We start from the raw sequence: 51,561 nt of genomic DNA, 5'->3' as shown, positions 1-51,561 counted from the left end.
GCCGGACGGGAACTACTACGCCAGCACCAGCCTGCTCGACGACCGCGCCGTCTTCCTCTTCGAGAAGCTCCCCGCCGGGGAGTACGTGGTGGGCTACAAGCTGCGGGCCCTCTCGTCTGGCACGTACTTCGCCGCGCCGCCCAGGCTGTTTTTGGTCAATGAGCCAAAGCTGTACGCGCTGGGCTCGAGCGGTCAGTTGACGGTGCGGTAGAGCGCCGGGCGCGGGTCGTACGTCCCACGTCCTACGCCGTACGCAAGACGCAAAACGCAAGACGCGAAACGCGAAACGCCTTGTCACCCCCCTTAGCAAGGGGGGCCGGGGGGATACCCCCTCCCCGCGGGCGGGGAGGGACGGGGAGGGGTGAACCACAGGCCAGGAGCAACGGGCCTTCCGCTGACCGCTGAGGGCTCTCAGCGCGCCCACTCCACCACCAGTTCTCGCCCGAAAGCCTGCTTGAAGAGCTTTCCCTGCTTGCTGGCCTCGGCGATCTCGACCCAGGGCTCGCTCTCGGCGCGCAGGCCCAGGCGCACGTGGCGGTCGTCGAGGGTCACCTCGAGCGCCTCTACCCGGCCCGCGCGGGAGCGCTCGAGGTATTCGCTCAGGCGCAGCATGGCGGCCAGGCGCAGCAGGCGGCGGGGGTCGCCGTCCTCGAGCATGCTCTTGTAGGCCCCCACCTTGGGCTCGCCCTTGCGGTGGTAGCGCACCAGCAGGCCCAGCAGCACCTGTTCGCGGTGGGTCAGGCCGGGGATGGCCGCCCCCATGACCAGGTACTCGCCGTGCTTGTGGTGGTCGTAGTAAGCCACGCTCATGCCGATGTCGTGGAGGATGGCGGCCTCGTCGAGGAGGCGTTCGTCCTCGGGGCCGTAGCCGTGGAGGGGCCCCAGGGCGCGGAAAAGCTGGCGGCAGAGGTGGCGCACCCGCGCGGTGTGGGCGAATTCCTGGGGGTAGCGGGCGAAGAGGTTGCGCACGCTGAAGCCGCGCACGTCGCTCAGGAGGTGCGGGGCGGGCGAAAACTCCTCGTAGAACACCCCCTCGCGCACCCCCTGCCCCGAGACCCACAGCCCCCTGAACCCGCCCTCGCGCAGCACCGTCCGGTAGACCAGCCCCCCGGCGGCGATGATGTCGGCGCGGTCGCTCTGCAGGCCCTCGAGGTCGCGCCGCTCGGGAAGCGGCATCTTCAGGAGGCGCTCGAGCGCCTCCTCCAGGGCGGCCCGCTCGAGCCAGTAGCCGTGCACCAGGTCCAGCGGGTAGTTTTGCTGCTTCTGCACGAGCTTGGCCAGGTTGCGGATGGTGCCGCCCATCGCCACCAGCGGCAGCGGCTCCTCGCGCACCTGCGCCAGCACCTCGCGCATCTCCCTCTTCACGAAGCGCTCGAGGTCCTCGACCTCGCCCTTCTTAGGCGGGTCGGACTTCAAGAACATCTCGGTCAGCCGAACCGCCCCCAACGGGTAGGCCCGCCCGAAGCTGTAGCGGCGCTGCGCCATGCGTGAGAGCTGCGCGCTGCCCCCGCCCAGGTCCATCACCCAGGCGTCCTCGAGGGCGAAGCTGTTGGCGACGGCCATCACCCCGTAACGGGCCTCGTCCTCGCCCGAGAGGATGCGGATGTTGAGCCCGAGCTCGCGCACCCGGCGCAGGAATTCGGGCCCGTTCTCGGCGTCGCGGGCGGCGCTGGTGGCGATCACGCGCACCTCCTCGAGCTCGGTGGCGTGCGCGAAGTCGGCGAAGAGCTTGAGCGCCGAGAAAGCCCGCTCCATGCCCCCGGCGGTCAGGCGGTTGCCGCTGGCGAGCCCCTCACCCAGCCGCACCGGCTCACGGATCTCGTCGACGAGCCGGAAGTGCTTGCCGGGCTCGAAGAGGTAGACCACCAGCCGGCTGGTGCCTGAGCCCAGGTCCACGATGCCGATGCGCTGCATAGGCCAAATCATAAGCAAAACGTCGAACGCCGATGGCCGAACGCCGATAGCTAAACGCCAAACGCGAGACGCCAGACGCCTTGTTCCCCCCTTAGTAAGGGGGGCTAGGGGGGATAAGCCCTCCCGGCCGGCAAGATGCTTTCCCCACACGCCACGAGCCTTCCGCCCTTCGCTGACGGCTGAGGGCTGATAGCTGACGGGTTATCGCTTACAAGCCACACGCCACTCAGCGTGACAGCTTGCCCTCGGGCACGGCCCCTTTGGGTACACTCGAGGTGACGTGGGCAAGCGTAAGGGTAAGGACGGCTTACAGTCCCCTGACAAAAGGGCGAAAGACTCCGGGGCGATGAAGCGCGGGGGGAAGGACCGCCTCGAGATCCGGGGGGTGCAGGTCAGCCAGGAGGCCTCCTGGCTCGCCTTCAACCGCCGGGTGCTGCTGCAGACCCTGCGGCCCGACTTCCCGCTGCTCGAGCGGTTGCGCTTCCTGGGCATCTGGGCCAGCAACATGGACGAGTTCTTCGCCGCGCGGCTCTCGCGGGCCTTCCTCCAGGAACGCGGCTCGGCGCGCTACGTGGCCCTGATGGAGGAGGCCCGCGACCAGGCCGACGAGGCCAGCCGCCTCTACCGCGAGTTCCTGCGCGAGCTGGCGGGGCTGGGCATCCACGTGCTCGAGCCCGCCCAGCTCACCAAGGCCGAGCAGCAGTACTTCGGGGCCTACCTGGCCGAGGAGGTGGCCCCCCTCACCGACCTGATCCGGCCCGAGGCCATGGCCGACCTGGCCCCCCAGGCGCTGTACTTCGCCGCCGGGAACGGCCTGATGCACCACCTCATCCGCCTGCCCGAAAGCCTGCCCCGCTTGCTGCCCATCCCTGGGCGCGAGGGGAGCTACGTGCGGCTAGGGGCGCTCGTGCGCATGCGCTCCGACCTCTTCGTGCCCGGCAAGAGCCAGCTCTACGAGTTCCGCCTGATCCGCCTGGCCGAGCTCGCCCGCTCCCGCGCCGACTGGGACGAGCTGCCCGAGGCCCTGGAGGCCCGGTTGGACGGGCGGGTGAGCCACCTCGAGCTCGAGGACGACTTCCCCCAGCTCTGGGCCGAGACCCTGCGGGTGGCGCTGGAGCTCGAGCCTCACGAGGTCTTCCGGCTCCCACCCCCCCTCGACCTGCGCTTCGTGAGCACGGCAGTGGAGGACGGCCCCGCGAGCGCCCGCTTCGCCCCCGCCAAGATCGAGCGGGCCAAGGGCTTCCTCAAGGACCCCTGGGGCTACCTCGACCGGCGCGACCTGGTGCTCTACCACCCCTTCGAGGACTACGGCCAGGTCGAGGCCTTCGCGCTGGCCGCCGCCCAGGACCCCAAGGTCGAGGCCATCCGCGCCACCCTCTACCGCATCGGCTCGCGCAACGGCATCGCCGAGGCCCTGATCCAGGCCGCCCGCGCCGGCAAGGACGTGGCCGTGCTGCTGGAGGGCCGCGCCCGCTTCGACGAGCTAGCCAACCTCGAGTGGAGCCTGCGCTTCCAGGGCGCCGGGGTGCGGGTGCTTCCCCTGCCCGCCAAGAAGGTCCACGCCAAGGCCCTCTACGTGCGGCGCCACGGCCAGGCCTACGCCCACCTGGGCACCGGCAACTACAACCCCGTCAACGGGCGGCTCTACACCGACCTCTCCCTCTTCACCGCCGAGCCGCGCATCACCCAGGACGTGGCCGGCTTCTTCGAGGCGCTCGAGCACAAACAAGTCCCCACCCCCACCCTGCTGCGCACCGCCGAGGGCATCCGCGAGACCCTGTGCGAGGCCATCGCGGGCGAGGCCTACAAAAAGGGCGAGATCATCCTCAAGTTCAACCACCTCACCGACCCCGCCATCCTGCTCGCGCTGGAAGAAGCCCTGCGCAAGGGCGCCAAGCTGCACCTCATCGTGCGCTCCACCCTCACCACCCTGTGGCGCGCGGCCCAGGCCCGCAGCTTGGTAGGCCGCTACCTCGAGCACGCCCGAATCGCCGCCTTCAAAAACAAGGGCAAGTGGCGCGTCTGGGCCGGCAGCGCCGACCTAATGCCCCGCAACCTCGACCGCCGCTACGAACTCTTCTTCCCCATCCTCAACAGCCGCGCCAAGAGCAAGGTGCTCGAGCTGCTCCAGGCCCAGCTCAGCGACGACCGCAACGCCTTCATCCTCACACCCGAGGGGCAGGAGCCGCGCTGGGGCGGCAAGCATGACGGGCAGAGGATGGTCGATAGTCGATAGTCGATAGTCGATAGCCCATAGCCGATAGCTGAACGCCTTTTGAAATCGATCATCCACTGGGGTTGTGCCCACCCTGCAGGCCGACTACAGCCCCACTCCCCAGGGGACATCCGCTCGGTGGTTACTGTCCTGCCCCGGCCGTGTTCCCGCGGCTCACGCGGGAGGGGGTGAGGGAGGTGGCGCAGACGAGCATGCCGCCGGGTCAAGGTGCGGCCCGCACCCCCGCGTACGCGGGCACTGAGGCCCGGCGGCATGTCCGCGAGTCCCTCGGAGGGTGCGAGGGGGAGCAGGTTTCCGGCGTATGCCGGATCGCGTACCGCGATGCCCTCGCCACGTGGAATGGCCTCCCCCTACACCCTCCGACGGCGGAGCAGGGGACACCAAACCACAGCACCGCACACCGGCCCTACTCCAACCAGTAAGCAGAGGAAAGAGAAAAGGGCGAACCTACAGTTCGCCCTCTCGAAAAACAGACCTGGGTTAGAGAACTTGCTGCTCCCGCTCCCCCCGCATCACCGCCGCGATCTCCTCCATCGCCACCTGCTTGACCGTCTTGGTCGGGCAGATCACGTACCCGTCGGGATCGTGCACCGTGAAGCTGCAGTCGCCCCAGTACTGCTCTTGCAGGGGCTCGACGATGGCGACCCCCTTAGCCTGCACGTCGGCGTAGTAGGCCTCGAGGTCGAAGTCTTGGGGGACGTAGGCCATGAGCACCACGCCCTGGCCGCGGGCCTCCAGGCCCTGCGCCCGGCTCAGCCCGATGCTGCACTGGCCCAGGCTGACGAAGGCGAAGGCGCTCTTCCCGTCCGGCCCGTCGAAGCTGAAGTCGTGCTTGAAGCCGAGCTTGTCGGTGTAGAAGGCCACGCTGGCGTCTACGTCGTTTACGGCGAGAATCGGGGCGATCATGTCGGGTTCCTCACTGCTGGGGCAGGCTCTGGGAGAGCATGTAGCTGTTGCCGTCGGGGTCGTAGAAGGTGGCGAGCTTGACCATGCCCCCCACTTCGCGGGTGGGGCCGTCAAAGCGCACCTGGTGGGCCTCGAGGTGCTCGCGGGCCTTCTCGATGTCGGCGACCGCGAAGACGGGCGTGCAGTTGCCCAGCTTGACCTCCTGCACCTCGGACAGGCCGATGGTGGTGTCCTTGGTGGCGGTCTCGAGCTCGCACCACCCCAGCTCCGGCAACACGTACTGCACCTTGAAGCCGAGCACGTCGCGGTACCAGGCGATGGAACGTTGCAGGTCGCTCACGTCCAGCGCGATGGTCACGCCGCTCTTGTAGCCCATGGCCTCCGCCGACTTTGTAGCCAGTTCCTTGGTCATGTTGTCCCCCTTCGAGTACGATTTTTATACAAGCGCGGCGTTATGTCAATAGCGAAATGCGCTATGCTGATTTCATCCCATGCTGACGCAGCTTTCCCCCCTGCAAGCCCTGGCCCACCTCATGCACAACCGCTGGGCCCTGCCCCTGCTGGCCGAACTGCACCAGACCGACGGCAGCAAGTTCGTCACGCTGGTGCACCGCCTGGGGATCAGCCGGGACTCGCTCTCGCGCACCCTCGAGGCCCTCACCGCCCAGGGCTGGGTGCTGCGCAACACCGGCCACGGCCACCCCCTGCGGCCCGAGTACCTCCTCACCCCCGAGGGGATGCTGCTGGGCACCCCGGCCCTGCGGCTGCTGCGCGAGCTGCGGGCCCGGGGCCTGGAGGAGGTGGGCCTGCGCAAGTGGAGCCTGCCGGTGCTGCTGGGGGTGTCGCAGGGCCAGGAGCGCTTCTCCGAGCTGCTGCGGGCCCTGCCGGGCGTCACCAACCGCGCACTCACCCTGGCGCTCAAAGACCTGGAAGAGGCGGGGCTGCTCGAGCGGGCCGTAGGCTACCGCCTCACCCCCGCCGGGCTCGAGCTGGCCGAAGAGGTGCGGGCGCTGGCCCTCAGCCTGGCCGGCGGGACGGCAGGCCCACCGCGTTGACCACCGCCCCCGCCCCCAGCAGCACGGCGCACAGCCCCATGGCCTGGTGAAAGGCCCGCAGCGAGCTCTGGCGCACGGCGGTCTGCGCGTCGGGAGAGAGGGTTTGGGGGGGAGGGTTGAGCGGGGCGGCCTGGCTGCGCTGCTGGGGGGTGAGCTGGGGGCTGCGGCGCTCGAGGTCGGCCTGGAAGCCCAGCGTGATCAGCACGAAGATCAGCGCCCCGGCCAGCTGCGGCCCCACCCGGCTCACCGCGTTGTTGATGGCCGAGCCCAGCCCGGCCTGCTCGCCGGGCACCGAGACCATCAGCGCGGCGGTGAGGGGGGCCACCAGCAGGCACAGCCCCGCCGCGAAGGCCAGCATGGCGGGCAGCACGTCGGGGAGGTAGCCGCTCGAGGGCCACAGGTCGCCCGGCGTGGCCCGCCAGGGGAGGCTCGACAGCGGGATGCGCGCCAGCCAAAGCAGCCCCAAGGCCATCAGCAGCGGCCCCGCCACCAGGAAGGGGCGCGGCCCGTAGCGCCCGGCCATGGCCCCCACGGGGGCCGAGAACAGGCTCAGCGCGAGGCCGATGGGCAGTCCCACCGCCCCGGCGGCCAGCGCGGTGTAGCCCAGGGTCCCCTGGAAGAAGATGGCCTGGTAGTAGCCGCTGACGTAGAGCGCCCCGTAGATCAGGAAGGTCGAGAGGTTGATGGCGGCGAAGGTGCGCGAGCGGAAGAGCGACAGGGGCACCAGGGGATGGGGCACGCGGGCCATCCAGAAGGGGAAAACCAGCGTCGCCAGCGCGCCCAGGCCCAGCGCCACGAACGCGCCGGGGTCCCGCCAGCCCTGCTCCTGCCCGCGGATGGCCCCGAAGGCCAGCCCGCCCACCGCCAGCGCCACGACCAGCGAGCCCACCCAGTCGAAGCGGCCCGCCCTCACGCCCCCGCTCTCCGGCACCGCGCGCAGCGCGTAGAGCGCCAGCAGCACCAGCGGGACGTTGATCAAGAAGGCCACCCGCCAGCCCACCGTGTCCACCATCACCCCGCCCACCAGCGGCCCCAGCAGCGTGGTGGCCGAGGAAGCCGCCGACCAGACGCCGATGGCCCGGCCCTGCTCCCCCTCGGGGAACCCCGCCCGGATCAGCGCCAGCGAACCCGGCACCAGCAGGGCGCCGGCCACGCCCTGCAACAGCCGCCCCAGGATCAGCACGTCCATGCTGGGGGCCAGCCCGCACAAAGCCGAGGTGACGCCGAAGCCCACCAGCCCCACCGCGTACATCCGCCTGCGCCCGTAGGCGTCGCTGAGCGCCCCCGCCAGGATCAGCAGGGCCGAGAGGGTGAGCAAGTAGCCGTTGTAGACGTAGGACTGGGCCTCGAGCACCCCGAACAGCCCCGACCGCAGCTCCTGCCCGATGCGCGGCAGCGCCACGTTGACCACGGTGGAGTCGAGGAAGACCACCGCCGAGCCGAGCACGGTGGCGGTGAGGGTCCAGCGCTGGGCGAGGGTCATGGTTCAGCTTATACCCCGGCCTGATCGCGGCTGGCCGGGCGCCCAGACCGGGCCTCGAGCCCCTTTCTTGCACCCCGCCCCGCGGGGCCGACATACTGGGGGCATGCCCCCCGAGCCCGCCGGAGATATCCCCGTCTGCAAGCTTGCCGGTCGAGGGAGGGTGAAGCCCCTGCCATGAGCCTGTTGCGGCTGGCTTTCGGCCTGGCCCTGGGGCCCGCGGTGGGCCTGGGGCTGGCCCGCTTCGCCTACGCGCTGGTGCTGCCCGCCATGCGCGAGGACCTGGGGTGGAGCTACGCCCAGGCCGGGGGCATGAACACCGCCAACGCGCTGGGCTACCTGCTGGGCTCGCTGCTGGCCGCCCCCATGATGGCGCGGCTGGGCACGCGCAACACCTTCCTGGCCGGGCTGGGGCTCACCACCATGGCCCTGCTCCTGTCGGGCTCGAGCCCGCTCTACTGGGTGCTGGTGGCGCTGCGCCTGCTCGCGGGGGCCAGCGGGGCGCTGGTCTTCATCGCCGGGGGCGCCCTGGCCGCCCACCTGGCTTCCCGCGACCCCGCCCGCGCGGCGCTGGCGCTGGGGCTGTACTTCGGCGGGGTGGGCCTGGGCATCCTGGGCTCGGGGGTGCTGCTGCCGGGGCTGCTCGAGGCCCACCCCGAGCGCTGGACGGGGGCCTGGGCCGTGCTGGGCGCTCTGGCGCTGCTGGGCTCGAGCGCCGCCGCCCTGGCCGCCCTGCGCCTGGAAGACCCGCCCCAGCCCCGCCAGGGCAGCCGGCGGGCGCGGGTGGAGCTGCTGTGGCCCGCCGGGCTCGCCTACTTCCTCTTCGCGTTGGGCTACATCGTCTACATGACCTTCGTGGTCGCGCTGGTGCGCCAGAGCCTGGGGAGCCTCGAGGTCAGCGTGTTCTGGGCGGTGCTGGGCCTGGCGGTGGTGGGCTCGTCGTGGCTGTGGCGGCGCCCCATCCAGCACAGCCGGGGCGGCGAAGCCCTCAGCCTGATCCTGGCGGTGGTGGCCGCCGGGGCCGCGCTGCCGGTGCTCTCCCAGGGCCTGCCGGTGATGCTGCTCTCAGGTCTGCTGTTTGGCGGCTCCTTCCTGGGGGTGGTCACCGCCATCACCGCCCTGGTGCGCCAGCGGCTTTCCAGCGAGCAGTGGGGCTACGGGATCGCCGTCGCCACCGTGGTTTTCGCCATCGGCCAGAGCCTGGGCCCCTGGCTCTCGGGCCTGCTCACCGACGTCTCGGGCAGGCTCGAGGCGGGCTTCATCGCCTCGGTGGCCGTGCTGCTGGCGGGTGCGGTCGTGGCGCGGGTGCAGCGGGGGTGATAGCCGAACGCCGATAGCCCATAGCCGATGGCCGAACGCGGGTCGTACGTCCTGCGTCCTACGTCGTACGCCTAGACCCTAGACCCTCGACAAACCACGGGCCACGGGCCTCTAACGTAAATCCTTGAACGCCTCCGCCTGCCCTAGCCTGCGCCAGCCCCATTGCCAGTGGCCTTCTTCGTCGCGGTAGGCGGGGGGCCAGATCACGGTGGCGGCGCGGCCGCCGATCTGCTCGAGGGGCACCGGGCCGAAGGTTCTCGAGTCCTCCGAGCCGCCCCAGGAGCGGTTGTCGCCTACCACGAAGTAGTGGCCTGCCGGGACCACGTACTCGGGCACGCCCGGGTCGTGGCGGAACGGCCAGTAGGCGGAGTTGGCGAGGTCGGAGGTCTGGTCCCACTGGCCCTGGGCCCGCCAGTAGGGCACGGTGTGGGCCTCCTCGAGCTTGTGGCCGTTGAGGTAGAGCTGGCCCTGCTCCATGCGGATGCGGTCGCCGGGGAGCCCCACCACGCGCTTGATGAAGTAGGGGCGGTAGGTGAAGCCCCACCGGCCCAGCAGGGGCAGGGGTTGCCGGGCGCTGGGGGCGTCGGCGGGGGGTTTGACCACCACCAGGTCGCCGCGACGGTAACCGCCGTAGCCCAGGCGGTAGAGCCAGGTTTCGTACTTGGGGATGAACACCCGCTCCCACGGGCGCACGTTGGGCAGGTCGCTGGTGCCCAGCACGCCCACGGTGGTGAAAAGAAAGGTGGTGACCCCGAAGGCCACCAGCAGCGCCTCGCCCACCTGGCGGAGCCATTCCCGCCCGAGGTAGGGCCACAACGAGCGGTAGGGTCTGGACGCCTGGGCCTGCGCCAGGGCCGGTTCGGGTTCGGTCATGCCTGCTCCTGCGGCTGCCCGGGGGCAGCAAAGGTCTGAAGGGTTCTGGGGTCAAAGCCGGGCCGGGGTCAAGCCCGCAGGGGCGGGGCCCTGGGCGTGACCTCCCGCGGAACCCGGCTCCGGCCCAGCACCCCGTAGCGGGCCAGCGGCCGGGCGAAAGTGCCCCCGACGGCCCCGGACGCCGGGCTATCGCCCAGGCTCGCAGCCGCACGCCCGGCCTGCAGCCAGGCCAGCGGGACGGGGGCCTCGAGCCCGCCCGGCCGGTAGCAGCCCTGCGTGCCGCAAGCAGCTCTCGACGAGAGCCACCCCAGCCCGCCCAGCGCCGGCGCTTGCGCCGAGGTGTAGGGCAGGAGGTAGATCAGCAGCAAGGGCAGGAGCCGGGGAACGTACCCCCAGAAGCCTTGCCGCCGCCCGAGCATGATGGCCTCGAGTATAGTCACGGCTCGATGAGATAGCCCAACATATTGACGATCATCAATGTGTTGCCTTAGGCTGGGGCCATGAGCACGGTGCCCCCGGTCATCCAGCTCGAGCCCACCCCCACCCCGGAAGCCAGCCTCGAGGCGGCTGCCTGGGTGTTTAAAGCGCTCAGCGACCCGGCCCGGCTCAAGATCCTGGCCTTCCTGGCCGGCAACGGCACCGGCATCTGTTGCGGCCCCGAGGACGGGGTCTGCGCCTGCGACCTCGAGGCCGTCACCGGGCTCTCCCAGCCCACCGTCAGCCACCACATGAAGTGCCTGATCTCGGCCAACCTGGTCGTCGGGGAGAAGCGCGGGCGCTGGATGTACTACCGCGTCGACCCCGCGGGTTTTGCCCTGCTGCGGGCTTTTTTGCCCCGCATCGGGGGGTGAGTTTTTTTGCCTCGATATATTGATATATTTCAATGTTTCGATCTGAGGAGGAAGGGTTATGAATGAGCAAACGATGTTGACGCTGGCCAGGGAACGGCAGCAGAACCTGTGTGCGGAGGCCTGCCGTTTGCGCGGCGTGTCACGCCAGGGAAAGGGGTTCTGGGTGGAACTGCTGGGGAAGCTGCCTTTTGCGTGGGCTCGAGCCCAGTCCACCCTGGCTGCAAGCGCGTGTTGCGTCGAGCCCGAGTGCTGCATGGCCTGAGAAGGAGGATTGTCACGATGAACACCCAGGAGTTTCTGCAAAACCTCGCCCAGCACCCCGACAAGGGCCTGGTCTTCGAGTACGACGCCGGCCAGCGCGTGGCCCCCGGCTACCACGTCACCGAGGTCATGAGCGTGAGCTACGCGAGCATGGACTGCGGCGGGCAGGCCAACGCCTGGCGCGAGACCGTGGTGCAACTGATGGACCCCGGCCCCAAGGACAAGCCCGAGTTCATGCCGGTGAAGAAGTTCCTGAGCATCTACGAGCGGGTGGCGGCCTCGGTGGCGGTAGAGGGCGAGGCGGAGGTGCGCTTCGAGTACGGCAACCCCGCCCGCCCCGCCGTGCACTACCACGTCAGGCGGCTCGAGGTGGAGGGCGACAAGCTGGTGGTGCGCCTCACCCCGCCCGGCGTGACCTGCAAGGCGGCCGACCGCGCCCGGGCGGCGGGCTGCTGCGACCCCGCCGTCGAGGCGGGCCAGGAGCTCCCGGTGGCGGCTCGAGGCTGCTGCTGAACCGCGCCCGGAGCGTGTGCGATGAAGAGCTATGAGGTCTTGGTGATCGGCGGCGGCCAGGCAGGTCTGGCCGCCGGGTACTTCCTGCGGGCCCGGGGGGTGGGTTTCGCCATCCTCGAAGCCGGCCTCGAGGCCGTGGGCTCCTGGCCTGCCTACTACGACAGCCTCGGGCTGTTCTCCCCTGCTAAGCACTCCAGCCTGCCGGGGATGCCCTTCCCCGGCGACCCCGAGCACTACCCCAGCCGCGCGGAAGTCATCGCCTACCTGCGGGCCTACCGCCAGGAATTCGGCCTCCCGGTGGTCCCGGGGGCCCGCGTGCGGAAGGTGGTGGAGGGCCCCGAGGGCTTCGACCTGTTCACCGAGTCCGGGGCGCACTTCCGCAGCCGGGCGGTGATCGCGGCCAGCGGGGCCTACTCCAAGCCCTACGTGCCGCTGCTCCCCGGCCAGCGGGACTTCCGCGGGCGCGTGCTGCACTCCTCGAGCTACCGCAGCCCCGAGCCCTTCGCCGGGCGGCGGGTGGTCGTGGTGGGGGCGGGGAATTCGGCGGTGCAGATCGCGGTCGAGCTGGCCCAGGTCGCCCGGGTGTCCCTGGCGGTGCGCGCGCCGGTGGCCTTCGCCCCCAAGCACATCCTGGGCCGCGACTTCCACGACTGGCTGAAATTCGTCGACCGCGTGCCGCTGGGCCACCGCCTCAACCTGGGGGCCTCCCGGCTGGTGTGGGATAACGGCGAGTACCGCGCGGCCCTCGAGCGCGGCCAGCCCGACCAGCGCCCGATGTTCGGGCGCTTCACCCCGGCGGGCGTGGTGTGGGCCGACGGGAACGGTGAGGCGGTGGACACAGTGATCTTCGCCACCGGCTTCCGCCCCAACCTCGACTACCTCGCCGGGACCCGGGCGCTCGAGGGCGGTCGCCCGCTCCACCGCCACGGCGTCAGCACTACCGTCCCCGGCCTCTACTACGTGGGCCTGCCCGGACAACGCTCGGTCGCCTCGGCCACGCTGCGTGGGGTGGGGGCCGACGCAGCCTTGGTGGTGCGGCACCTCGAGGCCTATCTGCGCCGGCCCGCCACCCAGCAACTCCTGCCCCATCCCCAGTGCTGCTAATCTTAGGCAGATCGGCTATGGACCCCGTCGCCGTGCGCCCCGCCACCGAAGCCGACCTCCCCGCCATCGCCGCCATCTACAACCAGGGCATCCGGGGCCGGGGGGCCACCTTCGAGACCCGCGAACGCAGCCCCGAGGAACTGCGGGGCTGGCTGGGCCGCCCTGAGCACCCGGTGCTGGTGGCCGAGCGCGGGGGGCGGGTGCTGGGCTGGATCGCGGCCAGCGGCTATCGCCCCCGGGAGTGCTACGCGGGCGTCGCCGAGTTCTCGGTCTACGTGGCGGAGGAGGCGCGGGGCCAGGGCGTGGGGGACGCGCTGATGGCCGCCTTCCTCCCGGCGTGCGAACGGGCGGGCCTGTGGAAGGTGCTCTCGCGCATCTTCCCCGAGAACGCCGCCTCGCGGGCGCTGTGCCGTCGCCACGGCTTCCGCGAGGTGGGCGTCTACCACAAGCACGGCAAGCTCGAGGGCGCCTGGCGCGACGTGGTGATCGTGGAGCGGCTGCTGGAGGCCAACCTCACGTGAAGCGTTTCTACGGCTGGAACATCGTCTGGGCGCTGGCCCTGACCACCACGGTGGGCTACGGCATCCTCTACTACGGCTTCGGCGTGCTGGTCAAGCCGATGGAGGCCGAGCTGGGCTGGAGCCGGGCCCAAACCTCGGGGGCCTACTCGCTGGGCCTGCTGGTCTCGGGGCTGGTGGCGATCCCGGTGGGCCACTGGGTGGACCGCCACGGAGCCCGCGGCCTGCTGCTGCTGGGCTCGGCGCTGGGCAGCCTGATGCTGCTGGCCTGGTCGCAGGTGCAGGGCCTGGCGGCTTTCTACCTGGTGTGGGCGGGGATGGGTCTGGCGATGGCGATGGTGCTCTACGAGGTGGCCTTCACGGTGGTGGCGGTGTGGTTCCGCCGCTGGCGCCACCGGGCCACCTTCGTCATCACCATGGTGGCCGGGCTGGCCAGCACCGTCTTCGTGCCGCTGGAGACCTTGCTGGTGGGGGAACTGGGCTGGCGCGGTGCGCTGCTGGTCCTGGCGCTGCTCTTCGGGGGGATCACCCTGCCCCTGCACGCCGTGGTGCGCCGCCGCCCGCAGGACCTGGGCCAGTGGCCCGACGGCGAGACCGGCCCCGCCGCGCAGGCGGCCGAGGCCAGCGTGAGTGCGAGGGCCGCCTTCGCGGGCGCGACGTTCTGGTGGCTGGCCGCCGCCTTCACCCTGCTGCGCCTGACCACCGCCGCCGTCGGGGCGCACGGGGTACCGCTGCTGCTCGAGCGCGGCTACAGCCCGGCCTTCACGGCGGCCGCCGTGGGCTCCATCGGGCTGGTGCAACTGCTGGGGCGGGCCTTCTTCCTGCCCGGCAGCCAGCGCTGGTCGCTCTACCACGCCACGCTGGGGGTGATGTTCGCCCAGGCGCTGGGCTCACTGGCCCTGCTGCTGGTGCCGGGCAGCCTGGGCGTGGGGGCCTTCGTGCTGCTGTACGGCATGAGCAACGGCGCGGGCACCCTGGCGCGGGCCGGGCTCACCGCCGAGCTCTACGGCCCGGCCAGCTACGGGCGCATCAACGGCGGCGTGAGCCTGGTGGTCTCGCTCACCCAGAGCCTGGGCCCCATCGGCGCGGGCCTGCTGCACGGGCTCTGGGGCGGCTACGACGCGGTTTTGGGGATTCTGGTCGCCGGTTCGCTGCTGGCGGCGGCGTGCGTGTGGCAGGTGCAGGCCACCCGCGGCCGCCTCGAGGGGGTGCGGTCGTGAGGCGAGCGAGGCCCGAAGACTTGCCGGCGGTGCTCGAGCTCCTCGAGCAAGCCGCCTTGCCGCTACAGGGTGTGGAGCAGCACCTGGGGCACTTTCTGCTCGAGTTCGACGGCGAGACCCTGGTGGGCTGCGCGGGGCTCGAGGTCTATGGCGACACCGGGCTCTTGCGCTCGGTGGTGGTGCGCCCGGAGTACCGCTCGCGGGGCGTGGCCGGGCGGCTGGTGCGAGCGCTGCTCGAGCAGGCCCGGCGCCAGGGGCTGAAGAGCCTTTCGCTGCTGACCACCACCGCCGAGGGCTACTTCCCCCGCTACGGCTTCGCGCGGGTGGGCCGGGAGCAGCTCCCGCCCGCCCTGCACGCCTCCGAGGAGTTCAAGGGCGCCTGCCCGGACAGCGCTGTAGCCCTGCACCTGACGCTGGGCTGACCGCCTGAAGTAGGCTGGGACCAAATGAGGCTGCTGATCCTCTGCACCGCCAACTCCGCCCGCAGCCAGATGGCCGAGGGCTGGGCCCGCCACTACGCCCATAAGCACGGCCTGGAGCTCGAGGTCCACAGCGCGGGCACCCGTGCCACCCGGGTCAACCCCCACGCCGTCGCCGCCATGGCCGAGCGGGGCATCGACCTCACGGGCCACACCTCCAAGACCCTCTACGACGTCCCCGACCCCTGGAACTTCGACTACGTGCTCACCGTCTGCGACTCCGCCGCCGAGACCTGCCCGGTCTACCCCGCCCGCACCACCCGCCTGCACCACGCCTTCCCCGACCCCGCCGGGGCCCCCGACGAGGCCCGGGCCTTCCGCGAGGTGCGGGACATGATCGGCCCCTTCATCGAGCAGTTGGTCGTGGCCCTCAAGCAGGGCCAGCCCCTCGCCCCGGACCGGGCGAGTTGAGCCCCGATCGAGCTTCCGGGCAGATTAAACCCGCCTTTACCCCCCTCCCATTCAGCCTCTACCCCCGCTCCCCACACTGGGGGGCGTGCTCAGTTGGTTGCTCGGCCTGACCCTGGCGCTGGCCCCCCTCCCCCAACTGCCCTGGATCCCCCCGGGCAGCGAGTTGCGCCTGGCCTCGCCCGACTACCGCAAGGTCTACGCGGTTTATCAGGTCCAGCAGCGCCGTCTGGTAGCCCCTGCCAAGCCCATGCCCGTTGCCGCCGCCACCGAACTGCGGGTGATTATTCGGACGCCCGACAGGGTTCACATGTACAATGGGCTCAGTGCTTCCAAGGGCGATGTGTGGCTAAAGGTCAGCGGGGATAAAATAAGCCTCAACGAATTGCTGACCCGTACCTATCGCCTGGAATTGCCCGGTGGCAAGGTGTTGCCGGAGGTGCGATGAAACAGATCTTGCTCATCGAGGATGATCCGGAAATTGCCCGTCTGCTCCAGCTCGAGCTGGGCGAGGCGGGTTTCAACGTGGACTGGGCCAACGGCGGCATGGCCGGGCTGGTGCGCCTGCGCGAGGCTCCCCCCGACCTGGTGATCCTGGACCTGGGCCTCCCCGACCTCGACGGCGCCGAGGTGGCCCGGCGCATCCGCTCGAGCACCGAGGTCCCCATCATCGTGCTCACCGCCGCCGACTCGGTCGAGCGCAAGGTGAGCCTGCTCTCGGGCGGCGCCGACGACTACATCGTCAAGCCCTTCCACCCCGCCGAGCTGCTCGCGCGCATCCAGGTGCAGCTGCGCCACCGCGAGGGCGGCGAGCAGATCCGGGTGGGGGGCCTCGAGGTGCACCTCGCCAAGCGCCAGGTCAACTACGACGGCCACGAGATGCGCCTCTCCCCCAAGGAATTCGAGCTGCTCTCGCTCTTGTGCACCCGCCCCGGCAAGGTCTTCAGCCGCGTCGAGATCGAGGAGCACCTGTGGGGGCGGCCGCTCGAGCGCGACTCCAACGTGGTGGATGTCCACGTCGCCAACCTGCGCTCCAAGCTGCGCGAGGCCGGGGCCTACGGCTATCTCCGCACCGTTCGCGGCGTGGGGTACGCGCTGCGCCAGCGGGATAAGGAGTAAGCGAGCAGGGAATAAACGCCAAAGCATGCCGATGGCTGAGGGTCAAGGACTGAGGCGTCTCGCGTTTTGCGTCTTGCGTTTGGCGTATTGCCTACGGCGTAGGACGTACGACCCACAACCCATATGACCTTCCGCTTCCGCCTCATCCTCGCCTACACCGTCATCTGGGGCGTGCTGCTGCTGCTGGCGGTAGGGGTGGCGACCTACGCGGTGCGGCAGGGCCTGTACCGGCAGGTCGAGCAGACCCTCCTGCGCGACGCGCAGCGCCTGGGTGAGCTTTACGACAGCCCCACCCCTGGCGGGGTCACGGCCGAGTCGGGCGGCGCCCTCATCACCATCTACCGGCTCGACGGCGAGGGGGCCGGGCAGCCTTACGAGATCACCGACCCCAAGCAGCAACTGCCCAAGGAGGTGGTGCTGCAGGCCGGCATCGCCCCGCGCATCTACCGGGGGGCCAGCTTCCGCGCCGCCTACATCCGCACGCAGAAGGTGGGGGTGTTCGCGGTGAGCCAGGACACCTCCTTCATCGAGAACATCTCGCAGGGGGTAGCCCGCTCGCTGCTGCAGACCCTCTTCCTGCTGCTGCCGGTGGGCGCGCTGCTGATGGCGGTCTCGGGCCGCGTGGCGCTGGCCCCGCTGCAGCGGGCGGCGTGGGCGGTGCGCACCCGGGGCCCCAACAACCTCACCCCCCTGCCCTACAGCGGCCCCTCCGACGAGCTGGGCCAGATCATCGAGCGCGTGAACTCGCTGCTCGAGGCCCTGCGCGAGGCCCAGACCCGCGAGCGGGCCTTCCTGGCCGAGGTCTCGCACGAGCTGCGCACCCCCCTCACCGCCCTCAACGGCAACCTCGACCGCCTCTCCCGCAACCCCGGCGACCAGGAAGCCCTCCTGCGGGCCCGCCGCACCGCCGAGCACCTCTCGAGGCTCGTCGGCGACCTGCTCTCGCTGGCGCGGGGCGAGGCCGAGCGCACCGTCAACCCCCACATCGTGCCGCTGGGCGAATTGCTGAGCCAGGCCGTGGGCGAGTACCCCGGCGTCGCCCTGTTCCTGCCGCCCAACCCCCCCGAGGTGCTGGGCGACCCCGACCGCCTGCTGCAGCTCGCCCGCAACCTCATCTCCAACGCCGTCCGCGCCGCGGGGCGGCCCCAGGGCGTGCGGGTGCGTACCTGGATCGACGAGGCCCCCCCGGCCAACACCGCCGTAGGCGGCGCGCTGCAGACCCAGAAGTGGGCCGCCTTCTCCGTCACCGACGACGGCCCCGGCATCCCCCCCGAGATCCTGCCCCGCCTGTTCCAGCGCTTCGCTCGAGGCCCCCAAGGCGGCACGGGGTTGGGCCTCGCCATCGCCAAACAAATCGCCGAAGCCCACGGCGGCCGCATCCTCGTTTCCTCCCAACCCGGTAAAACCCGCTTCGCGGTATACCTGCCGCTGCTGGCGGACGGGGAGGAGGAGGCGGAGTAGGAGACAGCGGACAAGCCGTCAGCGGTCAGCAGTAAGCACGTGGTCTGCGGCTTGTGGCTCATGCCTAGTGGTTTCCCCTCCCCTGCCCTCCCCGCGTGTGGGGAGGGTTTATCCCCCCAGCCCCCCTTGCTAAGGGGGGTAAACAAAGAGCGTCTTGCGTTTTGCGTATTGCGTTTTGCCTTTGGCTATCGACTATCGACCATCGACCATCAGCATTCAACCCGCCCCCAGCAGGAAGCGCAACGCTGCAGGCAGGCGGCGGGCCCAGTCGGCCTCATTGTGTACGCCCTGCTTGTCCTCGACGTAGAGGTAGTTGCCCTCCTTGTAGCCCTTGCGCTGCAGGATGCGGTGCATGCGGCGCACGTCGGCGAGGTAGCGCCTCGAGCCGACGTTGGAGAGGGTGGACTCCTTGTAGCCCACGTCCATGTACAGCTTGCCCGGCACGAAGGGAGCGGCCTCGGCGTAGTCGAAGGAGCCCCGTTCCCCGAACCAGAAGGACGGGCTCATGACCCCGGCCCCGCCGAAGACCTCCGGGTAGCGGAAGAAGGCGTAGAGGCTGATGAGGCCGCCCATCGAGGAGCCCATCACGAAGGTGTGCTCGCGCTGGGGGAGGGTGCGGAAGTCGCGGTCGATGAGGGGCTTGACCGTCTCGACCAGGAATTGCAGGTAGGCCTCGCCCTCGCCGCCGCCGTACTCGGGGTCCTTGAAGGGGCTGTACTCGTCGAGGCGCTTGACCCCCGCGTTGGGGATGCCCACCACGACGGCCTCGAGGCCCTCCCTGGCGAGATCCTCCATGATCTCGTCCACGTGCCACTCGCCCACGTAGCTCGTGGCGTCGTCGAAGAGGTTCTGCCCATCGTGCATGTAGAGCACCGGGTAGCGCTTCTGCGAGACCCCGTAGGACGGGGGCAGGTACACCAGAACGTCCCGCCGGTTGCCGAGCTGGGGGCTGTGCAGGTCGTGAAAGACCCGCACGTCTCCGCTGACGGTGTGCTTCTTGCCCTTGGGGTAACTCTCCCAGCCGACGATCTTCTCAGCGCGCACGTTTCTCCTCCTACGGCTGGGCAGGGTTTTCCGGCCCATATTGCGGCATTGTAACAGCGTTCGATGAGGCCAAGGCGTCAGATGCACAAAGGGTTGGCCCATGGTTGGGGGGGTGAAACGGGAAGCGATGAGCCGTCAGCGATCAGCCCTCAGCCGTCAGCGGAAGGCTCGTGGCCTATGGCTTGTGGCCCGTGGCTTGTGGTTGACCCCACCCCGACCCTCCCCGCGTGCGGGGAAGGAATATCCCCCCCAGCCCCCCTTGCTAAGGGGGGAACAAGGCGTCTTGCGTTTTGCGTCTTGCGTTTTGCGTTTGGCGTCTTGCGTCTTGCGTTTTGCGTCTTGCGTTTTGCGTTTGGCGTTTGGCGTTTGGCGTTTGGCGTACGGCGTAGGACGTACGACCTACGACCCGCGCCCGGCGCTCGGCGTTCGGCTATCGGCGTTCAGCTATCCGCTATCGCCCCCCGAACTGTTCCCCGCCCTCTGGTCGGCCCGCACAAAGGCTGTCAGGATGCGGCCATGCGGCGGCTGCTCTGGTTCGTACTCCTTCTCGCCCCCGCGTGGGCCAGCCCGTGCAGCCTGAGCTACCTCCCCACCGACGGCCAATTGGCCTGGCGGTACCGCCTGCTGGGGAGCGACCAGACCTACGTGCAAAGCTACAGCCTCCTGGGCAGCCAGGGCTTCGTGGAGATCAGCCGCTTCGAGCGGCAGAACCAGACCGGCCAGCGGCGGTGGAATTGCGGCCCGGATGGGCTACAGCCGCAGCTCCAGGGGCCGCAGCCCATCCCGGGCGGGGTGGTGGAGTTCGTGCGGCTGAGCGGGGTGTTCTGGCCCCCTGAGCGCGACTGGCGGGTAGGCCACGAGTGGTCCTACCGCTACGAGCTCAGGGGGCGGGTGGCTTTCGTGGAGCTGGGGGGCTACCTCGAGGCCCGCAACCGCATCGTGGGCCGAGAGCAGGTGCAGGTGCCCGCCGGGAGCTTCGAGGCGTTGCGGGTGGAGAGCGTGTTCCAGGGGCGGCTGGGGATCGGGCTCGGCGGCAAGAGCACCTACTGGTTCGCCCGTGGGGTGGGCCTGGTCAAGCAGGTCAGCGAGGGCAACCTGCCGGGCCGCGTCAGCAGCGAGCTGCTCGAGCTCCGCCGCACCGCGCCGACGGAATAGCCCTAGGCCGAGAACAGCTCGGCGACCCTGCAGCCAAAGCCCGGCAGCACCAGGGGGGCCTCGAGGGTGTCCCCCTCGCGGAAGGTCTTCATCGAGCCTTCCGGGCTGTAGGCCTCGACCTGCCGGAAGCGCGGGTAGATCAGCCACACCAGCCGGGTCCCGGCGGCGAAGTAGTCCTCCAGGCGCTCCTTGATCTCGTCGACGGTGGCGGTGGGGGCCACCACCTCGACCGCGAGGTCGGGGGCGATTTCCCAGAAGCCCTGGGGCACGCCCTCCTTGGGCACGCGCTCGCGCTGCACGAACCAGATGTCGGGCCCGCGCACCCGGTCGGGGTCGCGGCGCAGCACGAAGCCTGAGTTCAGCCCCACCCGGCCGTGCTGCCCCTGCCGGGCCCACGCGTGCAGGCGGCTGGCGAGCTCGGCAGCGATCTCCCCGTTCTGGGCGCCAGGCGGGGTGTGCTCGTCGAGCCACGAGCTGTGCCCGGCCGTCTTGGCTTGTGGGCGGCCCTCGTCGCCGCCGGGTTCTGCTTTCTTGACATGCACGCTCATAAGCCTCCTCGGGCTATGCTCGGCGGGATGCTATCGAATTCGCCGCGCCGGAGCGTGAGAATTTAGGTCGGCTTCGATTAACTTCGCGCGCTTTTCGCGCTCGCCAAGCCACCGGAGGGTTAAGCCCGCCGCGAGCGCCCTCGAGGCCCCGCGCCCATTTGACAAAGGCCCGTCGCACGCTCGAGACTGGAGCTCAACATGAAAGTGGCGCTGTTCGTGACCTGCCTGGTTGACCAGTTCTACGCCGAAGCTGGGGTGGCAGCGGTGCGGCTGCTGCGCAGCCTCGGCTGCACCGTGGAGTTCCCCCCGGGCCAGACCTGCTGCGGCCAGCCCGCCTACAACGCGGGCTACTGGAACGAGGCCCGGCAGATGGCCGATCACACCCTCGAGGTCTTCGAGCACGCCGACTACGTGGTGCTGCCCTCGGGCTCCTGCACGACGATGGTGCGGGCCTTCTACCCCGAGCTCTACCGCGACAACCCCCGCGCCTTCGCCCGCGCCAGCGGCCTTAGCGGCAAGACCTACGAGCTCGCCGAGTTCATCGTCAAGGTGCTGGGCATCACCCGGCTGGGCCAGGGCCTCGCCGGGCAGCGCGTCGCCTACCACCACGGCTGCCACGCCCTGCGCGAGCTGGGCATCAAGGACGAGCCCGTCGCCCTGCTGCGCAACGCCGGGGCCGAGATCGTCGACTGGCCCGCCGCCACCGAGTGCTGCGGCTTCGGCGGGCTGTTCTCGGTCAAGCTGCCCGAGGTGTCGCTCGGCATGGCCGACCGCAAGCTCTCGACCCTGCCCGAGATCGACGTGCTCACCAGCGCCGACGGCGGCTGCCTGCTGCACCTCTCGGGCCGCGTCCATAGCCGCGGCCTGCCCTTCCCCGTGAGGCCGCTGGCCTCGGTGCTGTGGGAAGCGGCGCAGAAACCGGCCGTGGGGAGTGGGGCCTAGCATGGAAGTCAAGTCCAATGATTACCCCAGGGAGTCGGCGCGGGTCATCCGCGAAGAGCCCCACGTGCGCGAGTCGGTCACGGGGGCCACCCTCAACTTCGACAGCCGCCGGCGCGCGGCCTACGCCGAGGTGGACGCCGAAGGCTGGCGTCACTTCGCAGAAGGGGTCAAGAACCACGTCCTGATGAACCTCGACCACTACCTCGAGCAGGCCGCGGCGGCCCTCGAGCGCGGCGGCATCCGGGTGCACTGGGCGGAGGACGCCGAAGACGCCCAGCGCATCGTGGCCGCGCTGGTGCGCGAGAAGGGCGTCAGGCGCGCGGTCAAGGCCAAGACCATGATCTCGGAGGAGCTGGGCATCAACCCGCTGCTCGAGAGCCTGGGCGTGAACGTGCTCGAGACCGACCTGGGCGAGTACATCATCCAGCTCCTGGAGCAGCCCCCCAGCCACATCGTGGGCCCGGCCATCCACCTCAACCTCGAGCAGATCCGCCGGCTCTTCCACGAGCGCTTCGGCACCCCCCTCGACGCCGCGCCCGACACCCTGGCGGCCGCGGCCCGCAAGCTGCTGCGGCAGGGCTTCCTCGAGGCCGACCTGGGCGTCAGCGGGGCCAACTTCGTGGTGGCCGAGACCGGGACGCTGGTGCTCATCGAGAACGAGGGCAACATCCGCCTCTCCACCTCCGCCCCCCGCCTCCACGTCGCGCTGGTGGGCATCGAGAAGCTCCTGCCCCGCTTCTCCGACCTCTCGGTCTTCCTCACCCTCACCGCTCGCGCCGCCACCGGCCAGCGCCTGGGCACCTACGTCTCGCTGATCCAGGGCCCCCGCCGCCCCGACGAGACCGACGGCCCCGAGGAGGTCCACGTCGTCTTCGTGGACAACGGCCGCAGCAGCGTCCTGGCCGACCTCGAGGCCTGGGAGACCCTGCGCTGCGTGCGCTGCGCGGCCTGCCTCAACGCCTGCCCGGTCTACCGCCAGACCGGCGGCCACGCCTACGGCTACGTCTACTCCGGCCCCATCGGCGCGGTGCTGAGCCCCGGGCTGGTGGGCCTGGAGAACACCAAGCCCCTCCCCTACGCCTCCTCGCTGTGCGGCGCCTGCTTCCAGGCCTGCCCGGTGCGCATCCCCATCCCCAAGCTGCTCCTCACCTGGCGCCACCGCGCCGTGGAGGAGGGCCTCACCCCCCGCTTCGAGAAAGCCGCCCTCAAGGGCTACGCCCTGGCCATGACCCAGCCCTGGGCCTACCGCTTGGCCTCCAAAGCCCTGCGCCTCCTGCCCGAGAAAGCCCTCGACAACACGGTAGTCCCGGTGCTCAAGGCCTGGGTGGAGGGCCGGGCCGGGCTGAAGCCGAGCCCCAGGAGCTTCAGGGAGTTGTGGGAGTCTGGGGAGGTTTAAGGATGGCTGAGATAACACGGAGGCGTACAGGTGAACTATTACAAGTCCTATTTCGAATACTTCTGGCACACCCTAATGGTTTGCCAGCCGCGGAGGCACTCAAGCAACTCAGGAAGCAGATTCCACTTACTGATTACGAACAGGGGTATTATTCTTCTGGTGGACAACGCTTTGACAAAATCGTTCGATTTGCCACCATTGATGTGGTAAAAGCCGGATGGATGGAGAAACACAAAGGTAATTGGATAATAACTCCATCAGGTAAGGATGCGCTGAGCAGATACAAAGACCCGGAAGAATTTTATAGGCAAGCTGCACGCTTATTCCGTGAGTGGAGGAAAGGCAATAAGGCAGCCGAAGAACCTGTAACCGTATTTGAAGAAGGAAGTGCCAGTAGTGCACAAATTACGTTTGAACAGGCAGAAGAGCAAGCCTGGACAGAAATCGAACGTTATCTACGTTCAATGAACCCCTATGAATTCCAGGAGCTCGTTGCAGCCTTGTTGAAGGCGATGGGATATTACGTGAGCTGGATTGCCCCGCCCGGGAAAGATGGTGGCATCGACATTTTAGCATGGGGTGATCCGCTTGGAACTCGTCCTCCACGGATAAAGGCACAAGTGAAACGCGTAAGTACCAATGTGGCAGTAGAGACCTTACGATCCTTCATGGCTGTCTTGGGTGAGGGGGACGTAGGCTTGTTTATCAGCACCAGCGGTTTCACTAAAGATGCTCAGGACGAAGCCAGGACACAACAGAACCGGAAAATTACGCTAATCGACCTCGAGAAGTTCTTTGATTTGTGGGTGGAGTATTATCCGAAGCTCGAGGATGCGGCCAGACGTAAATTTCCGCTCCAGCCGATCTACTTTCTAGCACCGGCCGACTGAGGTATAGCGTGTCCAAGAACCGAATTCTTTCCCATGTTCGTCGGGCCCTCGAGCACCGCCCCAGCCCCGTCCTGCCTGACCCCCTCACCCTGCCCGGCCTCTCCCGCGAGGAAGCCATCGCCCTCTTCACCGAGCGGCTCAGCGGCAACGGGGGCGAGGTGGTGCGCCTGCCCGACCTCGAGGGGGCGCGGGAGTGGCTCGAGGGCTTCGCCAAAAGCTTCAGCGGCGCGGCGGTGAGCCGGATGGTCCCGCCGGTGCTCTACCCCGCCCTGCCCGCCCTACCGCCCGAGGAGGCCCCGCTGGGCATCTCCTGGGCCCTGGGCGCCGTGGCCGAGACGGGAACGGTGCTGCTCTCCAGCCGCGAGGGGCGGCGCACCCAACTGCTCCCCCCCACCCACCTGGTGTTCGTGCCCGAGGAGGCCCTCTACGCCACGCTGCTCGAGGCCCTCCAGGCGCTCAAGGACGACCTCCCCTCGGCCATTGGCCTGCACTCGGGCCCCAGCAAGTCGGCCGACATCGGCCAGGTCATGGTCAAGGGCGTGCACGGCCCCGGGCGGCTGGTCGCGGCCCTGATCGCCGAGCCCCACGATTAGGGCTCGAGCCCGGTCGCGTAGAGCTCCCCGGTGCGCGGCACGTGGATCGAGAGGCTCGAGCTCACGGCCGCGCCCTCGAGTGCTGGCAAAACCGGCGGCAAAGGGTAACATCTAGGCGAAGTTTATGGAACCAGTCAGGGTTACCGACTTTGCCGAGGCCAAGCAGCGCGGGCGCAAGCTGAAAATGCTCACCGCCTACGACCACCCTACCGCCCAGATCCTCGACGCGGCGGGCGTGGACGCGATTCTGGTGGGGGACTCGCTGGGGATGGTGGTGCTGGGGTACGAGGACACCACGCGGGTCACCCTCGAGGACGTGCTGCACCACACCAAGGCCGTGGCGCGGGGCGCCAGGCGGGCGCTGGTGATCGCCGACATGCCCTTCCTGAGCTACCACCTGGGGGCGTACGAGAGCGTGCGCGCGGCGGGCCGCCTGGTGCAGGAGGGCGGCTGCAAGGCGGTGAAGCTCGAGGGGGGGCTGGAAGTGCTGGAGAGCGTGCGGGCCATCCGGGCCGCCGGGATTCCGGTGGTGGGGCACCTGGGCTACACCCCCCAGTCGGTCCACGTCTTCGGGGGGCACCGCTCGCAGGGCCGGACCCTCGAGACCGCCCGCCGGATCGTGCAGGGCGCGCTGGCGCTGCAAGAAGCCGGGGTGTTCGCGCTGGTGCTGGAGCTGGTGCCCCACAGGCTCGCCACCTGGCTCACCCGGCGGCTCGAGATCCCCACCATCGGGATCGGGTCGGGGCCGGGGTGCGACGGCCAGGTGCTGGTGACGCAGGACATGCTGGGGATGTTCCCCGGCTTCAACCCCCGGCACGTGCGTAAATACCAGGATCTGCACGGGCTGTGCTCCGAAGCGGTGCGGCAGTACGTCCACGACGTCGAGAGCGGGGCTTTCCCCACCGAACAGCACTCCTTCAGCCTGGACGAGGCCGTGCTCGAGGCCCTGGAGAGGGAGGTCTGAATGCGCCTGGTCCGAACCATCCCCGAGCTGCGCGAGATCCTGGCCGAGGAACGCCGGGCCGGGAGCATCGGCCTGGTGCCCACGATGGGCTATTTGCACCAGGGCCACCTCTCGCTGGTGGAGGCTTCGCGCGCGCAGAACCGCTTCACGGTCATGAGCATCTTCGTCAACCCCACGCAGTTCGGCCCAGGCGAGGACTTCGCCCGCTACCCGCGCGACCTGGAGCGCGACCGCGCCATGGCCGAAGCCGCCGGGGTAGACCTCCTGTTCCACCCCGACGCCGCCGAGATGTACCCTGCGGGCTACCGGACCTACGTCACGGTGGAGGGCCTCTCCGAGCGGCTGTGCGGCCGCTTCCGCCCGGGGCACTTCCGGGGCGTGGCCACGGTGGTGAGCAAGCTGTTCCACCTGGTGCAGCCCCGGCGGGCCTACTTCGGGCAGAAGGACGCCCAGCAGGTCGCCGTGCTGCGCAAGATGGTGCGCGACCTCGACTTCGACCTCGAGATCGTCGTCTGCCCCACCGTGCGCGAGCCCGACGGGCTGGCCCTGAGCTCGCGCAACGTGTACCTGAGCCCCGCCGAGCGCCAGGCCGCCACGGTGCTCTCACGGGCGCTGTCGTGGGCCCAAGACCGGGTGCGGGAGGGCGAGCGCGAGGCCGCGGTGCTGCTGGCCGGGATGCGGCGGGTGCTCGAGGCCGAGCCTTTGTGCCGGCTCGAGTACCTCGAGGTCGTGGACGCCGAGAACCTCGAGCCCCTCGCCCACCTCGGCGGCGACGTGCTCATCGCCCTGGCGGCCCACTTCGGCAAGACCCGGCTGATCGATAACGCGGTGCTCGAGGGAGTCTGAGGAGGTTTTATGCTGCTGGCCATCGACATCGGCAACACCAACATCACGCTGGGCCTGTACCGCGGCGACGAGCTGGGGCCGCGCTGGCGCATCGCCACCGACCCCCAGCGCATGCCCGACGAGTACGGCATCAGCCTGGTCAACCTGCTCGCCTTCAGCGGCCACTCGCCCGCCCAGGTGGACGCGGTGGTCATGGCCTCGGTGGTGCCGCCGCTGACGGGGACGCTGGTCCAGGCCGTGCAGGCATACCTGGGGAAGAAGCCCCTGGTGGTGGACTCGAGCGTCCAGACCGGGGTGCGGGTGCGCTACGACGACCCCTCCCAGGTGGGCGCCGACCGCATCGTCGACGCCGCCGCCGTGCAGAAGCTCTACGGCGGCCCGGCCTGCGTGGTGGACTTCGGCACCGCCACCACCTTCGACGCCATCACCGCCGAAGGGGATTACCTGGGGGGCGCCATCGCGCCGGGGATCGGGATCGCCTCCGAAGCCCTGTTCCAGCGGGCCGCCAAGCTGCCCAAGGTCGACCTGCAGCGGCCCCCCTCGGTCATCGGGCGCAACACCGTGCACTCGATGCAGTCGGGGCTCCTGTTCGGCTACGTGGGCCTGGTCGAGGGCATGGTGGCCCGCTTCCGCGCCGAGCTCGGCCCGCAGATGAAGGTCATCGGGACGGGCGGCCTGGCGGAACTCATCGCCCAGGAGACGCCGGTCATCGAGATCATTGCCCCCTGGCTGACCCTGGACGGCCTGCGCATCATCTGGGAGCTCAACCGGTGAACCCCCTGCAGGGCAAGCGCATCGTGCTGGGCGTCAGCGGCTCCATCGCCGCCTACAAAGCCGCCGACCTTGCCAGCAAGCTCACCCAGGCCGGGGCCCTGGTGGACGTGGTCCTGAGCGACGGGGCCGAGCGCTTCGTCACGCCGCTGACCTTCGCCTCCCTCACCGGGCGCAAGGCCCACGCCAGCCTGTGGGACAGCGACGCCCACGTGGTCCACGTCGGCCTGGGCGAGGGCGCCGACTTGCTGGTGATCGCCCCCTGCACCGCGAACACCCTGGCCAAGCTGGCCACGGGTCAGGCCGACAACCTGCTCACCCTGACCGCACTGACCGCGCGCTGCCCCGTGCTGGTGGCCCCCGCCATGGACGGCGGCATGTTCGAGCACCCCGCCACCCAGGCCAACCTCGAGACCCTGCGCCGCAGGGGGGTGCAGGTCCTGGGCCCGGCCCAGGGCCGCATGGCTTCGGGCCTGACGGGGCTGGGGCGGATGCTCGAGCCGGGCGAAATCCTGGGGCACGTCCGCCTGGCCTCGAGCCGAAACGGCCCCCTGGCCGGCAAGCACGTGGCGGTGAGCGCAGGCGGCACCCAGGAACCCCTCGACCCCGTGCGCTACATCACCAACCGCTCCTCGGGCAAGCAGGGCTTCGCCCTGGCCCAGGCCGCGCTGGACCTGGGGGCCAGGGTCAGCCTGGTGGTGGGGGCCACCGCGGCCGCCCTGCCCACCCCCGCCGGGGCCGAGCGCACCGACGTGGATACCGCCGCCCAGATGGCCGAGGCCGTCCTGGAGCTCTCCCGGACGGCCGACGTGCTGATCATGGCCGCAGCGGTGGCCGACTTCCGCCCCCGCCAGGTCCAGGCCCACAAGATCAAGAAGGGCGCTTTGCCCCAGGTCGAACTCGAGCACACCCAGGACATCCTGCTGGCCGTGGCCGAGCAGCGCCGCCGGGTAGGCCGGCCGGCGGTGGTGGTGGGTTTCGCCGCTGAGAGCGAGAAGCTGCTGGAAAACGCGCAGGACAAGCTCGAGCGCAAGAACCTCTCCATGATCGTCGCCAACGACATCAGCGCCCGTGACGCCGGGTTCGCCGTGGACACCAACCGCGTCAGCCTGCTCCTACCGGGCGGCCTGGTCGAGCCCCTGCCGCTCATGACGAAGAGCGAAGTCGCGGAAGCCATCCTGGCACGGGTGGTCGGACTCCTCGCAGAAGTCGCTGGCAGCTAATACCGGATTCAAAAAGATAATCATCCGATCCGAAGAGCCCCGGAGGCTATCTTTTCGGATCCAGAGCACACCCCTCCCTGACGGTCGGCGAAGCAAGCGTATCCCTTCGGTCGGGTTGGTCCGTCACCGAACGGTGACGAACCAACCGAATCTGGTATAAGAACGACTCGTGGCCTGTGGCTCGTGGCTAGTGGCATGTGGTTTGCCCCTCCCCGTCCCTCCCCGCGCGCGGGGAGGGTTTATCCCCCCAGCCCCCCTTGCTAAGGGGGGCAAACAAAGGGCGTCTTGCGTCTTGCGTTTGGCGTTTGGCGTTTGGCGTTTTGCGTTTGGCGTCTTGCGTACGACGTACGACGTACGACCCGCGCCCGGCTATCGGCCATCAGCATCCTCCCCCGCCCAGTGGTTGAGCGGCCCGATGCCCCGCCCGATGCCCGGGGCCGTTTCGATGGCCCGGGTCACGAAACGCTTGGCTCGAGCGACCGCCTCGTGCAGCGGGATCCCCTTCGCCAGCAACGCGGTGATCGCGGCCGAGAGGGTGCAGCCGGTCCCGTGCGTATGGACCGAGGGGATTTTCCGGGCGGTGAAGAGGTGCAGCGCGTGGCCGTCCCACAGCACGTCGGTGGCTTCCTCTGCGGAGAGGTGGCCGCCCTTGAGCAGCACGGCCCGTGGTCCCAGGCTCGCCAGCAGCCGGGCGGCTTCGCGGGCGTCGGCCAGGTCGCGTATAGGCTGGCCCAGCAGGGCCTGGGCCTCGAGCAGGTTGGGGGTCAGCAGCGCGGCGATGGGGAGCAGGCAGGACTTCAGGGCCTCGAGGGCGTGGGAGGGCAGCAGCTCCTGCCCGCTCTTCGACGAGAGGACGGGGTCGATGACCAGGGGCAGGGCGGACCGGGCGATCACGGGGGCGACGGCCTCGAGGATGGCGGCCTCGCCCAGGGCCCCGGTCTTGAGGGCGTGGGCTCCGGGGTCGTGCAGCACGGCTTCTAGCTGGCGTGCGACCAGGGCGGGCTCGAGGGGCACGACCTCGCGCACCCCGAGGGTGTTCTGCACGGTCAGCACGGTGACCACGCCCATGCCGTAGACCCCGAAGCGGTGGAAGGTCTTGAGGTCGGCCTGGAGGCCGGCGCCGCCGCTGGGGTCGCTGCCGGCGACAGTGAGGGCGATGGGAAAGGGCACCGGGGCCTCCGGGGGTTCAGGCGGGCTCGAGGTCGCTCACGCGGGCCCTGCCGCGCAGCACGGCCTCGACCAGGTTCATCGGGCAGAAGGGGCCGCACATGCTGCAGGCCTTGGTCCGGGTGGCGCGGGTTTCGTAGAGCCTGCGGGCCTCCTCGGGGAAGAGGCACAGCTCGAACTGGCGCTCCCAGTCGAGGGCGTAGCGGGCCTGGCTCATCCGGCGGTTGCGGAGGAGGGCGGCGGGGTGGCCTCGAGCCACGTCGGCGACGTGGGCGGCGAGCTTGAAGGCGATCACGCCCTCGCGCACGTGCTCGGCGGTGGGCAGCGCCAGGTGCTCGGCCGGGGTGAGGTAGCACAGCATGTCGGCCCCGTGCCAGCCCGCGACCGCCCCGCCGATGGCCCCTGCTATGTGGTCGAACGCCGCTCCCGTGTCGATGGGGAGCATTCCCAGGATGTAGAAGGGCGCGTGGTCGGTGAGCTTCTTCTGCAACTGCACGTTGGCCTGGATCTCACCCAGGGGGACGTGCCCCGGCCCCTCGACCATCGCCTGCACCCCGGCCCGGCGCGCGCGCTCGACCAGCTCGCCCACCAGCAGCAGTTCCTGGACCTGGGCGCGGTCGGTCGCGTCGGCCAGGCAACCGGGGCGCAGCCCGTCGCCCAGCGAAAGGGTCATGTCGTAGCTACGAGCGATCTCGAGCACGTCGTCGAAGCGTTCCCACAGCGGGTTTTCCTGCTCGTTGCGCAGCATCCAGGCCGCCAGCATCCCGCCCCCCCGCGAGACGATGCCGGTGACCCTCGAGCCGTTGCGGTAGCGGCGCAGGCTCTCCTGGGTCACCCCCGCGTGTACGGTGATGTAGTCGACCCCCGAGCGTCCGTGCCGCTCGATGACCTCCAGCAGTTCGTCGGCGGTCATGTCGAAGACGCTCTTGCGCCGGGCGGCCTGGAATTCGGCCTCGTAGATGGGCACGGTGCCCAGCGGGACGGTGCTGGCTTCCAGCGTCATCTCGCGGATGCGGGCCAGGTCGCCCCCGGTGGAGAGGTCCATCACGGTGTCCGCGCCCGCCTCGACGGCCGCCCGGACCTTCCGCACCTCCTGCTCGGGGTCGGCGAAGTCGTAGGAGGTGCCCAGGTTGGCGTTGACCTTCACCCGCATCCCCTCGCCGATGGCGGTGAAGTGGGTCAGGGTGCGGTGGTTGGGGTTGGCGGGGATGACCACCCGCCCCACAGCCACCTGCTCCCGCACGAACTGGGGCTCGAGCCCCTCGCAGTGGGCCACGTAGGCCATGGCTTCGGTGACGATGCCCTTGCGGGCGGCTTCAAGCTGGGTCATGTCGGCTCCTTTCAAGTGCCCCACGGGAACTGCCCGTCGTGGCTCCCCCTACGCGGCCAAACGCTTCCCGTGAGGCTCTAATGCGGTAAATCGGTTGAGGGCACTCGGTCGGCTATCGGCTATCGACGTCCTACCGCCGCGTCCTCCAGGACTCCAGCACCAGTTCGGTGATGCGGCGGGCGGTGGCGGGGGCCAGCAGGATGCCGTTGCGCCCGTGCCCGGTGGCGGCCAGGATCCCCGGCTCGAGCCGTCCCACCGTCAGGCGGCCCGCCGGGCGGTAACCCCAGCGGCTCTCGAGGACGGCAGCGCCGCGGAGGTGGGGGAAGTGCGCGTCGCGGTAGCGCTGCAGCCAGCGCAGCCCCTCCGCCCCCACGCCCGGCCGCCAGCCCTCGCGCTGGGTGGCTCCCAGGTAGACCTGTGCCCCGCGCGGCAACGCGTAGCCCGCCCCCACGAACACCGGGCCGGGCGGCGGCGGGGCCGCCAGCAGCAGGGCTTCGCCCTTGAGCGGGCGCACCTCCAGGCCGAAGCGGCTCGACCAGGCCCCACTGGCGAGCACGACCTGGCGGGCCGCGATGCACCGGGTGGCGGTGTACACCCGGCCGGGCTCGACGCGCCGGGCCTCTTCCGTTCGTATGGTGCCACCCAGGCTCACGAAGGCTTTTTGCACGGCGGCCAGCAGCCGCACCGGGTCGAGGTAGCCGCCGGGGCGGGGCTCGAGGCCGCGCAGGGCCTCCCAGCCCCGGAGCGGGGGGCGCTCGAGGCTCCAGACGCCGCTCAGGGCCAGAGGGACCTCGATCCCGCTGGCGGCTTCGAGCTCGCGCACGAGTTCGGGGTAGCGCTCGAGCCCTTCCCGGGCCCACTCGAGCTCCTCCCCGCCCAGGCCTTCGGCGTGCGGGGCCAGCATTCCCGCCGAGGCCCGGGTGGCCTGCCCGGCCTTGCCCGCCTCCAGCAGGGTGACCTCGAGCCCCTCCCGGCATAGGCGATAGCCGATGAGGCTGCCGATGACGCCGCCCCCAACCACCACGACCTCGCTCACAAGGGCATCTCCGGCTGGGGCAGGGGGACGCCCTGGGTCGGGCTGGAGGGGCTGGCGGAGGCGCGTTCAGGCATGGGACCGGCTTCGTAGGCCATGCGCCCCGCCCGCACCGCCTGGCCGAAGGCGGCGGCCATGGCTACGGGGTCTTGGGCCTCGGCGATGGCGGTGTTGACCAGCACCGCGTCGGCCCCCAGCTCCATCGCCCCGGCGGCTTCCGAGGGCCAGCGCAGCCCGGCGTCCACCACGACGGGCGGCAACACGGCGCGCTGCCGCGCGAAAATTTCCAGCATGGCCCGGTTCTTGAGGCCCTGCCCCGAGCCGATGGGGGCGGCCAGGGGCATCACGGTGGCGCAGCCGAGGCAGGCGAGCTTGTGTGCCAGCACCGGGTCGGGGGCGATGTAGGGCAGCACCGCGAAGCCCTCCTGCACCAGGGCTTCGGCGGCGCGGTAGGTCTCCAGGGGGTCGGGCAGCAGGTAGGTGGGGTCGGGGATGACCTCCAGCTTGACCCAGTCGCTCCCCGTGAGCGCCCGCCCCAGCCGGGCCAGGCGCAGGGCCTCGACGGCCGTGCGGGCTCCGGCGGTGTTGGGCAGCACCCGGTAGCGCTGCCAGTCCAGCGCTTCCAGCAGGCCCTGGTGCCCCGCCGCCCCCACCTCGACGCGCCGGACGGAGACGGTCACCACCTCGGCCCCGGAAGCCTCGAGCGCTTCCCTCATCAGCGCGAAGTCGCGGTACTTGCCCGTGCCCACGAACAGGCGGCTGTTCAGGCGCCGGCCTGCGATCACCAATTCGCTCACGGCTAGCCCCCCTGCATCATGGCCACGACCTCCACCACGTCCCCCGTTGCCAGGGGGCGGGCTGGCCAGCGGCCTTTGACCCAGATCTCGTCGTTGAGCATCACCGCGACCGCGTCGGGGCTTATCCCCCGCTGGCCGCACACGGCCTCGACCACCTCGCTCAGGCTCTTCCCCTCGGCCTCCACGGCCTTGCCGTTAATCCAGACCATCCAGCCACCTCCGCATGCGCGCGGCGACCTGTTCGGGATGGGGCGCGTCCAGGATGGCCCGCACCACCGCCACCCGGCGGGCCCCGGCCTCCAGCACCCCGGGCAGCGTGTGCTCGTCGATGCCCCCGATGGCGAACCAGGGCACCCGGAGGTTTCGCGCCGCCCACCGCACGTACGCCAGGCCCGTCGCGGGCCGCCCGGGTTTGGTGGGGGTTTCCCAGACCGGCCCCACCGAAACATAGCCCCCGCCCCCCTCGAGCGCGGCCTGCTCGCGCAGGGCCTGCTCGGGTTCATGGGTGCTGCGGCCGATCCAGCCCGCGAAGAAGCGCCGGGCCTGGGCCACGCTCAGGTCCCCCTGCCCCAGGTGCACCCCGTCGGCCTCCAGCACGGCCGCCAGGTCGGGGCGGTCGTTGATCACCAGCGGCACCCCGTAACGGGCGCACAGGCCCCGCAGCTTCTCACCGAGCTCGAGGATGGCCCGGGCCTCGAGGCCCTTGGCCCGCAGTTGCAGCAGCTCGACCCCGCCGTCCAGGGCGGCCTCGAGGCGGCCCAGCAACTCCGCCCCCGGCCGGCCGGGCCGGGGGCTCGCCACCAGATACAGTTTTCCTAACAAGAAACCACCTCCCGGACCGGCGAGGGGCCAGGAGGAACGGGTACACGTTGGACTGGATAGGTTTTTCCACGGGCTTCCCTCCGCCGGTGCTAACCGGATCAGGTTCCAAGGGTTACAGGGCTCACCCTGTTCTCAGCCCCCGCGGGGGCACCCCTAGCCGATCACCCCAACGCTATCAGGCCGCCATCGGCCCCGTCAAGGCCGGCGCGGAGGCCCGGTCAGCCCTCGAGCAACCGCCCCAACCCTCCCCGCCGCCCGCCTGGCGGGCCTGCGTCGAACCCGAAATTATCCCGAGTTTACCGCAAATCCGAACAGTTATCCCATGAAAATAGCGCTCCCATCGGCAAGAGCATCGCTCGACACGTCCAGGAGCCGATGAAAACGACTTGAAAGCCAATCCACATACGTTTTAGCCCTCGAGGCGTACACTCCCTCCATGAAGGCCACAACCCTAGGAGAGCTGAAGCGTTCCTACCCCATGGCCAAGCTCCAGCGCAGCGTCAAGGACGAGGCGCGGGAGAACCTCATCGCCAAATTGCGCTCGGGCGAGCGGCTGTTCCCCGGCATCCAGGGTTACGACGACTCGGTGGTGCCCGAACTGGTCAACGCCGTGCTGGCCCGCCACAACTTCATCCTGCTCGGCCTGCGCGGGCAGGCCAAGAGCCGCATTTTGCGCCAACTGACCGAGCTCCTCGACGACGAAGTGCCCGCCCTCCCCACCGACCTGCGCGACAACCCCCTCAAGCCGCTCTCCGCCGAGGCCAAGCGGCTGCTCGAGGAGGCCGGCGACGACGCGCCCATCGTCTGGGTCCCCCGCGACGAGCGCTACGTGGAGAAGCTCGCCACCCCCGACACCACCGTGGCCGACCTGCTCGGCGACATCGACCCCATCAAGGCCGCCCGGCGCGGCACCGGGCTCTCCGACCTCGAGGCCGTCCACTACGGCCTCCTGCCCCGCGCCAACCGGGGCATCTTCGGCATCAACGAGGTCGCCGACCTCGCGCCCAAGGTGCAGGTGGCGCTGTTCAACATCCTGCAGGAGGGCGACGTGCAGATCCGGGGCTACCCGGTGCGCCTGCAGCTCGACGTCTGGATCGCCTTCACCGCCAACCCCCAGGACTACACCGCGCGCGGCAAGATCGTGACCCCGCTCAAAGACCGCATCGGCTCGGAGATCCGCACCCACTACCCCCGGACCCTCGACGAGGGCTTGGCCATCACCCAGCAGGAGGCCTGGACCGCGCGGGAGGAGGGGCTCTATATCCCCTCCTACGTGGCCGAAGCCTCCGAGGCGGTGGCCTTCGTGGCCCGCGAGGACAAGCGCGTGGACAAGACCTCGGGCGTCTCGCAGCGCCTTTCCATCAGCCTGCTCGAGCTCGTGGCCTCCAACGCCGAGCGCCGCGCCCTGCAGTACGGCGAGCGCACCGTGGCCCGCCCCATCGACCTCTACTTCGCCCTCCCCGCCATCACCGGCAAGATCGAGCTCGAGTACGAGGGCGAGATGCAAGGCGCCGAGCGCGTGGCCCGCGACCTGCTGCAAAAAGCCTTCGGCCTGGCCTACGGCGAGCGCTCCAAGGGCCTCAAGACCGACGAGGTCGTCGAATACTTCGCCCAGGGCAACCTCCTCACCCTGCCCGAGGACGCCAAGGGCGCCCTCAAGGAGATGGAGAAGGTGCCGGGGCTGCTCGAGGCCGCCCGCCGCCTGGAGAGCCACACCACCCCCGAGGCTTTGGTGGCGGCCGGGGAGTTCGTCCTGGAGGGCCTGGCCGGCCGCCGCAAGATCGCCCGCGGCGAGGAGAGCTACAGCGCCCCCGTCGAGCGCGAGCGGGAGCGCTGGGGGAGCGGGAACTGAGATGCCCAACGCCGAACGCAAGACGCAAGACGCTAACCGCCGGGGCCGGGCTCTTCCCTGGCGTTGGGCGTCGGGCGTTTAGCGTTCGGCACTGCCGGAGGCAGCATGCGTGTCCGCTACAGCAAGTACGAATCCAGCCTCGACGACCTGACGAGCTCCGAGCTCATGGATATGCTCGAGGACTTCCTCCTCGACTCGGGCTTCTCCGACCCCTACAACCGCTACCAGCCCGACCCCGACCGCACCCCCACCCTCGAGGACCTCTACGACGCGCTCCTGCAGGCGCTGCTCGAGCAGGAGCGCATCCCCGAGGAGTGGCTGCGCGAGGCCCGCTTCGCCGACCGCAAGGAGGACACGCGGCTGTACCGCGAGATCCAGAAGCTCATGCAGCGGCTGCAGGACGAGGGCTTCATCCGGCTGCCGGGCAACGACCCCACCGACCCCGCCACCGGCCAGGGGATGCAGGGCGAGGCCCAGGACACCCGGCTCGAGCTCACCAACAAGTCCGTCGACTTCCTGGGCCTGCGCTCCTTGCGCTCGCTGATGGGGGCCTTGGGCAAGAACAACCCCGGCGCCCACATGACGCGCCACTACGCCTCGGGGGTGGAGTCGAGCGGCGAGACCAAGCCCTACGAGTTCGGCGACCAGCCCACCCTCAACATCCCCGAGACCCTCAAGCGCGCGGCCATGAAGGGGATGGAGAACCTCGAGGAAGAAGACCTCATCATCGAGCTCGCCGAGTACACCGCCGCCATGAACACGGTCGTGCTGCTCGACTGCTCGCACTCGATGATCCTCTACGGCGAGGACCGCTTCACCCCCGCCAAGCGCGTGGCGCTGGGGCTGGCCCACCTCATCCGCACGCAGTACCCCGGCGACCAGGTGCGCTTCGGCACCTTCCACGACTCCGCCGAGGAGGTGCCCTTGGGCCGGCTGCCGACCGTGCAGGTGGGCCCCTACCACACCAACACCGCCGAGGGCATCAAGCTCGCCCGCAAGATCCTGCGCAAGATGGGCGGGGAGATGAAGCAGATCATCATGATCACCGACGGCAAGCCCTCGGCCCTCACCCTACCCTCGGGCCAGATCTACAAGAACGCCTGGGGCCTCGACCCGGTGATCCTGGCCGAGACGCTCAAGGAGGCCACGCTGGCGCGCAAGGAGGGCATCCCCATCCACACCTTCATGCTCGCGCGCGAACCCGAGCTGCTGGCCTTCGTCAAGAAGCTCACCCAGATCACGCGGGGCAAGGCCTACTTGACCACCCCCGCCAACATCGGGCGTTACGTGCTGATGGACTTCCTAACCCGTAAAATTAGCCGCAATTGAGCCGAATCTGACGGTTCGCGCAAAAAATTCCCAAACTCGCCCGCTCCTCGCCGGGGCGGGCTCCGCCGTTTTGGATTAACGGATATTAACACTCGAGCAAAATGTGTGAGAAAACCGTCGAGCAAAGGTGAGGGACAATTATCCCATCAGGGCGTCATCAGCCCCCATTCAGCTTCACCCATCATGATAGAAATTTCGTGTAAATCACGAGGAAACTAAACACAGCTTTAGGGTCCTCTAAAGGAAGGGCGTTACGCATTCGACTATAAATTCGCGGTGCGGAGTTACGTTCCGTTACCCCCTCGAGGCAGAAATATGAGTGCATACCGATCCTTCACCCCGGCGTGGAAGCGTGCTCGCACGCTCGGCTTCGGGCTCGTCGTAGCCCTGCTGGCCGCGTGTAACAGCGGCTCCAAAGACTCCGTCAAGCCCGCGATCAACCTCTACAACCCCCCCTCCGACAGCCAGGTCTCGGGCAACGGGTGGCAGCTCTCGGGCATGGTGGCGGACAACCAGGAGGCCGCCAAGCTCAGCTACCGCATCAACGACGGTGAGGAGCGGGAGATCGAGCTGACCGGCCTGGCGCAGTTCCGCTTCGGGCTCAACATGCGCGAGCTCAAGCCCGGCAAGAACACCATCACCCTCACCGCCACCGACAAGGCGGGCAACAGCAGCACCCGCGTCGTGGAGCTCAACTTCGCGGCGGCCACCTCGGCCACGCCCGTCATCAGCGTCAGCACCCCGACCAACAACTCCACCGCCAGCACCAACACCGTGCGCCTGACCGGCTCGGCCACCGACGACGTCAGCGTGACCCGCATGACCTTCAAGCTCAACAACGAGCCCGAGGAGCCCATGTCGATCACGCCCGGTAGCAGCGTGAGCTTCAACCACACCGCCGGTTTCCTCAGCCCCGGGGCCAACACCATCAGCATCATCGCCTACGACGGCAACGGCAACCGCAGCGTCAGCAACGTCACGGTCAATTACGGCAGCGCCCCGCCGCCTCCTCCGCCCTCGGGGTCGGGAGCGGCTCCTACGGTGAGCCTGAGCCAGCCCGCCAACGGCGCGACGGTGAGCACCACCACCGTGCGCATCCAGGGCACCGCCGGCGACGACAAGGGCGTGACCAAGCTGACTTTCCAGCTCAACGACGAACCCGAAGAGGTCATCGCCATCACCTCCTCCACCAGCGTGAGCTTCGCCCGCACCATCGGCTTCCTCAAGCCCGGCGCCAACACCGTGACGGTCTTCGCCTACGACGCCGACGGGAACAAGGGCTCGAGCACCGTCACCGTCAACTACGGCAGCGGCGGCAGCAACACCCCGCCCACCGTGAGCATCACCCAGCCCGCCAACGGCAGCAGCACCACCAGCACCAGCCTGGCCGTCCAGGGCAGCGCCAGCGACAACGCCGGCGTGACCCGCATGACCTACCAGCTCAACGGCGGGGCCGAGCAGAACGTCAGCATCACCAGCGGCGCCAACGTCTCCTTCAGCTTCAACGTCAGCGGCTTCCGCGACGGCAGCAACACCCTCACCGTCAACGCCTACGACGCGGCGAACGCCAAGGGCAGCGCCAGCGTGAGCTTCACCTTCTCCAGCGGCACCACCCCGCCTCCGCCCCCGCCCAGCGGCGGCGCCAACCCCACGCTGCTGCGCAGCTACATGTGGATGCAGAGCAGCCCCGAGGGCGACCAGCCCGCCGTGGAGGACATGTTCTACCGCCCCCGCCAGTTCACCACCAACAACACCCTCACCGACGCGCAGAGCGGCTGGACCATCAACAACGCCGGCAGCTTCCAGGGCTGGGACGTGCTGCTGCCCCCCAACGGCGGCAAGCACGGCAGCGTCTGGCAGTACGACAAGGCCACCTTCATCAGCCTCACCCTCAACCGTGACGCGCGGCTGGCCATCGTCTGGCGCGCCGACCCCACCAAGGTCCCGAGCTGGCTGAAGAACAACTGGACCCAGCAGGGCACCGTGCGCATCAACAACGCCGACCGGCAGGTGTACGTCAAGAACTTCAGCGCCGGCCAGACGGTACAACTGGGCTCGGTCTACGACCCCGGCCAGCGCCAGGCGCAGAACCTCTTCACCTACCTGGTCCTCTTCGGCGAGAAGGACGGCAGCGCCTCCCCGGCCCCGGCCCAGCTCGGGAGCCCGGCCGCCGAGCCCAACAAGGCCTGCCCGCAGTGGGTGCACGACCAGTACACCACCGAGGTCACCATGCCCAACGGCGCCAGGCGGGTCCTCGCCACCTGGCACCCCCAGGTCGACCCCGTCTACTGGTGCTACTTCGGCCACGACCACGGCTCCGACCCCGGCCTCCTGGTCCCCGGCTACAAGGTGGGCTTCGGCTACGTCCAGGACGACCTGCACAGCAGCGGCGTGCTGCCCGAGCCGCACCCCGGCTTCAAGAACTACGTGTGGGAGCGCGACGGCTACCGCTGGCTCTTCGTCCACCACTTCGGCACCGGCGGCGCGGGCCGCTTCTGCCGCCAGTTCCACAGCCTCCAGGTGACGGTGGCCAACAAGTCCACGGGCGAGATCGTGGCCGACCTGCGCCTCATGACCGACTTCGGCGCCTCCCGCGACAACAACACCGACCTGCCGCTCAACGTCACCTGCCCGCAGGGCGTGCCGACCCCCGCCCAGGTGGCCTCCACCAGCACCGGCACCCGCACCATCAAGGTGCAGCCCGACCTCAACGGCTACGAGCCCTGGCGCAGCGCCGACAGGGGCCTGATCCTGGGCCTCAGCCTCGCCGGCCTCACCTTCGACACCGTCACGCCGATCCTCGGCTGCACCGACTCGACCTGTGCCCAGACGATCCGCATCGGGCAGAACGTGGGCGAGCAGCGCCTGTTCGCGGTGGCGACCGACCCCGGCGGCCCGGCGCTGTCCATCGACGCCTCCAGGACGCCGGGCGGCGGCGGCGAGTTCTTCACCGACATCTACGGCAAGAAGACCCTGCCCGCCTCCGACGCCGGCGCCGTCCGCCAGTACGTCAAGCCCGGGCTGCGCCTCGAGGTGCGCAACGAGCGCAACAGCGAGTGCTACACCCGCGACGCCTTCTTCATGTTCTACGAGGCGTGCGGCAATGCCCCCCAGAGCTCGATGAACATCGAGGGTGCGCTGAGCGACAAGAACTAAGTTTCTCCAGGGTGACTTTTGACAAAGTCACCCCGACCGAAGGGAGAATGAGGGCTCCGGCGTGGGTTTGTCACCCTGCCAATCTGACAAACCCACGCCGGAGCTACTGAACCCCTCACGAGCCTCCTCCCTGCCGTGGCACCCCGGGCTTTGCGCCCGGGGTGCTCGTCCATCCGTCAGCCCTGATTGATACCAGATTCGGTCAGTTCGTTCCCGAATGGGGACGAACTGACCCGACCGAAGGGAGTGCTCTAGGATTCAAAAAGATAGCCTCTGAAGGTCTTTGGTTTGGGTGATTATCTTTTTGAATCCGGTATGATTCGCTATTCCGAACAGCTCGACGGCCGTTTATGGAAATTTGAACCCGATTCGACCTAATTACCGAAGATGCCCCGAAGCGAACGCCTTTATGCGGTTTAGCCTTAAGGATTGTTGAACTTTTGCGTTAAGACTGTGAGTGGACGATTTCCCCAGCGATCATCCCCGGCTCAGCGACTTCTCAGGATGAACCGCAAGCCTCTGATGTTAGACGGCGTGAATTTTAAGGCAGGTGGGGTTATTATGGAAAAATCCGAGCAAATTGCGGCTAAAGATTTTAGGCGAGTGCTTCTATGGTCTTTACTGGTCATGCTGGCGGCCTGCACCGACCGGCCCGCGCCGGCCTCGGCCCCGCGGGTGGCCCTGAACCTGAGCAGCGCGGCCTCGAGCAGTTCCGGCAGCGTGGGGGTGCAGGTGCTGGCGGAAGACGCCGTCGGGGTGCGGCGCCTGACCTACCGGCTCAACGGCGGGGCTGAGCAGGCGGTGCGCCTGGCCCCCGGGCGCAGCGTGCGGCAGTACTTCAGCGTCGCGGGCCTCAAGCCCGGCGACAACGAGCTGGTGGTCAGCGCCTACAACGCGGCGGGGCTCGAGGGCCGTGCCAGCGTGCGGGTTTCCCTGGCCGCCCAGCAGGCCGGGGCCCCCGGCATCACCGTCAGCTCGCCCGACGACGGCTCGAGCAGCAGCTCCGACACGGTGCAGGTGCAGGGCGAGGTGCACGACGACCGGGAGGTCGCGCGGCTGACCTTCCGGCTCAACGGCGAGCCCGAGGAGGTCATCCGCGTCACCCCGGGCGGCCGCTCGAGCTTCAACCACACCGTCGGCTTCCTGCAGCCCGGGGCCAACGCCCTCGTGCTCACCGCCTACGACGACGAGGGCAACGCCAGCTCCACCGCGCTGACCGTGAACTACGGCCAGGGCCAGCCCGAGCCGGGCGGGGCCCCCACCCTCAGCATCTTCTCCCCCGCCGACGGCAGCACCAGCGACGCCGCCACGGTGCAGGTGCGCGGCAGCGCCAGCAGCGAGAAGGGCGTGAGCCGCCTGACCTTCCGGCTCAACGACGAGCCCGAGGAGGAGATCGCCGTCGAACCCGGCGAGCGGGTGAATTTCAACCACAGCGTGGGCTTCCTGCGCCCGGGGAGCAACACCATCGTCCTCAGCGCTTACGACCCGGACGGGGGTCGCGGCACCTACACCCTGACCGTGAACTACGGCTCCAGCGGCGGCGCCAACGCCGCGCCCAGCGTCCGCATCGCCGCGCCGGCCGACGGCAGCGCCCTCGCCAGCCCCTCGGTAGAGGTGAGCGGCTCGGCCAGCGACGACGCCTCGGTGACCCGCCTGACCTACCGCCTCAACGGCGGGGCCGAGCAGGACGTGGGCGTCACGGCGGGCAAGGCCCTCGGCTTCGGCTTCACCGCCGGCGGGCTCAGGAGCGGGGAGAACACCCTCGAGGTCATCGCCTACGACGCGGCGGGGCTCGAGGGCTCGGCCTCGGTGCGCGTGACCTACAACCCCGCGCCGCCCACGGGCGACCTCGACTTCCGGCGGGTCCAGATCGACGCGGCCAGCCCCAAGGAGGCGTGGATGAAGAGCGTGGGCGACCTCAACGGCGACGGCCTCCCCGACCTCGTCATCGCGGGCGACGCCGACGATCTGGTGTGGTACGAGGCTCCCGGCTGGACCAAGCGCGTGATCGACGGCTACGCCCGCAGCCAGAGCGGCAGCGCCGTGGCCGACCTCGACAAGGACGGCGACCAGGACCTCGTGGTGGGCACCCACTGGTACGAGAACGCCAACGGCAGGGGCACCTCCTGGGCCAAGCACAGCCTCGGCAACGCGGGCACCCACGACATCGTGGTCGCCGACTTCAACAGGGACGGTAAGCCCGACGTGGCCATGCGCGGGGAGCAGGACACCGTGGTGACGGTGTTCGTGCAGAACAGCAAGACCTCGTGGGACAGCTTCGACGTGGAGCCGGGTTACGGGCTCAACGGCCTGGCGGCGGGCGACATCGACCGTGACGGCTGGCCCGACCTGGCGGTGGGCGGCGTGTGGATGAGGAACCCCGGGAGCGGCGGCGGGGGGTGGGGCCGGTACACCTTCGCCCCCGGCTGGCAGGCTTACGCGGCCGTCGTCCTGGCGGACGTGAACCGCGACGGCCGCCTCGACGCGGTGATGGCGCCCTCCGAGCGCACCGGCGAGGTGGCCTGGCTCGAGGCCCCCGCCGACCCAAAGAACGCCTGGACCCGCCGCGTCATCGAGCCCGGCGTCGACAGCATCCACTCCCTCGACGTGCTGGATTTCGACGGCGACGGCGACCTCGACGTCGTGGGCTCGGAGTTCCGCGGCCAGAAGCGCCTGTTCGTGTGGCTCAACAAGGGGAACGGCTGGGAGGCCCGAGTCCTCGGCACCGAGGGGCTGCACCAGACCCGCGTGGCCGACGCCGGCAACGACGGCGACTACGACGTCTTCGGCCACGTCTGCCCCGAGCCCGAGGCCTGCTTCGGCACGGGGCCTGTTGTCTTGCTGGAGAACTGAGCGACCGGCCGGCTCGAGGCCCCGCCCCGGCACGGCGGGGCCTCTCAGCGTGGGCTCACGCTCGAGCGCCCGGCGATCTGGTAGTTTCGCTGGTGGAGCCGGAGGCCCTCGAGCCGCCCAGCGCTACCCCATCCCCGAGGAGAGGCCGTGAACCTACCGCGATGGAAGACCCGACTCCTGCTCTCGAGCCTGGCCCTGACCCTGCTGCTGGGGGCCCAGGGCAACCCCTTCAGCTTCCGGCGGGTGCAGGTCGACAAGGCCAGCCCCGACTCGGCCTGGATCAAGAGCGTCGCCGACCTCAACGGCGACAAGCTCCCCGACCTCGTCATCAGCGGCGGCAACGGGCCGCTGGTGTGGTACCAGGCCCCCTACTGGGTCAAGCGCACCATCGACCCGTCGGCCAAGAGCCAGAGCGGCAGCGCGGCGGTGGACATCGACAAGGACGGCGACCAGGACCTCGTCGTGGGGGTGGTGCTGTACGAGAACCTCAACGGCCGGGGGACGTCCTGGAAGCGGCACGTGCTGGGCAACGCGGGGACCCACGACATCGCCGTAGCCGACGTCGACAAGGACGGCAAGCTCGACGTGGTCATGCGCGGCGAGACCGACACCGTGATCACGGTCTTCCTGCAGAACGCCAAGGACGACTGGCGCCCCTTCGAGGTCGACCCCCGCCGCAGCCGCAACGGGCTCGACGTGGGCGACGTCGACCGCGACGGCTGGCCCGACCTGGTCACGGGCAGCGTGTGGATGAAAAACCCCGGCCCCGGCCTCGCCAAGGCCCGGTGGAGCGAGCACACCTACACCGACTGGGTGCCCTACGCCGCCGTGGTGCTCGCGGACGTGAACGGCGACGGCCGCCTCGACGTGGTGGCCTCCCCCTCGGAGGAAAAGGGCCGGGTCTCCTGGCTCGAGGCCCCCGCCGACCCCACGGCCCGCTGGCGCGAGCACGTGATCGAGCCCGGCGTCGACAGCATCCACTCCCTCGACGTGCTGGACTTCGACGGCGACGGCGACCTCGACGTCGTGGGCTCGGAGTTCCGCGGCCAGAAGCGCCTGTTCGTGTGGCTCAACAAGGGGAACGGCTGGGAGGCCCGAGTCCTCGGCACCGAGGGGCTGCACCAGACCCGCGTGGCCGACGCCGGCAACGACGGCGACTACGACGTCTTCGGCCACGTCTGCCCCGAGCCCGAGGCCTGCTTCGGCACCGGCCCGGTGGTGCTGATGGAGAACCGCTCGAGCCGCTGACCCCCCCGCTTGGGGGAGGTACGTTTTTCCCGGTGAACCCTCCGGGAATACCCCAAAACCCGAAAAATCCTGGATTTCACGCTCGAGCCCGGGGCGGCAGGTGTATGTTTCGGATTGGCTCCACGCAAGTTCAGTGTAAGATGTGAAAGTTGGCAGAATTGCAAAAGCATTTAGCGCATCCCCAAGCTCAAGGGGAACTAAACACTAGCTAAACGGACCTTTACAGGATTCTCAACGCCCTCAGTGTCCTCTCACGGTTGAATTACGTGGCTTAAGTCGTTGCCTTAACGGAGGCGTTATGCGTTTCGGGCCAGGGTCAACACACGGAAACCTCTTTTGGGGGCTGCTAGCAGGAATGGTGTTGCTGCTGGCGGCGTGTACCAGGGGTGACGGGACGCCCCCAGAGATCCGGATCAACCAGCCCCTCGGCGGCTCCACCATCCCCGACGACGGCGTCGCGGTGCAGGGGGAGGCCCTCGACAACAGCGGGGTCGCCCGCCTGACCTACCAGCTCAACGGCGGGGTCGAGCACCCCGTCGGCATCACCGTGGGCCGCCAGGTCCCCTTCGACTTCGCCGTTACGGGCCTGGCCGAGGGGGACAACACCGTCCTGGTCAACGCCTATGACACCAACGGGCTGAAGAGCTCGGCCAAGGTCCAGTTCCGGCGGGCCCCGCGCAACAACCCGCCCCAGGTTGGCCTCAACGAGCCGGCCGACGGCAGCACCACCGCCAGCAGCAGCATCGCGGTGAAGGGCGTCGCCACCGACGACCGGGGCGTGACCGCCCTGAGCTACCGCCTCAACGGCGGCAGCGAGAAACCCGTCAGCATCAACCAGGGCAAGAGCGTGCCCTTCTTCTTCAGCGTCAGCGGCTTGCAGAGCGGGGGGAACACCCTCGAGGTCATCGCCTACGACGCGGCGGGGCTCAAGGGCTCGGCCTCGGTGCGCGTGACCTACAACGCCGCCTCCGCCTCCACCCCCAAGCTCAGCATCAGCCAGCCCGCCGACGGCGCCGTCGTCAGCGCCAACACCGTGCGCATCCTGGGCAGCGCCAGCGACGACAAGGGCGTGACCCGGCTGAGCTACAAGCTCAACGACGAGGCGGAGGAGAGCTTCGGCGTCAACCCGTCCACCCAGGTCAACATCGACCACACCCTCGGCTTCCTCAAGCCCGGCGCCAACGTGGTGGTGGTGAGCGCCTACGACGGCGAGGGGAACAAGGGCTCGAGGTCCTTCACCGTCAACTACACCCCGCCCCCCACCCCGCCCAGCCTCACCCTCAGCGAGCCCGCCAACAACAGCACGGTCTCGAGCAGCACCGTCGCCGTGCGGGGCACCGCCAGCGACGACACCCTCGTCTCGCATGTGAGCTACCAGCTCAACGGGGGCAACGAGCAGAACGTCAGCATCAGCGCCGGCAAGAGCGTGAGCCTCAGCTTCAACGTCAGCGGGCTGAGGCAGGGCGGCAACACCCTCACGGTGCACGCCTACGACAACAACAACACCCGCACCTCCGTCACCCTCAGCCTCACCTACGCCTCCGGCACCAACGCCGCGCCCAGCGTCAGCATCAGCAGCCCGGCCAACAACAGCAGCACCACCAGCAACACCGTGCGCGTGCAGGGCACCGCCAGCGACGACCAGGGCGTGACCCGGCTGGGCTTCAAGCTCAACGGCGAGCCCGAGGAGACGGTGAACGTCACCCCCGGCAAGTCGGTGACCTTCGACCGCACCATCGGCACCCTCCAGAGCGGCGGCAACACCGTCACCGTCTTCGCCTACGACGAGGCGGGCCTCAAGGGCCAGGCCAGCGTCAGCGTGACCTACAACCCCACCACGCCCCCTCCCCCACCCCCGCCGACCGGCAGCCTCAACTTCCAGCGGGTGCAGATCGACGCCGACAGCCCGCAGTCGGCCTGGATGAAGAGCATCGGCGACCTCAACCGCGACGGCCTCCCCGACCTCATCATCGGCGGGGACAACGTCGAGCTGGTGTGGTACGAGGCGCCCGGCTGGACCAAGCGCACCATCGACAGCGCCTCGCGCAGCCAGAGCGGCAGCACGGTGGCCGACCTCGACCAGGACGGCGACCTCGACGTGATCTACGGCACCCACTGGTACGAGAACGCCAACGGGGCGGGGACCTCCTGGACCAAGCGCAGCCTCGGAAACGCCGGCACCCACGACATCGTCGTGGCCGACTTCAACAACGACGGCAAGCCCGACGTGGCCATGCGGGGCGAGACCGATTCGGTGATCACGGTCTTCCTGCAGAGCAGCAAGACCTCGTGGTCCTCCTTCGACATCGACCCCGGCTACGGCCGCAACGGGCTCGACGTGGGCGACATCAACCGCGACGGCTGGCCCGACCTGGCGGTGGGCGGCGTCTGGATGAGGAACCCCGGCAGCGGCGGCGGGGGGTGGGGCCGGTACACCTTCACCTCCGGCTGGGAACCCTACGCCAGCGTGGTGCTCAAGGACCTCAGCGGCGACGGCCGCCTCGACGCGGTGATGGCGCCCTCCGAGCGCACCGGCGAAGTGGCCTGGTTCGAAGCCCCCGCCGACCCCACCGGCCCCTGGACCCGCCACGCCATTCAGGGCAGCGTCGACAGCATCCACTCCCTCGACGTGCTCGACCTCGACGCCGACGGCGACCTCGACGTCGTGGGCTCGGAGTTCCGCGGCCAGAAGCGCCTGTTCCTGTGGCTGCGCAGCGGCTCGAGCTGGAGCGCCCAGGTGATCGCCACCGAGGGGCTGCACCAGACCCGCGTGGCCGACGCCGGCAGCGACGGCGACTACGACATCTTCGGCCACGTCTGCCCCGAGCCCGAGGCCTGCTTCGGCACCGGCCCGGTGGTGCTGATGGAGAACCGGCCCGCCGGCGGCGCGTCCAACCGGGTTCTGGTGTTCTCCAAGACCGAGTCCTTCCGCCACGACTCCATCCCCGACGGCATCGCCGCCATCCGGCAACTCGGCCAGCTCAACGGCTTCGGCGTGGACGCTACCGAGGACGCGGCGGCCTTCACCAGCGCCAACCTGGCCCAGTACCGCGCCGTCGTCTTCCTCAACACCCAGGGCAACGTGCTCAACGCCTCGCAACAGGGCGCCCTCCAGCAATACATCCGGGGGGGTGGGGGCTTCGTGGGGGTCCACAGCGCGGCCGACACCCTGAACGGCTGGCCCTGGTACGTGCAGATGGTGGGCGCGAAATTCGCCAGCGAGATCCGCGCGAGCGGGCTCAAGCTGACCGTGACCGACGGCTCACACCCCTCGAGCCAGGGCCTGCCCAGCCCCTGGTACTTCGAGGTCGAGGCCTATAACTTCGACGTCAACCCCAAGGTCAACGGGGCCACCGTGCTGCTCAACCTCGACGAGTCCTACGTGGACGGGGGCACCATGGGCGCCGACCACCCCATGGCCTGGTACCACCTCTACGACGGGGGGCGCTCCTGGTACACCAACCTCGGCTCCGACAAGGCCGACTACAGCGACCCCAAATTCCTGGCCCACCTGCTGGGGGGCATCAAGTGGGCGGGGAACTTCGGCCTAAGCGCCGCCGGCCGTCTGCCGGATGATCTGCAAGTACGCCTCGGCCCGGCTGGGCCAGGTCAGTTGCCGGGCATGGTCGCGGGCCGCCTGGCGCCATCCCTCAGCGGCCGGGGCGGCTAGCAGTTCCTCGAGCGCCCGCGCGAAGGGCTCGAGGCTGGGCTCCACGACCGTTCCCACCGATCCCACCACCTCGGGCAAGGCAGCGCAGTTGGTCACCAGCACCCGCGTGCCGCAGGCGAGGGCCTCGAGCGCGGGCAGCCCGAAGCCCTCGTAGAGGCTGGGCACCGCCATCACGTCGGCGGCGCGGTAGGCCGCCTGCAGCAGGGCGTCGTCGATGTTCTGCAGGAAGCGCACCTCACGGCCCTCCTGCAGGCCGAGCTCGCGCAGCAGGGCCTGGGTCTGGGCCCGCCAGCGCGGGCCGCCCGCCCCCCCGACCTTGAGCAGGGTGGCGCTGGGGAAGCGCCGCCGCGCCCGGGCGAAGGCCCGCAGCAGCAGGCCCACGTTCTTGCGCGGCAGCTCGGTGCCCACGTAGAGCACCAGCGGCCCCTCCAGGCCCTGCTCGAGGCCAGCCTGCAGCAGCTCCCGCGCCTGGAGGGGGGTGGGGCCGGGCTCGAGGAAGGCCGGGTCCACCCCGTTGAGCACCACCTCGACGCGGCCCTCGAGCTCGGGCAGGTGGTGCAGCAGGCGCCGGCGCGTGAACTCCGAGACGGCCACCACCCGGCTGGCCCGGCGCAGCCCGTAGAAGCTGGCCTCTACGCTCTTCTGGCCCCACCAGTCCAGGGTGCCGCGGTCGCCGGGGAAGTCCACCACCCCGATGTCGTGCGCGATCACGACGCTGGGCAGGCCCCCGGTGTCGCGCAGGGCCTCGGCCCCGGTGAGCTGCGGCAGCAGGACGAGGTCGCTGGGACGTGAGGGCCGCACCCCGATGGGGCGGGTGCGCAGCAGCGGCAGGGGGAGGCGGCGGTAGGCGGCCCCCACCACCCGCACCCGCTCGCCCCACCCCGCCCGCAGGCTCCCCAGCACCCGCCCGATCCCGCCGCGGGGGGAGTAGCTCTCGAGGTCGGGCACCGCTACGGTCGGTATATCTTCCATCGTTCGCGCCGGACCTCCGGAGTGAAGCTACCACATCCGGCTGGGGCCACGCCCGTAACGTGCCCCGGCGCGACGACCGGGCCAGGCCGTAACGCCCCGCAGGAGGTTCCACCCGCGACCGGCCCCCGGCGATTTCTGTAATACCGGATTCAAAAAGATAATCATCCAACCCAGAACCCTGGAGGCTATCTTTTTGAATCCTAGAGCACTCCCTTCGGTCGGGTTAGTTCGTCACCGAACGGTGACGAACTAACCGAATCTGGTATAAGAAGTCTCTGCGCATGAGCCCACCCTGGCCCCTGCCCCTTGGCGGGCTTTATGCTTCCTTTATTCAGGGGAATTTCTCATGAACATGAAGGTTGTTTTAAGGGCCTTTTCAAAATTCCGTTACGCCCGTTATGATTCAATGTCTTTCGGCAACCTGACAGTTGCTGCCAATCCCCTCGAGGAGTATTCAACCCGTGAAACGACGCCTTCCCCTTCTTGCGCTAGCGCTGGCGATGGCGGCTTGTGTCACGCAGCAGAACCCCGACCCCTCCTTCACCCTCTCCCTCTCCGCTGCGGACAGCAGCCCCACGCTCGTCCAGGGCACCAAACGAGACCTTAGCGTCGCCATCGGGCGGCAGAGTGGCTTCGGCGAGGCCGTGAGCCTCAGCCTGGAGAAAAAGGGCGGGGGCAGCCTCGCCACCGGGCTCAGCTACAGCTTCAGCCCCAAGACAGCCAGCGGCAGCGGCAGCACCCTCACCCTCGAAGCCTCCACCGGCACGGCCCCGGGGGTATACGACCTGCAGGTCACGGGCAGCGCGGGCAAGGCCACCCAGTACGCCTACCTGACCCTCACCGTGCAGGAGAAGCCCCAGCCCGGCAGCTTCAGCCTGACCGTCAACCCCTCCAGCCGCAGCCTCGAGCGCCCCGCCAGCGGGTCGGTCAACGCCAGCGCCGAGGTGAGCATCGTGCGGGACAAGTTCAGCGAGGCGGTGAGCCTCAGCCTCGAGCAGGCCGACGGCAAACCCCTGCCCACCGGGATCAGCGCCGGCTTCAGCCCCGCGAGCGCCACGGGCGGCTCGAGCACCCTCACCCTGACCGTGAGCGCGCAGGCCCAGGCCGGCAGCTACAGCCTGCGGGTCAAAGGCACCGCCGGCAGCACCACCAAGTACGCGCCCTTCACCCTCAGCGTCACCGCCCCGGCGACCCCGCCGCCCCCGCCGCCACCCCCTCCCGGCGGCGCCAACCCCACGCTGCTGCGCAGCTACATGTGGGTGCAGAACAGCCCCGAGGGCGACCAGCCCGCCGTGGAGGCCATGTTCTACCGCCCCCGCCAGTTCAAGAGCGGCGTCACCATCCCCGACGAGCAGAACCACGGCGCCATCAACGACGCAGGCGCCTACCAGGGCTGGGACGTGCTCACCCCGCCCAACGGCGGCAAGCACGGCGGGGTCTGGCAGTACGACAAGCCGGTGTTCGTGCGCCTCACGCTGAGCCGTGACGCCCGGCTGGCGGTGGTGTGGCGCGCCGACCCCGCCAAGGTGCCCAATTGGCTCAAGAACAACTGGAGCGAACAGGGCAAGGTGCGCATCGCCGGGCAGGACCGCCGGGTCTTCGTCAAGAACTTCAGCGCCGGCCAGGCCGTCGAGCTCGGCTCGGTCTACGACCCCGGCCAGCGCCAGGCGCAGAACCTCGAGACGTACTGGGTCCTCTTCGCCGAAAAAGACGGCACCCCTCCGGCAGAACCCCCGCAGCTCGGGAGCCCGGCCGCCGAGCCCAACAAGGCCTGCCCGCAGTGGGTGCACGACCAGTACACCACCGAGGTCACCATGCCCAACGGCGCCAGGCGGGTCCTCGCCACCTGGCACCCCCAGGTCGACCCCGTCTACTGGTGCTACTTCGGCCACGACCACGGCTCCGACCCCGGCCTGTTCAAAGCCGGTTATAAGCCCGCGTTCGGCTACATCCAGGACGCCCTCCACACCGACGGCGTGCTGCCCGAGCCGCACCCCGGCTTCAAGAACTACGTGTGGGAGCGCGACGGCTACCGCTGGCTCTTCGTCCACCACTTCGGCACCGGCGGCGCGGGCCGGGTCTGCCGCCAGTTCCACAGCCTCGAGGTCGCCGTGGCCAGCGCGAGCACGGGCGAGATCGTGGCCAAGCTCCACATCAACACCGACTTCGGCCCCTCCACCAACAACAACACCGACCTCCCCCTCGAAGCCACCTGCCCCCAGGGCGTCCTCACCCCCTCCCAGGTGGCCGACCAGAGCAACGGCGAGCGCAAGATCCACGTCTACGACGGAACCCAGGGCAGCCTCAACGGCTACGAGCCCTGGCGCTCCGACGTGTCGGGCAACATCCTTGGCCTCAACCTCGGCGGCCTCACCTTCGACACGGTCAACCCCATCACCGCCTGCACCGGCCCCGTCTGCAGCAGCCTGATGCGCATCGGCAACAGCACCGGCGAGACCCGCCTGTTCTCCTTCGCCACCGACCCCGGCGGCCCGGCACTGTCCATCGACGCCTCCAGGACGCCGGGCGGCGGCGGGGAGTTCTTCACCGACGTCTACGGCAAGAAGGTCCTGCCCGCCTCCGACCCCGGCGCCGTCCGCCAGTACGTCAAACCCGGGCTGCGGCTCGAGGTGCGCAACCCCCAACACACCGAGTGCTTCACCCGCGACGCCTTCTTCATGTTCTACGAGGGCTGCGACCTCGCCGCCAACGTCCCCCAGGCCTTCATGAACATCGAGGGCGCCCTTACCGACAAGAACTAGCCTTCCTCGCTTCCTCCCTCCTCTCCCCCACGTTTCCTCCTGGCGTGGGGGACTCTTCTTGGGAGCATTAAGCCTCCCACCCCTTCCACGACCTTGGATTCACTTCGTAAACTCTACCCATGCGCGTTTATGATGAGCGTTCCAAGGAAGGGATAGCCTCGAGACGACAACCCAGCGCGGCAGTGGGGGAGCCGGAGCTCGAGCCCTTACTCCCCCGGCCCCGGCCCGTCCCCCCTGCCGTGGCCGCCGAGCCCCCCGCGCCCCAGCCCCGGGCGGCGTGGTCCCCCGGGGGCGGGCTATCCCTGCGGCCCCTGGGCACCCCCCTGCAGCGGCGGGCCCGCCTCGGCCTCCACTGGGCCGCCCTCGAGCACCGGTGCGCCCAGCCGGACCCCGAGGGCCTCGCCGGGCGCCTCGAGGCCCGCCGGGGCCGGGGCACCCCCCTCCCCGCCGCCCTGCAGAACCGGCTGGAGGCGCAGCTGG

At 69.5% G+C, this 51,561-nt stretch carries 45 protein-coding genes, 1 pseudogene and 1 riboswitch; of the genes and pseudogenes, 31 read left to right on the top strand and 15 right to left on the bottom strand.

All coding sequences use genetic code 11. The annotated features are described in order from the left end of the window. A partial coding sequence (locus tag MEICH_RS29530; protein ID WP_036219685.1) for an alpha-2-macroglobulin family protein occupies positions 1 to 211 on the top strand: 211 nt, incomplete at its 5' end. A gap of 200 nt (positions 212 to 411) precedes the next feature. Here MEICH_RS29530 and MEICH_RS0118010 read toward each other — a convergent pair. Then, on the bottom strand, positions 412 to 1,914 hold the full coding sequence (locus MEICH_RS0118010; protein WP_027893744.1) for a Ppx/GppA phosphatase family protein: 1,503 nt from the start codon (positions 1,912 to 1,914) through the stop codon (positions 412 to 414). 346 nt (positions 1,915 to 2,260) lie between these two features. Between MEICH_RS0118010 and MEICH_RS0118005 the strand changes: the two genes are divergently transcribed. Then, entirely contained in the window at positions 2,261 to 4,150 is a 1,890-nt protein-coding gene (locus tag MEICH_RS0118005; protein WP_174422454.1) for a polyphosphate kinase, read from the top strand. A gap of 480 nt (positions 4,151 to 4,630) precedes the next feature. Here the strand turns inward: MEICH_RS0118005 and MEICH_RS27400 are convergent, their stop codons facing one another. Both MEICH_RS27400 and MEICH_RS0117995 read right to left on the bottom strand, forming a co-directional pair. Next, positions 4,631 to 5,056, bottom strand: coding sequence for a VOC family protein (locus tag MEICH_RS27400; protein WP_051304330.1), 426 nt, complete (start codon positions 5,054 to 5,056; stop codon positions 4,631 to 4,633). A 10-nt stretch (positions 5,057 to 5,066) separates the two neighbouring features. Further along, positions 5,067 to 5,468 (bottom strand): VOC family protein, encoded by a 402-nt coding sequence (locus MEICH_RS0117995; protein ID WP_218916433.1) that lies wholly within the window; start codon positions 5,466 to 5,468, stop codon positions 5,067 to 5,069. 79 nt (positions 5,469 to 5,547) lie between these two features. On the opposite strand from MEICH_RS0117995, the gene MEICH_RS0117990 reads away from it, so the two are divergent. After that, positions 5,548 to 6,111: a winged helix-turn-helix transcriptional regulator gene (locus tag MEICH_RS0117990; RefSeq protein WP_027893741.1), complete on the top strand. Its 564-nt coding sequence runs from the start codon at positions 5,548 to 5,550 to the stop codon at positions 6,109 to 6,111. On the opposite strand, the gene MEICH_RS0117985 is transcribed toward MEICH_RS0117990, so the two are convergent. After that, positions 6,074 to 7,594 (bottom strand): MFS transporter, encoded by a 1,521-nt coding sequence (locus MEICH_RS0117985; protein ID WP_027893740.1) that lies wholly within the window; start codon positions 7,592 to 7,594, stop codon positions 6,074 to 6,076. The two genes, MEICH_RS0117990 and MEICH_RS0117985, sit on opposite strands and share 38 nt — an antisense overlap. A gap of 174 nt (positions 7,595 to 7,768) precedes the next feature. Here MEICH_RS0117985 and MEICH_RS0117980 point away from each other — a divergent pair, with 174 nt between their 5' ends. Further along, positions 7,769 to 8,911, top strand: a complete 1,143-nt coding sequence (locus MEICH_RS0117980; RefSeq protein WP_036219683.1) for a YbfB/YjiJ family MFS transporter — start codon at positions 7,769 to 7,771, stop codon at positions 8,909 to 8,911. Between the two features lie 111 nt (positions 8,912 to 9,022). On the opposite strand, the gene lepB is transcribed toward MEICH_RS0117980, so the two are convergent. Further along, on the bottom strand, positions 9,023 to 9,784 hold the full coding sequence (lepB, locus tag MEICH_RS25935; RefSeq protein WP_084542415.1) for a signal peptidase I: 762 nt from the start codon (positions 9,782 to 9,784) through the stop codon (positions 9,023 to 9,025). A 68-nt stretch (positions 9,785 to 9,852) separates the two neighbouring features. Beyond that, entirely contained in the window at positions 9,853 to 10,224 is a 372-nt protein-coding gene (locus MEICH_RS0117970) for a hypothetical protein (RefSeq protein ID WP_027893738.1), read from the bottom strand. A 60-nt stretch (positions 10,225 to 10,284) separates the two neighbouring features. On the opposite strand from MEICH_RS0117970, the gene MEICH_RS0117965 reads away from it, so the two are divergent. From MEICH_RS0117965 to MEICH_RS0117915, 10 genes are all read left to right on the top strand, one after another. After that, positions 10,285 to 10,635: an ArsR/SmtB family transcription factor gene (locus MEICH_RS0117965; protein WP_027893737.1), complete on the top strand. Its 351-nt coding sequence runs from the start codon at positions 10,285 to 10,287 to the stop codon at positions 10,633 to 10,635. Between the two features lie 279 nt (positions 10,636 to 10,914). Then, positions 10,915 to 11,409 (top strand): DUF6428 family protein, encoded by a 495-nt coding sequence (locus MEICH_RS0117955; RefSeq protein WP_027893735.1) that lies wholly within the window; start codon positions 10,915 to 10,917, stop codon positions 11,407 to 11,409. 21 nt (positions 11,410 to 11,430) lie between these two features. Next, positions 11,431 to 12,513, top strand: a complete 1,083-nt coding sequence (locus MEICH_RS0117950) for a flavin-containing monooxygenase (RefSeq protein WP_027893734.1) — start codon at positions 11,431 to 11,433, stop codon at positions 12,511 to 12,513. A gap of 17 nt (positions 12,514 to 12,530) precedes the next feature. Then, positions 12,531 to 13,034, top strand: coding sequence for an arsinothricin resistance N-acetyltransferase ArsN1 family A (locus MEICH_RS0117945; protein WP_027893733.1), 504 nt, complete (start codon positions 12,531 to 12,533; stop codon positions 13,032 to 13,034). Then, complete coding sequence (locus tag MEICH_RS0117940) at positions 13,031 to 14,251, top strand: MFS transporter (RefSeq protein WP_027893732.1); 1,221 nt, start codon at positions 13,031 to 13,033, stop codon at positions 14,249 to 14,251. The genes MEICH_RS0117945 and MEICH_RS0117940 overlap by 4 nt, the downstream gene beginning before the upstream one ends. Next, positions 14,248 to 14,673, top strand: coding sequence for an arsenic resistance N-acetyltransferase ArsN2 (gene arsN2, locus MEICH_RS0117935; RefSeq protein ID WP_027893731.1), 426 nt, complete (start codon positions 14,248 to 14,250; stop codon positions 14,671 to 14,673). Before MEICH_RS0117940 ends, arsN2 begins: the two co-directional genes overlap by 4 nt. 24 nt (positions 14,674 to 14,697) lie before the next feature. Beyond that, positions 14,698 to 15,141 (top strand): arsenate reductase ArsC, encoded by a 444-nt coding sequence (locus tag MEICH_RS0117930; RefSeq protein ID WP_027893730.1) that lies wholly within the window; start codon positions 14,698 to 14,700, stop codon positions 15,139 to 15,141. A gap of 85 nt (positions 15,142 to 15,226) precedes the next feature. Continuing rightward, the gene (locus MEICH_RS0117925) at positions 15,227 to 15,586 is read left to right on the top strand and encodes a hypothetical protein (protein WP_027893729.1); all 360 of its coding nucleotides are present in this window, start codon (positions 15,227 to 15,229) and stop codon (positions 15,584 to 15,586) included. After that, on the top strand, positions 15,583 to 16,257 hold the full coding sequence (locus MEICH_RS0117920) for a response regulator transcription factor (protein ID WP_027893728.1): 675 nt from the start codon (positions 15,583 to 15,585) through the stop codon (positions 16,255 to 16,257). The genes MEICH_RS0117925 and MEICH_RS0117920 overlap by 4 nt, the downstream gene beginning before the upstream one ends. Positions 16,258 to 16,380: 123 nt before the next feature. Beyond that, positions 16,381 to 17,718 carry a sensor histidine kinase gene (locus MEICH_RS0117915; RefSeq protein ID WP_027893727.1) on the top strand — a complete coding sequence of 446 codons (1,338 nt, stop codon included), beginning with the start codon at positions 16,381 to 16,383 and terminating at the stop codon, positions 17,716 to 17,718. 216 nt (positions 17,719 to 17,934) lie between these two features. Here the strand turns inward: MEICH_RS0117915 and MEICH_RS0117910 are convergent, their stop codons facing one another. Next, positions 17,935 to 18,762, bottom strand: a complete 828-nt coding sequence (locus MEICH_RS0117910) for an alpha/beta hydrolase (RefSeq protein WP_245587708.1) — start codon at positions 18,760 to 18,762, stop codon at positions 17,935 to 17,937. A 516-nt stretch (positions 18,763 to 19,278) separates the two neighbouring features. On the opposite strand from MEICH_RS0117910, the gene MEICH_RS25930 reads away from it, so the two are divergent. Next, complete coding sequence (locus MEICH_RS25930; protein WP_051304329.1) at positions 19,279 to 19,917, top strand: TapB family protein; 639 nt, start codon at positions 19,279 to 19,281, stop codon at positions 19,915 to 19,917. Between the two features lie 2 nt (positions 19,918 to 19,919). Here the strand turns inward: MEICH_RS25930 and MEICH_RS25925 are convergent, their stop codons facing one another. Beyond that, positions 19,920 to 20,465, bottom strand: a complete 546-nt coding sequence (locus MEICH_RS25925; protein WP_051304328.1) for a Uma2 family endonuclease — start codon at positions 20,463 to 20,465, stop codon at positions 19,920 to 19,922. 198 nt (positions 20,466 to 20,663) lie between these two features. Between MEICH_RS25925 and MEICH_RS0117895 the strand changes: the two genes are divergently transcribed. The 8 genes from MEICH_RS0117895 to coaBC all read left to right on the top strand — a co-directional run bounded on the left by MEICH_RS0117895 (position 20,664) and on the right by coaBC (position 28,090). Beyond that, complete coding sequence (locus MEICH_RS0117895) at positions 20,664 to 21,407, top strand: (Fe-S)-binding protein (protein WP_027893725.1); 744 nt, start codon at positions 20,664 to 20,666, stop codon at positions 21,405 to 21,407. Between the two features lies 1 nt (position 21,408). Next, positions 21,409 to 22,803 (top strand): LutB/LldF family L-lactate oxidation iron-sulfur protein, encoded by a 1,395-nt coding sequence (locus tag MEICH_RS0117890; RefSeq protein WP_027893724.1) that lies wholly within the window; start codon positions 21,409 to 21,411, stop codon positions 22,801 to 22,803. A gap of 2 nt (positions 22,804 to 22,805) precedes the next feature. Then, complete coding sequence (locus MEICH_RS25920; protein WP_036219682.1) at positions 22,806 to 23,693, top strand: restriction endonuclease; 888 nt, start codon at positions 22,806 to 22,808, stop codon at positions 23,691 to 23,693. Positions 23,694 to 23,701: 8 nt separating this feature from the next. Further along, complete coding sequence (locus MEICH_RS0117880; protein ID WP_036219681.1) at positions 23,702 to 24,286, top strand: LutC/YkgG family protein; 585 nt, start codon at positions 23,702 to 23,704, stop codon at positions 24,284 to 24,286. Positions 24,287 to 24,410: 124 nt separating this feature from the next. Next, a complete protein-coding gene (gene panB, locus MEICH_RS0117870; protein WP_027893721.1) occupies positions 24,411 to 25,250 on the top strand; it encodes a 3-methyl-2-oxobutanoate hydroxymethyltransferase in 840 nt (279 codons plus the stop codon). Then, complete coding sequence (panC, locus tag MEICH_RS0117865) at positions 25,251 to 26,096, top strand: pantoate--beta-alanine ligase (protein WP_027893720.1); 846 nt, start codon at positions 25,251 to 25,253, stop codon at positions 26,094 to 26,096. A gap of 9 nt (positions 26,097 to 26,105) precedes the next feature. Continuing rightward, positions 26,106 to 26,870: a type III pantothenate kinase gene (locus tag MEICH_RS0117860; protein WP_027893719.1), complete on the top strand. Its 765-nt coding sequence runs from the start codon at positions 26,106 to 26,108 to the stop codon at positions 26,868 to 26,870. Beyond that, on the top strand, positions 26,867 to 28,090 hold the full coding sequence (gene coaBC, locus MEICH_RS0117855) for a bifunctional phosphopantothenoylcysteine decarboxylase/phosphopantothenate--cysteine ligase CoaBC (protein ID WP_027893718.1): 1,224 nt from the start codon (positions 26,867 to 26,869) through the stop codon (positions 28,088 to 28,090). The genes MEICH_RS0117860 and coaBC overlap by 4 nt, the downstream gene beginning before the upstream one ends. Positions 28,091 to 28,459: 369 nt before the next feature. On the opposite strand, the gene thiD is transcribed toward coaBC, so the two are convergent. The 6 genes from thiD to thiE all read right to left on the bottom strand — a co-directional run bounded on the left by thiD (position 28,460) and on the right by thiE (position 33,239). Next, positions 28,460 to 29,260, bottom strand: a complete 801-nt coding sequence (gene thiD, locus MEICH_RS0117850) for a bifunctional hydroxymethylpyrimidine kinase/phosphomethylpyrimidine kinase (RefSeq protein ID WP_027893717.1) — start codon at positions 29,258 to 29,260, stop codon at positions 28,460 to 28,462. A gap of 16 nt (positions 29,261 to 29,276) precedes the next feature. Beyond that, on the bottom strand, positions 29,277 to 30,587 hold the full coding sequence (gene thiC, locus MEICH_RS0117845) for a phosphomethylpyrimidine synthase ThiC (RefSeq protein ID WP_027893716.1): 1,311 nt from the start codon (positions 30,585 to 30,587) through the stop codon (positions 29,277 to 29,279). Positions 30,588 to 30,717: 130 nt separating this feature from the next. After that, the gene (locus tag MEICH_RS0117840) at positions 30,718 to 31,623 is read right to left on the bottom strand and encodes an FAD-dependent oxidoreductase (RefSeq protein ID WP_027893715.1); all 906 of its coding nucleotides are present in this window, start codon (positions 31,621 to 31,623) and stop codon (positions 30,718 to 30,720) included. Next, entirely contained in the window at positions 31,620 to 32,417 is a 798-nt protein-coding gene (locus MEICH_RS0117835) for a thiazole synthase (RefSeq protein WP_027893714.1), read from the bottom strand. The genes MEICH_RS0117840 and MEICH_RS0117835 overlap by 4 nt, the downstream gene beginning before the upstream one ends. Before the next feature lie 2 nt (positions 32,418 to 32,419). Next, positions 32,420 to 32,626 carry a sulfur carrier protein ThiS gene (thiS, locus tag MEICH_RS0117830; RefSeq protein ID WP_013156917.1) on the bottom strand — a complete coding sequence of 69 codons (207 nt, stop codon included), beginning with the start codon at positions 32,624 to 32,626 and terminating at the stop codon, positions 32,420 to 32,422. Beyond that, positions 32,613 to 33,239 (bottom strand): thiamine phosphate synthase, encoded by a 627-nt coding sequence (gene thiE, locus MEICH_RS0117825; RefSeq protein ID WP_027893713.1) that lies wholly within the window; start codon positions 33,237 to 33,239, stop codon positions 32,613 to 32,615. The genes thiS and thiE overlap by 14 nt, the downstream gene beginning before the upstream one ends. A gap of 58 nt (positions 33,240 to 33,297) precedes the next feature. Beyond that, positions 33,298 to 33,404: riboswitch (TPP riboswitch) on the bottom strand. A 271-nt stretch (positions 33,405 to 33,675) separates the two neighbouring features. Between thiE and MEICH_RS0117820 the strand changes: the two genes are divergently transcribed. The 6 genes and pseudogenes from MEICH_RS0117820 to MEICH_RS30305 form a co-directional block, all read left to right on the top strand. Then, complete coding sequence (locus MEICH_RS0117820) at positions 33,676 to 35,091, top strand: sigma 54-interacting transcriptional regulator (protein WP_027893712.1); 1,416 nt, start codon at positions 33,676 to 33,678, stop codon at positions 35,089 to 35,091. A gap of 105 nt (positions 35,092 to 35,196) precedes the next feature. Continuing rightward, entirely contained in the window at positions 35,197 to 36,420 is a 1,224-nt protein-coding gene (locus MEICH_RS0117815; RefSeq protein WP_027893711.1) for a vWA domain-containing protein, read from the top strand. Between the two features lie 315 nt (positions 36,421 to 36,735). Then, on the top strand, positions 36,736 to 39,576 hold the full coding sequence (locus MEICH_RS0117810) for an Ig-like domain-containing protein (protein WP_027893710.1): 2,841 nt from the start codon (positions 36,736 to 36,738) through the stop codon (positions 39,574 to 39,576). A gap of 603 nt (positions 39,577 to 40,179) precedes the next feature. Beyond that, positions 40,180 to 42,429, top strand: a complete 2,250-nt coding sequence (locus tag MEICH_RS0117805; protein ID WP_218916432.1) for an FG-GAP-like repeat-containing protein — start codon at positions 40,180 to 40,182, stop codon at positions 42,427 to 42,429. 147 nt (positions 42,430 to 42,576) lie between these two features. Then, positions 42,577 to 43,677 carry an FG-GAP repeat domain-containing protein gene (locus MEICH_RS0117800; RefSeq protein ID WP_027893708.1) on the top strand — a complete coding sequence of 367 codons (1,101 nt, stop codon included), beginning with the start codon at positions 42,577 to 42,579 and terminating at the stop codon, positions 43,675 to 43,677. 298 nt (positions 43,678 to 43,975) lie between these two features. Next, positions 43,976 to 47,200: pseudogene (locus tag MEICH_RS30305) on the top strand (ThuA domain-containing protein); the annotation flags it as partial. A gap of 24 nt (positions 47,201 to 47,224) precedes the next feature. On the opposite strand, the gene MEICH_RS29735 reads toward MEICH_RS30305, so the two are convergent. Beyond that, positions 47,225 to 48,319, bottom strand: coding sequence for a glycosyltransferase (locus tag MEICH_RS29735; protein ID WP_084542412.1), 1,095 nt, complete (start codon positions 48,317 to 48,319; stop codon positions 47,225 to 47,227). A 461-nt stretch (positions 48,320 to 48,780) separates the two neighbouring features. On the opposite strand from MEICH_RS29735, the gene MEICH_RS0117785 reads away from it, so the two are divergent. Next, positions 48,781 to 51,081, top strand: a complete 2,301-nt coding sequence (locus tag MEICH_RS0117785; RefSeq protein ID WP_157202892.1) for a COG1470 family protein — start codon at positions 48,781 to 48,783, stop codon at positions 51,079 to 51,081. Between the two features lie 119 nt (positions 51,082 to 51,200). Next, on the top strand, positions 51,201 to 51,561 hold a 361-nt coding region (locus tag MEICH_RS29525; protein WP_218916431.1), incomplete at its 3' end, for a hypothetical protein.

Origin of the sequence: Calidithermus chliarophilus DSM 9957, from assembly GCF_000430045.1 — a bacterium.
Lineage (GTDB): Bacteria > Deinococcota > Deinococci > Deinococcales > Thermaceae > Calidithermus > Calidithermus chliarophilus.
This window is presented reverse-complemented; position numbering and strand designations above follow the sequence as displayed.

Excerpts from the sequence above, each read along its gene's own strand:
- MEICH_RS0117965 (WP_027893737.1), top strand. The coding sequence starts at position 10,285 with ATGAGCACGGTGCCCCCGGTCATCCAGCTCGAGCCCACCCCCACCCCG.
- MEICH_RS0117950 (WP_027893734.1), top strand. The coding sequence starts at position 11,431 with ATGAAGAGCTATGAGGTCTTGGTGATCGGCGGCGGCCAGGCAGGTCTG.
- MEICH_RS0117930 (WP_027893730.1), top strand. The coding sequence starts at position 14,698 with ATGAGGCTGCTGATCCTCTGCACCGCCAACTCCGCCCGCAGCCAGATG.
- thiC (WP_027893716.1), bottom strand. The coding sequence starts at position 30,587 with ATGACCCAGCTTGAAGCCGCCCGCAAGGGCATCGTCACCGAAGCCATG.
- MEICH_RS0117810 (WP_027893710.1), top strand. The coding sequence starts at position 36,736 with ATGAGTGCATACCGATCCTTCACCCCGGCGTGGAAGCGTGCTCGCACG.
- MEICH_RS0117860 (WP_027893719.1), top strand. The coding sequence starts at position 26,106 with ATGCTGCTGGCCATCGACATCGGCAACACCAACATCACGCTGGGCCTG.
- MEICH_RS0118010 (WP_027893744.1), bottom strand. The coding sequence starts at position 1,914 with ATGCAGCGCATCGGCATCGTGGACCTGGGCTCAGGCACCAGCCGGCTG.
- thiS (WP_013156917.1), bottom strand. The coding sequence starts at position 32,626 with ATGGTCTGGATTAACGGCAAGGCCGTGGAGGCCGAGGGGAAGAGCCTG.
- panB (WP_027893721.1), top strand. The coding sequence starts at position 24,411 with ATGGAACCAGTCAGGGTTACCGACTTTGCCGAGGCCAAGCAGCGCGGG.
- MEICH_RS0117945 (WP_027893733.1), top strand. The coding sequence starts at position 12,531 with ATGGACCCCGTCGCCGTGCGCCCCGCCACCGAAGCCGACCTCCCCGCC.
- MEICH_RS0117895 (WP_027893725.1), top strand. The coding sequence starts at position 20,664 with ATGAAAGTGGCGCTGTTCGTGACCTGCCTGGTTGACCAGTTCTACGCC.
- MEICH_RS0118005 (WP_174422454.1), top strand. The coding sequence starts at position 2,261 with ATGAAGCGCGGGGGGAAGGACCGCCTCGAGATCCGGGGGGTGCAGGTC.
- lepB (WP_084542415.1), bottom strand. The coding sequence starts at position 9,784 with ATGACCGAACCCGAACCGGCCCTGGCGCAGGCCCAGGCGTCCAGACCC.
- MEICH_RS25925 (WP_051304328.1), bottom strand. The coding sequence starts at position 20,465 with ATGAGCGTGCATGTCAAGAAAGCAGAACCCGGCGGCGACGAGGGCCGC.
- panC (WP_027893720.1), top strand. The coding sequence starts at position 25,251 with ATGCGCCTGGTCCGAACCATCCCCGAGCTGCGCGAGATCCTGGCCGAG.
- MEICH_RS0117980 (WP_036219683.1), top strand. The coding sequence starts at position 7,769 with ATGAGCCTGTTGCGGCTGGCTTTCGGCCTGGCCCTGGGGCCCGCGGTG.
- MEICH_RS0117815 (WP_027893711.1), top strand. The coding sequence starts at position 35,197 with ATGCGTGTCCGCTACAGCAAGTACGAATCCAGCCTCGACGACCTGACG.
- MEICH_RS0117955 (WP_027893735.1), top strand. The coding sequence starts at position 10,915 with ATGAACACCCAGGAGTTTCTGCAAAACCTCGCCCAGCACCCCGACAAG.
- MEICH_RS0117920 (WP_027893728.1), top strand. The coding sequence starts at position 15,583 with ATGAAACAGATCTTGCTCATCGAGGATGATCCGGAAATTGCCCGTCTG.
- MEICH_RS29735 (WP_084542412.1), bottom strand. The coding sequence starts at position 48,319 with ATGGAAGATATACCGACCGTAGCGGTGCCCGACCTCGAGAGCTACTCC.
- MEICH_RS0117995 (WP_218916433.1), bottom strand. The coding sequence starts at position 5,468 with ATGACCAAGGAACTGGCTACAAAGTCGGCGGAGGCCATGGGCTACAAG.
- MEICH_RS0117985 (WP_027893740.1), bottom strand. The coding sequence starts at position 7,594 with ATGACCCTCGCCCAGCGCTGGACCCTCACCGCCACCGTGCTCGGCTCG.
- MEICH_RS0117820 (WP_027893712.1), top strand. The coding sequence starts at position 33,676 with ATGAAGGCCACAACCCTAGGAGAGCTGAAGCGTTCCTACCCCATGGCC.
- MEICH_RS0117915 (WP_027893727.1), top strand. The coding sequence starts at position 16,381 with ATGACCTTCCGCTTCCGCCTCATCCTCGCCTACACCGTCATCTGGGGC.
- MEICH_RS0117890 (WP_027893724.1), top strand. The coding sequence starts at position 21,409 with ATGGAAGTCAAGTCCAATGATTACCCCAGGGAGTCGGCGCGGGTCATC.
- MEICH_RS25930 (WP_051304329.1), top strand. The coding sequence starts at position 19,279 with ATGCGGCGGCTGCTCTGGTTCGTACTCCTTCTCGCCCCCGCGTGGGCC.
- MEICH_RS27400 (WP_051304330.1), bottom strand. The coding sequence starts at position 5,056 with ATGATCGCCCCGATTCTCGCCGTAAACGACGTAGACGCCAGCGTGGCC.
- MEICH_RS25920 (WP_036219682.1), top strand. The coding sequence starts at position 22,806 with ATGGCTGAGATAACACGGAGGCGTACAGGTGAACTATTACAAGTCCTA.
- MEICH_RS0117990 (WP_027893741.1), top strand. The coding sequence starts at position 5,548 with ATGCTGACGCAGCTTTCCCCCCTGCAAGCCCTGGCCCACCTCATGCAC.